This window comes from Pseudomonas sp. MWU12-2319, assembly GCF_023242525.1.
GTDB lineage: Bacteria > Pseudomonadota > Gammaproteobacteria > Pseudomonadales > Pseudomonadaceae > Aquipseudomonas > Aquipseudomonas gingeri_D.
The window spans coordinates 1-56,713 of record NZ_JALJES010000029.1 but is presented as its reverse complement, the minus strand read 5'-3'; the positions used below and the strand labels follow the sequence as shown (position 1 = coordinate 56,713).

50 protein-coding genes are annotated in these 56,713 nt (G+C 62.7%); 18 read left to right on the top strand and 32 right to left on the bottom strand.

The window, feature by feature from the left end; translation table 11 throughout:
• Positions 1 to 239 precede the first annotated feature (239 nt).
• From M5C01_RS31010 to M5C01_RS30970, 9 genes are all read right to left on the bottom strand, one after another.
• Positions 240 to 1,058 (bottom strand): DUF2135 domain-containing protein, encoded by an 819-nt coding sequence (locus tag M5C01_RS31010; RefSeq protein ID WP_152742120.1) that lies wholly within the window; start codon positions 1,056 to 1,058, stop codon positions 240 to 242.
• Positions 1,059 to 1,061: 3 nt separating this feature from the next.
• Entirely contained in the window at positions 1,062 to 2,708 is a 1,647-nt protein-coding gene (locus M5C01_RS31005) for a DUF2300 domain-containing protein (RefSeq protein WP_152742121.1), read from the bottom strand.
• Position 2,709: 1 nt separating this feature from the next.
• Positions 2,710 to 7,281, bottom strand: a complete 4,572-nt coding sequence (locus M5C01_RS31000) for an alpha-2-macroglobulin (protein WP_152742122.1) — start codon at positions 7,279 to 7,281, stop codon at positions 2,710 to 2,712.
• Positions 7,278 to 7,928: a DUF1175 family protein gene (locus tag M5C01_RS30995; RefSeq protein WP_177101671.1), complete on the bottom strand. Its 651-nt coding sequence runs from the start codon at positions 7,926 to 7,928 to the stop codon at positions 7,278 to 7,280. The genes M5C01_RS31000 and M5C01_RS30995 overlap by 4 nt, the downstream gene beginning before the upstream one ends.
• Positions 7,925 to 9,649, bottom strand: coding sequence for a DUF2138 domain-containing protein (locus M5C01_RS30990; RefSeq protein ID WP_152742124.1), 1,725 nt, complete (start codon positions 9,647 to 9,649; stop codon positions 7,925 to 7,927). The genes M5C01_RS30995 and M5C01_RS30990 overlap by 4 nt, the downstream gene beginning before the upstream one ends.
• Before the next feature lie 35 nt (positions 9,650 to 9,684).
• Positions 9,685 to 10,476 carry a DUF2135 domain-containing protein gene (locus M5C01_RS30985; protein WP_100944404.1) on the bottom strand — a complete coding sequence of 264 codons (792 nt, stop codon included), beginning with the start codon at positions 10,474 to 10,476 and terminating at the stop codon, positions 9,685 to 9,687.
• A gap of 358 nt (positions 10,477 to 10,834) precedes the next feature.
• Positions 10,835 to 11,119, bottom strand: a complete 285-nt coding sequence (locus M5C01_RS30980) for a helix-turn-helix domain-containing protein (RefSeq protein ID WP_100944403.1) — start codon at positions 11,117 to 11,119, stop codon at positions 10,835 to 10,837.
• Positions 11,112 to 11,426, bottom strand: coding sequence for a transcriptional regulator (locus tag M5C01_RS30975; RefSeq protein ID WP_152742125.1), 315 nt, complete (start codon positions 11,424 to 11,426; stop codon positions 11,112 to 11,114). The genes M5C01_RS30980 and M5C01_RS30975 overlap by 8 nt, the downstream gene beginning before the upstream one ends.
• A gap of 121 nt (positions 11,427 to 11,547) precedes the next feature.
• A complete protein-coding gene (locus tag M5C01_RS30970) occupies positions 11,548 to 13,002 on the bottom strand; it encodes an MFS transporter (protein ID WP_152742126.1) in 1,455 nt (484 codons plus the stop codon).
• A gap of 273 nt (positions 13,003 to 13,275) precedes the next feature.
• On the opposite strand from M5C01_RS30970, the gene M5C01_RS30965 reads away from it, so the two are divergent.
• The 3 genes from M5C01_RS30965 (at position 13,276) to dxs (ending at position 16,413) form a co-directional block, all read left to right on the top strand.
• Positions 13,276 to 13,518 carry an exodeoxyribonuclease VII small subunit gene (locus M5C01_RS30965; protein ID WP_100944400.1) on the top strand — a complete coding sequence of 81 codons (243 nt, stop codon included), beginning with the start codon at positions 13,276 to 13,278 and terminating at the stop codon, positions 13,516 to 13,518.
• On the top strand, positions 13,515 to 14,402 hold the full coding sequence (gene ispA, locus M5C01_RS30960) for a (2E,6E)-farnesyl diphosphate synthase (RefSeq protein ID WP_152742127.1): 888 nt from the start codon (positions 13,515 to 13,517) through the stop codon (positions 14,400 to 14,402). Before M5C01_RS30965 ends, ispA begins: the two co-directional genes overlap by 4 nt.
• A gap of 112 nt (positions 14,403 to 14,514) precedes the next feature.
• Positions 14,515 to 16,413: a 1-deoxy-D-xylulose-5-phosphate synthase gene (gene dxs / locus M5C01_RS30955; RefSeq protein ID WP_152742128.1), complete on the top strand. Its 1,899-nt coding sequence runs from the start codon at positions 14,515 to 14,517 to the stop codon at positions 16,411 to 16,413.
• Between the two features lie 50 nt (positions 16,414 to 16,463).
• Here dxs and M5C01_RS30950 read toward each other — a convergent pair whose 3' ends face one another.
• The 12 genes from M5C01_RS30950 to nrdR form a co-directional block, all read right to left on the bottom strand.
• Complete coding sequence (locus M5C01_RS30950) at positions 16,464 to 16,820, bottom strand: transcriptional regulator (RefSeq protein ID WP_103497111.1); 357 nt, start codon at positions 16,818 to 16,820, stop codon at positions 16,464 to 16,466.
• A gap of 192 nt (positions 16,821 to 17,012) precedes the next feature.
• Positions 17,013 to 17,432, bottom strand: a complete 420-nt coding sequence (locus tag M5C01_RS30945; RefSeq protein WP_178130029.1) for an MFS transporter — start codon at positions 17,430 to 17,432, stop codon at positions 17,013 to 17,015.
• Entirely contained in the window at positions 17,429 to 18,046 is a 618-nt protein-coding gene (gene ribA, locus M5C01_RS30940) for a GTP cyclohydrolase II (protein WP_177101683.1), read from the bottom strand. Before ribA ends, M5C01_RS30945 begins: the two co-directional genes overlap by 4 nt.
• Positions 18,047 to 18,145: 99 nt before the next feature.
• A complete protein-coding gene (locus M5C01_RS30935) occupies positions 18,146 to 18,928 on the bottom strand; it encodes a transporter substrate-binding domain-containing protein (RefSeq protein ID WP_152742129.1) in 783 nt (260 codons plus the stop codon).
• Between the two features lie 10 nt (positions 18,929 to 18,938).
• A complete protein-coding gene (locus tag M5C01_RS30930) occupies positions 18,939 to 19,442 on the bottom strand; it encodes a phosphatidylglycerophosphatase A (RefSeq protein ID WP_178130030.1) in 504 nt (167 codons plus the stop codon).
• Positions 19,439 to 20,404: a thiamine-phosphate kinase gene (gene thiL, locus M5C01_RS30925; protein WP_152742130.1), complete on the bottom strand. Its 966-nt coding sequence runs from the start codon at positions 20,402 to 20,404 to the stop codon at positions 19,439 to 19,441. The genes M5C01_RS30930 and thiL overlap by 4 nt, the downstream gene beginning before the upstream one ends.
• Positions 20,405 to 20,422: 18 nt before the next feature.
• On the bottom strand, positions 20,423 to 20,923 hold the full coding sequence (gene nusB / locus M5C01_RS30920; RefSeq protein ID WP_177101688.1) for a transcription antitermination factor NusB: 501 nt from the start codon (positions 20,921 to 20,923) through the stop codon (positions 20,423 to 20,425).
• The gene (gene ribE, locus M5C01_RS30915; RefSeq protein ID WP_040071241.1) at positions 20,920 to 21,396 is read right to left on the bottom strand and encodes a 6,7-dimethyl-8-ribityllumazine synthase; all 477 of its coding nucleotides are present in this window, start codon (positions 21,394 to 21,396) and stop codon (positions 20,920 to 20,922) included. Before ribE ends, nusB begins: the two co-directional genes overlap by 4 nt.
• Positions 21,397 to 21,487: 91 nt before the next feature.
• Positions 21,488 to 22,579: a bifunctional 3,4-dihydroxy-2-butanone-4-phosphate synthase/GTP cyclohydrolase II gene (gene ribBA / locus M5C01_RS30910; RefSeq protein ID WP_100944390.1), complete on the bottom strand. Its 1,092-nt coding sequence runs from the start codon at positions 22,577 to 22,579 to the stop codon at positions 21,488 to 21,490.
• 31 nt (positions 22,580 to 22,610) lie between these two features.
• Positions 22,611 to 23,273: a riboflavin synthase gene (locus M5C01_RS30905; protein WP_152742132.1), complete on the bottom strand. Its 663-nt coding sequence runs from the start codon at positions 23,271 to 23,273 to the stop codon at positions 22,611 to 22,613.
• A gap of 45 nt (positions 23,274 to 23,318) precedes the next feature.
• Complete coding sequence (gene ribD, locus M5C01_RS30900; RefSeq protein ID WP_152742133.1) at positions 23,319 to 24,458, bottom strand: bifunctional diaminohydroxyphosphoribosylaminopyrimidine deaminase/5-amino-6-(5-phosphoribosylamino)uracil reductase RibD; 1,140 nt, start codon at positions 24,456 to 24,458, stop codon at positions 23,319 to 23,321.
• The gene (gene nrdR / locus M5C01_RS30895) at positions 24,455 to 24,919 is read right to left on the bottom strand and encodes a transcriptional regulator NrdR (protein ID WP_177101692.1); all 465 of its coding nucleotides are present in this window, start codon (positions 24,917 to 24,919) and stop codon (positions 24,455 to 24,457) included. The genes ribD and nrdR overlap by 4 nt, the downstream gene beginning before the upstream one ends.
• A gap of 141 nt (positions 24,920 to 25,060) precedes the next feature.
• On the opposite strand from nrdR, the gene M5C01_RS30890 reads away from it, so the two are divergent.
• Genes M5C01_RS30890 through trxA form a run of 3 tightly spaced genes read left to right on the top strand, consistent with a single transcriptional unit; the run spans position 25,061 to position 27,105 of the window.
• Positions 25,061 to 25,519 carry a hypothetical protein gene (locus tag M5C01_RS30890; protein WP_103495553.1) on the top strand — a complete coding sequence of 153 codons (459 nt, stop codon included), beginning with the start codon at positions 25,061 to 25,063 and terminating at the stop codon, positions 25,517 to 25,519.
• The gene (locus M5C01_RS30885; RefSeq protein ID WP_152742134.1) at positions 25,516 to 26,202 is read left to right on the top strand and encodes a 50S ribosomal protein L11 methyltransferase; all 687 of its coding nucleotides are present in this window, start codon (positions 25,516 to 25,518) and stop codon (positions 26,200 to 26,202) included. Before M5C01_RS30890 ends, M5C01_RS30885 begins: the two co-directional genes overlap by 4 nt.
• Before the next feature lie 30 nt (positions 26,203 to 26,232).
• On the top strand, positions 26,233 to 27,105 hold the full coding sequence (gene trxA, locus M5C01_RS30880; RefSeq protein ID WP_103495551.1) for a thioredoxin: 873 nt from the start codon (positions 26,233 to 26,235) through the stop codon (positions 27,103 to 27,105).
• Between the two features lie 130 nt (positions 27,106 to 27,235).
• Here trxA and M5C01_RS30875 read toward each other — a convergent pair whose 3' ends face one another.
• Positions 27,236 to 27,586: a hypothetical protein gene (locus tag M5C01_RS30875; RefSeq protein WP_152742135.1), complete on the bottom strand. Its 351-nt coding sequence runs from the start codon at positions 27,584 to 27,586 to the stop codon at positions 27,236 to 27,238.
• Positions 27,587 to 27,721: 135 nt separating this feature from the next.
• Between M5C01_RS30875 and M5C01_RS30870 the strand changes: the two genes are divergently transcribed.
• From M5C01_RS30870 to M5C01_RS30850, 5 genes are all read left to right on the top strand, one after another.
• Positions 27,722 to 28,333 (top strand): DUF2796 domain-containing protein, encoded by a 612-nt coding sequence (locus tag M5C01_RS30870; protein WP_103495550.1) that lies wholly within the window; start codon positions 27,722 to 27,724, stop codon positions 28,331 to 28,333.
• A 130-nt stretch (positions 28,334 to 28,463) separates the two neighbouring features.
• The gene (locus tag M5C01_RS30865; RefSeq protein WP_100944382.1) at positions 28,464 to 29,174 is read left to right on the top strand and encodes an ABC transporter ATP-binding protein; all 711 of its coding nucleotides are present in this window, start codon (positions 28,464 to 28,466) and stop codon (positions 29,172 to 29,174) included.
• Position 29,175: 1 nt separating this feature from the next.
• Positions 29,176 to 30,441, top strand: a complete 1,266-nt coding sequence (locus M5C01_RS30860; RefSeq protein WP_152742136.1) for an ABC transporter permease — start codon at positions 29,176 to 29,178, stop codon at positions 30,439 to 30,441.
• Positions 30,442 to 30,449: 8 nt separating this feature from the next.
• On the top strand, positions 30,450 to 30,983 hold the full coding sequence (locus tag M5C01_RS30855) for a DUF3299 domain-containing protein (RefSeq protein WP_152742137.1): 534 nt from the start codon (positions 30,450 to 30,452) through the stop codon (positions 30,981 to 30,983).
• A 258-nt stretch (positions 30,984 to 31,241) separates the two neighbouring features.
• A complete protein-coding gene (locus tag M5C01_RS30850; RefSeq protein WP_152742138.1) occupies positions 31,242 to 31,925 on the top strand; it encodes an OmpW family outer membrane protein in 684 nt (227 codons plus the stop codon).
• 74 nt (positions 31,926 to 31,999) lie between these two features.
• Here M5C01_RS30850 and M5C01_RS30845 read toward each other — a convergent pair whose 3' ends face one another.
• Together M5C01_RS30845 and M5C01_RS30840 are read right to left on the bottom strand one after the other, a co-directional pair.
• Positions 32,000 to 32,929 (bottom strand): NAD-dependent epimerase/dehydratase family protein, encoded by a 930-nt coding sequence (locus M5C01_RS30845; protein ID WP_152742139.1) that lies wholly within the window; start codon positions 32,927 to 32,929, stop codon positions 32,000 to 32,002.
• A complete protein-coding gene (locus M5C01_RS30840; RefSeq protein ID WP_152742140.1) occupies positions 32,922 to 33,806 on the bottom strand; it encodes a sugar nucleotide-binding protein in 885 nt (294 codons plus the stop codon). Before M5C01_RS30840 ends, M5C01_RS30845 begins: the two co-directional genes overlap by 8 nt.
• A gap of 180 nt (positions 33,807 to 33,986) precedes the next feature.
• Between M5C01_RS30840 and M5C01_RS30835 the strand changes: the two genes are divergently transcribed.
• Positions 33,987 to 38,297 carry a DEAD/DEAH box helicase gene (locus tag M5C01_RS30835; protein ID WP_152742141.1) on the top strand — a complete coding sequence of 1,437 codons (4,311 nt, stop codon included), beginning with the start codon at positions 33,987 to 33,989 and terminating at the stop codon, positions 38,295 to 38,297.
• A gap of 6 nt (positions 38,298 to 38,303) precedes the next feature.
• On the opposite strand, the gene M5C01_RS30830 is transcribed toward M5C01_RS30835, so the two are convergent.
• Positions 38,304 to 40,394, bottom strand: coding sequence for a mechanosensitive ion channel domain-containing protein (locus M5C01_RS30830; protein WP_248764450.1), 2,091 nt, complete (start codon positions 40,392 to 40,394; stop codon positions 38,304 to 38,306).
• A gap of 209 nt (positions 40,395 to 40,603) precedes the next feature.
• Between M5C01_RS30830 and M5C01_RS30825 the strand changes: the two genes are divergently transcribed.
• Positions 40,604 to 41,815 carry an MFS transporter gene (locus M5C01_RS30825; protein ID WP_103495543.1) on the top strand — a complete coding sequence of 404 codons (1,212 nt, stop codon included), beginning with the start codon at positions 40,604 to 40,606 and terminating at the stop codon, positions 41,813 to 41,815.
• A 181-nt stretch (positions 41,816 to 41,996) separates the two neighbouring features.
• On the opposite strand, the gene M5C01_RS30820 is transcribed toward M5C01_RS30825, so the two are convergent.
• Positions 41,997 to 42,200, bottom strand: coding sequence for a 4-oxalocrotonate tautomerase family protein (locus tag M5C01_RS30820; protein WP_100944373.1), 204 nt, complete (start codon positions 42,198 to 42,200; stop codon positions 41,997 to 41,999).
• Between the two features lie 122 nt (positions 42,201 to 42,322).
• Between M5C01_RS30820 and M5C01_RS30815 the strand changes: the two genes are divergently transcribed.
• Entirely contained in the window at positions 42,323 to 43,246 is a 924-nt protein-coding gene (locus M5C01_RS30815; protein ID WP_152742143.1) for a LysR family transcriptional regulator, read from the top strand.
• A 60-nt stretch (positions 43,247 to 43,306) separates the two neighbouring features.
• On the opposite strand, the gene M5C01_RS30810 is transcribed toward M5C01_RS30815, so the two are convergent.
• A complete protein-coding gene (locus M5C01_RS30810; protein WP_152742144.1) occupies positions 43,307 to 44,803 on the bottom strand; it encodes an amino acid racemase in 1,497 nt (498 codons plus the stop codon).
• An 11-nt stretch (positions 44,804 to 44,814) separates the two neighbouring features.
• Positions 44,815 to 46,119 carry a dicarboxylate/amino acid:cation symporter gene (locus tag M5C01_RS30805; protein ID WP_152742145.1) on the bottom strand — a complete coding sequence of 435 codons (1,305 nt, stop codon included), beginning with the start codon at positions 46,117 to 46,119 and terminating at the stop codon, positions 44,815 to 44,817.
• 355 nt (positions 46,120 to 46,474) lie between these two features.
• Between M5C01_RS30805 and M5C01_RS30800 the strand changes: the two genes are divergently transcribed.
• From M5C01_RS30800 to M5C01_RS30790, 3 genes are all read left to right on the top strand, one after another.
• Complete coding sequence (locus M5C01_RS30800) at positions 46,475 to 47,392, top strand: LysR substrate-binding domain-containing protein (RefSeq protein WP_152742146.1); 918 nt, start codon at positions 46,475 to 46,477, stop codon at positions 47,390 to 47,392.
• 414 nt (positions 47,393 to 47,806) lie between these two features.
• Positions 47,807 to 48,085, top strand: coding sequence for a DUF3077 domain-containing protein (locus M5C01_RS30795; RefSeq protein WP_152742147.1), 279 nt, complete (start codon positions 47,807 to 47,809; stop codon positions 48,083 to 48,085).
• 394 nt (positions 48,086 to 48,479) lie between these two features.
• Positions 48,480 to 48,935 carry a type II toxin-antitoxin system PemK/MazF family toxin gene (locus M5C01_RS30790; RefSeq protein WP_152742148.1) on the top strand — a complete coding sequence of 152 codons (456 nt, stop codon included), beginning with the start codon at positions 48,480 to 48,482 and terminating at the stop codon, positions 48,933 to 48,935.
• Positions 48,936 to 49,463: 528 nt separating this feature from the next.
• On the opposite strand, the gene M5C01_RS30785 is transcribed toward M5C01_RS30790, so the two are convergent.
• Together M5C01_RS30785 and M5C01_RS30780 are read right to left on the bottom strand one after the other, a co-directional pair.
• On the bottom strand, positions 49,464 to 49,988 hold the full coding sequence (locus M5C01_RS30785) for a single-stranded DNA-binding protein (RefSeq protein ID WP_152742149.1): 525 nt from the start codon (positions 49,986 to 49,988) through the stop codon (positions 49,464 to 49,466).
• 9 nt (positions 49,989 to 49,997) lie between these two features.
• Positions 49,998 to 51,395 carry an MFS transporter gene (locus tag M5C01_RS30780; protein ID WP_103495388.1) on the bottom strand — a complete coding sequence of 466 codons (1,398 nt, stop codon included), beginning with the start codon at positions 51,393 to 51,395 and terminating at the stop codon, positions 49,998 to 50,000.
• A gap of 177 nt (positions 51,396 to 51,572) precedes the next feature.
• Here M5C01_RS30780 and uvrA point away from each other — a divergent pair, with 177 nt between their 5' ends.
• Positions 51,573 to 54,407: an excinuclease ABC subunit UvrA gene (uvrA, locus tag M5C01_RS30775; protein ID WP_152742150.1), complete on the top strand. Its 2,835-nt coding sequence runs from the start codon at positions 51,573 to 51,575 to the stop codon at positions 54,405 to 54,407.
• A 72-nt stretch (positions 54,408 to 54,479) separates the two neighbouring features.
• Here the strand turns inward: uvrA and bfr are convergent, their stop codons facing one another.
• Positions 54,480 to 54,944 carry a bacterioferritin gene (bfr, locus tag M5C01_RS30770; protein ID WP_103495386.1) on the bottom strand — a complete coding sequence of 155 codons (465 nt, stop codon included), beginning with the start codon at positions 54,942 to 54,944 and terminating at the stop codon, positions 54,480 to 54,482.
• 156 nt (positions 54,945 to 55,100) lie between these two features.
• Entirely contained in the window at positions 55,101 to 56,549 is a 1,449-nt protein-coding gene (locus M5C01_RS30765; RefSeq protein ID WP_103495385.1) for a catalase, read from the bottom strand.
• Between the last annotated feature and the right edge of the window lie 164 nt (positions 56,550 to 56,713).

The following is a 56,713-nucleotide window of genomic DNA, read 5'->3' as shown; positions in this document are numbered from 1 at the left end:
TTGTTGGACCCATTTCCATGGCGATTTTTCGATGCCTTACCCCTCTCGTGTCGCTGAAACTCAATTAGGGCGACACGTTATTGGGTCATGTCGTCGCCAGCGACATATCATCAGAACATGTCGCCAAAACTTGATTTCAGCGACACGTTCCTCCCTCATGTCGCCGTCAGCGACATATCCTCACCACGTGTCGTCAAAACCGCAAAACAGCGACACGTTAGGCCAGGACCTGGGCATTCTCAGGGATAACTAAACCGCCTCGCCAACGTCAGCTCCCCCGGTGCTCGCATCGGCACAATGAACGACTCCATCTTCTCGTTCACCGTCCCCTCCTCCGTAATCACCGTGACCTTCGCCGTGGTCAGAGGCTGCACGGCATTTTCCTGCCCGCCGCTCTCGTCATCGTCACTGCGATAACCGCCACCGAAGTAGTTCACATAGATCAGGTACTGGCCCTTGATCGGTGCGGGCATGGAGAAGATCTCCGGGCCGTAACCCGTGGTCACATCCACATCCAACGCCGCACCATTCGGAGCGACCCGATCGCCGTACCAGATATGCGCGCCATCCGGCGTCACCACATGCAGGTCCAGGTCAGTGCCGTCGGTGTCCCACGACAACAAAATCCGCAACTTGGCCGGCGTAGCACCACCGCCCACATTCAGAAACTGCACGCGCTTACGCTGCTGCCCATCCGGGCTACGTACTTCAACGCTGTTGCTCCCAGTGGGAAACGAAAACGGCCGATCAAAATTCCCCGACTCATCGATCTTCAACGGCATGCTCACGCCATTGATGATCAGGTTCCCTGGCACCCTGGCGCTCTTCGGCGCGCCCTTGATCTGGCCCATGATCCGCGCCGTATCCGCCTGGCCCGCCGGGGTATTGACCGACGAGGCCGGGTAGTTGACGGTCTGGCGGAAGTGTTCGCCGTCCGGTGAGCCGGCGTGCCAGCCGCCCTTGGGGGTGTCGAGCTGGATGCCGCTGTCGGCATGGGCCACGTTCAGCACAACCAGGGCGCTGAGGAACAGGATTACGGTGGAGATGCGCAATTTCATGGCCTATTCCAGTAACAGGTGACGGGCAAGCCCTTCGACGTAATCTTCGTCCTGGCCATTCGGATGAGCTTCGAACGCCAGGTGCAGGTATTCATGGGTCAGGTCGAGGCGATCCTGTTGGGTCAGTACGCCTCGCACGTAGATGCGCTGGCGTTCACGGTCGACATAAGGCCGGCCGTAGGACACCCGGCAGACCGCAAACTGGCTCAATTCGTTATAGCCGACTTCCTGGTCCAGACGCTGACGCCACACGCGACGCTGTTTGAGCAGCCATTCCTGCGCTGCCGGCAACGGCTCGCACGAAGCCACCGGGTTGTCCCAGCGGCTCAAACTCGCACGTGGGTAAGCGTGCTGGAGAATCTGGTCGTAACGCTCGCCGCCGTTGGCCTGTTCCACTGCCTGTTGCCAGGACAGCTTGTCCGGGCCGGCTTGATCCGAGTGGTAGGTCACCGGGCTGCCCGCCAGCACCAGGTCGCTGGTCCAGGCCGCGATGCCCCGAGCTTCGGCAGTGGCCGGACGTGGTGCAACACGCTGACGGCCGCTGCTGTCGTCAATGCTCAGACAATCGCCACTACGGCCAGCGTTCTGCAACAGGTAGGTGCGAATCGCCACGGCCAGGGCCTTGGCGGCTTCGACCGGTTCAGTCTTGGCTTCGCGTTGCAGAACGCGGGCGACGTATTCCTCGCGATCCAGCCGGGCCACCAGTTGCGGTTGACCGGCGTTCTGCAGCAGGAAGAGTTCGCCCGCGCTTTCGATCTCCAACTGATTGCCATTGGCGAAATCGACCCGGTAGTGACCTTGCAAGGCTCCGCTGGGAGCGGCTTGGCCGTCGGCGCGGGTGACGCCTTTCAGCGGATAACGAGAGAACAGATCGACCTGCACGCAACGCCCGGCATCCTCGGACGACGGCGACGGCAAGAAGCCGCCCAGCACATCCGAATAGTGTCGAAGCACCATCTGGCTGGTGCCGCGACCACCCACCCAAAGCGGCGTACCGTCTTCCAGCCAACCGGCAAAACCGCCCTGCCGTGACTGCGAATCCTGATCGCCGAGCCAGCTCCAGGTCTTGACCCGCACACGCCCGCCCAGCAGCCCCACCGCCTGGCCGTCAGCAGCATTGAGCACCACGTCCAGCAGCAGTTTGCGCGCAGTCCCCTGAGCCGGCAGCGTGCGTAACGCTTCCAGCAGTTGCACCACGGGCACTCGGGTTTGCGGTTGCAGTTGGTTGAAACTCAGTAGCCAACTAGGCGCCTGACGTGCCTGCCAGTAGCCGCGCCATTGGCCGTCATCGATCTTCAAACGCTTGGGATCAAAGTACAAACCACAGGAGCGGACCAACGCAGCATCCCGGGCAATGCTGCCGCCCGGGGTGCAGCAATAGACTTCCTCGTGATCCTGACCGTGACAATCGTAGGCCGGCTCCTGCTGGTTGGTGTCCACCAACCAGGCATAGACGAAGAGTTTCCACAGGCTGCCCAGCGGCGTTTGCAGATCCGCCGGCAACGGCTCGCGGTTGAGCACCTGGGTGGTGTTCAACTGCACCAGCTCATAACCGTCGGCGGTTTTCCAGGCCAGGCGCAAGGGCGCTTCCTCTGCCGTCGCCAGCAGAGGAACGATGCACAACAGTAACCAGGCCAGTGGGCGGGTCATGTCATTCGACCGTGATCTGCCCAAGGGCCGGCTTCTGTTCCTGGGCCTGATGCTCTGGCGCATAGATCTGGCTGAAACGCGCCGGCGGCAGCTTGAACTGGCCCTTCTGCGAGAAGCGGATCAGGTGGCGCAGACGTACTTCACCATTGAGGCTGTTGACCGGCACACCGTAGGCCATCTGCCCCGGTTCGAAGTGCGCCTTCTCCAGCGGCGTCGCTTCAGCACCGGCCAACCCGGCAAGGTTGACACCCCAGGTGGTGCGTTCAACGTCCGCACCCGGCGGCAACGGCACTTCCAGCATGCCGTAGCGCAGCGGTTTGGGGCTCTTGGTGGTGAGGATCACTTCGTCCAGATAGAGACTGTCGCTGGACAACGGTTTGTCGCCCACGGCCTTGAGGCTGAAGGTGTAGGCGTCATCGCCCGGCACCAGTTCCAGCAGGCGGCGCTTGATCTGCACCGGCAGGTCGTCCGGGACTTTCTGCTGGCTGAGGTAGCTCAGTTTGGCCCGCAATGGACGCTCCTGTGCACCGCTCACGGTCAGCACGCTCGGGATACCCGCGCCCTGCCATTGCCAGTAGTTTTCACCGGTACCGCCCTGACGCGCTTGCCAGCCTTCGCCCGGGATCAGGTTGACCATTTTCGAGGTCTGCTCGACGCTGCGTTGCAGCCAGGTCAGGGCCAGGGCGCGTTCCAGGGTCGATTGCTGCGGCAACAGGCGCTGCAACAGGTCCTGGGCCAGGTCGGCGTTGAACGGTTTGATCGACAGGTTCAAGGCGCTGGCGAACGGTTGCGAGCTGGCACCGAGGCGCTGTTCCGCCGCGGGCAGTTGTTTGCTGAAGGCATCCGGCAAGGCAACTTTGCTCTGGCGGGCCAGGGCTGCGGTCAGCACTCGCGCACTGGCCAGGCCCAGGGCCGAATCCGGTGCGCTCATGATCACGCTGTCCTGGCCATCGTCCATCAGGTTGGCGTCGGCGCCCTCGCCGGCTTTCGCCAGTTCGTCCATCAGGCCGCTCAGCAGGGTGCTCACCGGCAACTGCATGTCCTTGGCGAACGACAGTACCAGCGCCCGTTGCAGCAACGGCGTGACCGAAGCCTGTTTGCCGTAGACATCCAGCACCCGCTGCCAGTGATCCGGCGGCAAGCTGATACCCAGCGCCTTGCTGGCATGCCAGTCGGCGTAATAGGCGTAACCGGTCAGGAAAGCATCCGGTGTGACATCTTCACCCCACCAGGTAAACCAGGCATCCGGGCCAGCCATCGAGACCAGGCGCAGGCGGCTGTTCTGCATGATCAGGCGCAGACGGTCGCGGACCTGGGCGTTGGCCGACAGCGCCGGGTAGGCGATGCTCAACGGCAGCAACTGGCTGGCGGTCTGTTCGACGCCGCCATAGGGGTAGCTGAGCAGATCATCGAGGTTGGCGCGGAACAGCGCTTGCGGGCTGTCGTCGAGGCGCAGGCGAATATCGCTGGCGTCCGCCGGCAGGTTCAGCGGGGTGTCGCCGCTGGCCACGCTGAGGCTCTGGCTTTGTGTCACTTGCCAGCCATCACCCACTGCACTCAAGCGCACCGCCAGGGCATCCTGGGGCTTGCCATCCTGTTGCAGCTCGGCACTCCAGTCGCCACTGCTCAATGGGGTCGCCGGCAGCGGGATGTAGTTGATGCCTTTGTTCAGGGACAGCGGCAGGCGCTGTTCCTGGCCAGCATAACGAATCACCAGTTCGGTCTTGACCGGTTTGTCGGCCTGGCTGAAAGCGAACAGGCCAAGCTTCGGCTGGTCGCCAGTGCGGAAGTGGGTCGGGCCGCTCCATTTCAGGTACAGCGGTTTGTCGGAACGGATGAACTGGTTCTTCTGCCCCACCTGCCCGGCATCAGCAATGGCCCGGGCGGTGATGCGCCAGCGGGTCAGGGAGTCCGGCATGCGGAAGGTGAAACGCACCTTGCCGTTGGCGTCGGTCACCAGCTCCGGCTGCCAGGCGGCGGTGTCGACGTCTTCACGACGCGGCCGCTCCAGCACTTTCACGCCACGCTCGCTGCGGTTGGCCTTGCCCGGCGCGCCAGGGCTGCCCGGCAATGCCACGTCGTAGCTGATAAACGACAGGCTGGCGCTGGTGCGCACGTTGTTGCGCCGTGGGTGGTAGAAGAACTGGTCGATGCTCGGCGCCACTTCCGGTTGCAGCGCGTAGATCATTTCATCCACCACGCTGACGGTCAGGTGCGCCGGGATCGGCTTGCCGGCGAACTGGGTGGTCAGGTCCACCGAGACGGTGTCGCCCGGTTGGTAGCTGTCCTTGTCCGTGGCGATGGCCACATCGATCTGCGGCGTGGTGACCTTGAGGCCGGCGTTCTGGAAGCTGTATTCGCCGCCCTTGGTGTAGAGCACCGAGAAGGTCAGGTTGGGGGCGTAGTTGTCCTTCACCGGAATCCGCGCACGGTATTGGGTGTCGCTGATTTTTTCCAGGCGCAACCAGTCACCGCCTTTGGACAACAATGCGGTGGACTCGACCTTGTCGCGTTCCAGGGACAGCAGCGCATCGCTGACCGGTTCCGGGAAGGTGATCAGCGCCAGGGCTTCGTCGCCGGTCTGGTACTCGGGTTTGTCGAGAAGGATTTCCACGGTGCCGGGCACGGCTTTCACGCCATCGCCGGTCACCGAATGGCCGGTGGCGCCGAGGATGCGTTCGTGATCGTCCTTGAGCGACAGGTTGTAAGTGCCGGGACGGTCGAAGGTGACGCTGAAGCCTTTGTCAGCGGCGCCAAGTTTGCCGCCTCCGGTGGACTGGTCTTCCAGGCGGACCCAGCTATAGGTGCTCGGCGTGCCGGCGTTTGGCTGAGCGACGGTGGATTCGCTGGCGTAGCCGAACGCGACCTTCTCGCCGGTTGCACTGAAACGCTGCGGTGCCGACAGGCGATAGCGCGCCGCGCCACGCTCGATGAGGATTTCCTTGGTGGTCTTGACCCGATACGCCGCGCCATCGCTGGCGAATACGGTGAGCATGTAGCGGCTCGGTTTTTCCGCCGCCGGCAGGTCAAGCACGGCCTGGCCCTTGTCGTCGGTGGTCAGCTCGGCGCTGGTCAGTTCAACCGGGAATTGCCCGAGGTATTGCAGCTCGTTGTCGACCATGGACAGTTGCTGGGCACGCAGGCTCAGTTGCACACGGGCATCGGCCACTGGCTTGCCGTCCGGGTAGAGCAGCAGCAATTTGCCCTTGATCGGCTCGCCGGTACGGAAGTCCTGCTTGGCCAGGTCCATGGAGATTTCAAAGTGCGGCTTGATGTACTCGGCGACGCGGAAGGCGCTGCTGTAGGTCTGGTCGCGGTAGTTGAAACGCAACTCGTAACCGCCGGCCACAGCGTTGTCCGGCAGTTGGAAGCGGCCTTGGGTACCGGACTTGGCGTCCAGGTTCAAGTCCAGGGTCTGCAGTGTGGTGCCAGTGGCATCCAGCACGCTGACGCGTACCGGGGCGGTGGTCGGGTTGACCGAGTCGCGGGCGTTCTTGAATTCGCGGCCGACGATCTTCAGCGATACCCAATCACCCGGCCGGTACAGCGGCCGGTCGGTGAAGGCGTAGAGCTTGGTGTCGTAGATTTCGCTGTCGTAGTAGAAGTTCTCGGAGACGAACACACCGCCTTCGTCGTCCTCGCCGATCATGAACGAGCGCTCCGGGCTGACGTGCTTGAGGCGCAGCAGGCCATCGGCATCGGTCTCGCCACTGCTCATCACGCCCAGGCCGTCGGTCCACAGCACTTTGACCTTGGGCACCGAGCTGCCTTCATGCTTGCGCGCGGCCCACACCACCAACTCGTCGCCAGCAATCTTGCTCACGGCCACGGTGTTGGAGACGAACACCACGGTGGTCGCACGGTATTTGCCGATCAGCGCTTCCACCAGGTACAGGCCCGGCTTGAGTTTGCCCAGCGGGATATAGACGTTGCCAGGCGCGACGCTGATGAACTGGCTGGAGGAACCGGCCAGGTCGACGCCCTTCGGCGGCTGGATCGGCTTGGCATCCCACAGCGGGTAGCGGAACTGGCTGACCAGCGGCAGGCCCGGCAGTGGCGCATATTGCGGATGGTTGTCATACGGGGTCGGCGCAGCGATGGCCTGGCCCATTTTCAGTTCCGGCACTTCCTCGGTCACTTGCTTGCGCGACTCGTAGGAGAACGCCCGCTGCATCACCCGACGGGATTTGCGGTACCAGTTATCCCACAGGTAAGCCAGGGTGTTGGACAGCCCTTCGCCCTTGAACTGGCCGTCACTGACCACCCGGTGCAGGTTCTTCTGGCGCTTGAGGAATTCCAGCGGCTGGTCGATGCGGTACACGCGGATATCCGCGCCGCCGTAGGGCTCCATGCGGAAACGCCGGTAGTCGCGGCCCGGTGCTTCGAGGCGGACCAGGGCCTGCTCGTCGCTGGCGAAGCTGCTGTCGGCCAGCAGGAAGAAACTCTCGCCGGACACCGGCGTGTAGTTGCTCGGCGGCACGGAATCATCGGCGGCGCCGGCGACAACCGGCAGCAGCACGGCCAGGGCGAAAACCATTCGGGAAAACAGACGCTTCATGGGAGACCCGTTCATCGAGAGAGGAAGTTCAGCCGGTAGACGCCGATGAAGTTGGGGTTCGTTGCATCGGGTATCCATCGGGTGTCCTTCCATGTCATGAGTTGCTGCACGCTGGCGGAGCGCATGCCGTTATCGGTGGGGGTGGTGGTGCCGGTGTGATAGGCGATGTTGCGGCCCATCCAGATCATCAGGTGCTGGTCGTCGCCCTGGTCGAAGAACAGCAGGTCACCGGGCCGCGCCTGGTTGAGGTCGCGGCTGACCAGTTGGCTGTTGAACTGGATCAGCTTGATCGCATTGACGTAGGGCCCGACCTTGCCGCCGCCCTGCTGCCATTGCTGGGCCAGGTTGCGCTGGCCCTCGCTCAGGACCAGTTCGGGCGGCAGGTAGCGGTTGGACAGGCCATTGGCCCGCAACCATTTGTCGTCATGGGTTTTCAGCGCTTCGTTGGCGGCGAAGCGCACCAGGCCGGCGCAGTCCTGCTGGTACCAGCGCGGGCTCGGGCCCTGGGTCAGTTGCTCCTGGGCGATGCGCACGAACCAGGCGCGGAACACCTGGGACTGCTCGACATCCAGGGGCGGTGTTTCGAGGGCGAACGCGGGCGCACTGAACGCGGTGTTCAGTAGTACCGCCAGCAAGCCCAACCTCTTGAACAGAGGAATCACATTGCACGCCATTGCAAAGGCAACCACTGCCAGTGGCCATCCGGCTCACTGCCTTCCGGCAGGGTCAGGGCATACTTACCGAAACCGGCGAGCTTTTGCAGCTTGGGAATCAGGTGGGTCTGGGCGGCGTTGCGGAACACGGGCTCCATGTCCTGGGGCAGGCTGTCGAGGGTTTCCTGTTGCATCAGTTGCGCCAGGGAATCCGGGCCGAGGTAGACCGGCATCAGCACATCCTTGGGCAGCACGTCGGCCAGCGGCGGGAAGTGCTTGTCGAGGGTGCCGAGGGCCTTGTCCACCAGCTTGTCGTCCAGGGAGAACAGCAAGGTCGAACCGTGTCGCGCCAGGCTTACGCGGAAGAAACCCTTGCCGGTGATGGCGTCGGGGTTCTCGGCTTCCTTGGCGGCGTACTGGCCGAAGCTCGAACTGACCTGGCGCTTCCACTCATGGACGCCGTCTTTCTGTTGCTCAGCGATAGGGAACAGACCGCCGTCGACATTGCTTTCCTTGCTCCCGACCATGGAGCCGAAGAGTTTGCCCAGGTCGGCGTCGAGGCTGTCGTTGTCCTTGGTCAGGTTGGCCACCAGCAACGGCGTATAGAGGCGCGAGTCGGCGTACCAGCAGAGTCCGGCGGCACCGCTCATGTGTTCGGTGAGTTTCTTCGCGGTGGCCTCGTCGGCGCCGAGCTTGACCAGCAGCGGTTGCTGCTGCTCGGCGGCCAGTGGCAGGGCAACGCAGGCGCTGGCGCCTACCGGCATGGCTTGCCAGATCGGCTTGAAATCGAAGTCGGCGGCTTTGTCCTGCTCATCCAGGGCGAGAAAGCTGTGCCAGCCCTTGTCGTCCATATCCAGGCGCAGGCCGGCGAAGTTGGGGATAAAGCGCTGGTAACCCATGGCCAGGACGCTGGACGCAATCGAGATGCGCTGCTTCACGACCGTTTCGCGGGGCTTGAGACCGAAGGCTTCGGGGAACAGTTTGTCGCCATTGAGCAACGCCGCCAGGGCCTGGGTCGAAACCTCGCCCGGCGCCACTTCGCTGTCGTCGCTGGTTTGCTCATAGAGCCTGTCCGGGTTGGACAGCACCACCAGTTTGTCGCCACGGGAGGCGAACAACAGGGCTTTGCTGGCGTTGTAGGCCAGGCGATAGAGCGGCACGCTGTCGCCGCCGACTTTCACTTCGCCGACCTTGGTCAGTTGGGTGTCGTCCAGGGCGACATGGGCCAGGGGCTCAAGCAGTTTGGCCAGGCCGCCGCGGTCCATCACCAGCAGGAAGTCCTTGAGCCGACCATCGGCACCGCGCCACAGGGCGATATCCGCCGGCTGGTCGAAGAGTTGCTCGATCAGGTTGTCCTGCAGCTTGAGGTCATGCTCGTAGATGATCCGCCGCAGACTGCCGATCAGGCCGAGACGGTCGCCGTGGGTTTCGTAGTAGAAAACGAAATCCTCGGTCAGGGTGTCGCGCAGGAACGGCACGCTGAGCAGGTCCTTGGGCAACTGGCTCAGCGACGCGGTTTCCAGCAGCGCATCCGGGCGACTGACGCCGAGCTTTTCCAGGGCCAGTTCCGGCGCCGGGGCGGCCGGCTTGTGGTGGAAAAACCAGCCCAGGCCGCCCGCCACCGTACCGGCCACGCAAAGCCCGAGCACAAGGCCCAGCCAACGGCGCGAGCCGGTAGGTTGAGGGGCAGCCGGTACAGCGGTGTCCGGGGAAGCTGTGTTATCGCTCATGTTTGCAAAGCCCATTCATCCGTGGAGCGGGATGTTCAATAGTTGAAGGTCTTGACCAGCAGCAGGTCGCCGATGGCTCGCAGGGGCACGGTGAAGCTCTCGCGCTTTTCATCGACGGTGTTTTCGTTGAGCACCAGGTTGATCTGCGAGGTGATGACCTCGTTCTGATTGGCGCGCTCGGTAAAGTTATAGCCGTCGCTGGCGCTGTAGTTGCCCCAGTAGTTCACATAAATCAGGTAGGTGCCGTGCAGCGGTGCGGTCATGGTGAACATTTCCGGGCCCGGGCCGTCGACGCCGTCCGGGTCGAGGCCGCCGCCATTGGTCAACGCGGGATGCGCGTAGAAGGCGTGCTGGCCGTCGGGGGTGATGATATGGAGGTCGAGTTCGGCCTTGGGGTCGTCCCAGCCAAGGACCACGCGGATACGCGCCGGGGTGATCTGCTTGTTGGCTTCGTAGAACTGCACGCGCTTGAGGGATTTGCCCGTGGAGCTGCGGACTTCGACGCTGTTTGAGCCGGCACCGAAGGCATAGGGCCGGACGAAGCGGCCGGCGTCGTCGGTGTAGAGATTCAGGGGGTTGCCGTTGACCGACAGGATATGGGGCTCACGCGGGCCGGAGGGCGGATTGATCCGGCCTTCGATGGGTGTGCGGCTGCGCTGGATGCCACGGTCGATGGGCGGCGTGGGGTAGGCCACCTGCGGCGCATCTTTGCGGTCGAGGAGACCTGCGTAACGCCAGCCGCCGGTCGGCTCCTGAAGCTCGGCCGAGGGCTCGGCCCAGGCGGTCGTGGCCCAGAGGGCGATCAGGATGGGAAAAAACCGGCGCATCAACAGCCTCCTTGCCATGCTTTATAAAACCCTGCGCAAGATCCACAGCGCACTCCCGACACGGTATCGGTCAGAGAAGACCTGTCGATGACAGGTAGGGGAAGCCGCAGAGGTTAGCGATTCGAAGGTTGTTAGACAATGGAGACAAAGCGGTATTTGTGAGGTGGCTCATCAAATGAGTCTGGATCGTCGTTCTGGAGCCGAAAAGAGCCGAAAAACAAGGCAAAAGGCCACTATTCAGGCAAGATTCTCTGATCGCTTCACAGCTTTTATAGCGACAAGAAACAGGTAGGCGATGCCTCCGATAACTCTGTCAGGGTGGACGGTCTATAGCGGATACCCAGCAGCGTTTTCAGAGTCATGCCGTTTGAAGATCACGCAACGCTTCCGGGTGCTGGCTCGCAACGCGCAGCAGCGTTTGCGCCGCGCCCGTGGGCTGTCGACGCCCCTGCTCCCAGTCCTGCAAAGTCCGCAGGCTGACGCCCAGCAGCTTGGCGAAATCACTCTGGGACAAACCGACCTTTGTCCGAGCCTCGGCAGCTGCGGTCAATGTCACCCGGGTGACCCGCGCCGCTTTACCCGCCTTCATTTGCCGGACTGAGGCCAGCAAGTCCTTCTGGAATTGTTCCAGTTCATCACTCATCGCTGAGTTCCTCCTTCAATTGCTTCAGAAACGCGGCAGGCAGGTTGTCAAATTTGGCCTTCGTATAGGCAATCAACAACCAAATACAACCGTCGGCAAGCCTGTTGTAGTAAATCACCCGCGTACCGCCTTGCTTGCCCATCCCCGTACGAGACCAGCGAATCTTGCGCAATCCTCCACTGCCGGGAACAACATCACCTGCCAGCGGGTTGCCCGCGATCCAGGTAATGAACTCATGGCGCTCGCCGTCATTCCAGATGGCCTCAGCGCAACGTTTGAATACTTCAGTTTCAATGATCGTATGCATGGGCGAAAAAAATACGGCAATGCCGTACTTTTAAGCAATCATACACCTGTGTCGTGTTATTACAATCGCGACTGCATCAGCCCATGTCGGCACTCAAATTGGACGCGGGCGCCGAACGACTTCAGGACGCCGCGTCAGCCGCCTGAATGCGCTCCCGCCGACGGGCATGGCGCGAGGTGAAGAGCACCACCAGCAGCGCCAGCCCGAAAAACGTCGCCGAACTGGTGGCGCCCACGGACAGCGCATGGCTCAAGGCAAACCGCGCCTGGGCGTCAGCATCCAGCCCCGCCGGAGCAGGCGACAAGCGCGCCGCCATGCCGACAATCGCCACGATCACCGCCGTCCCCAGCGAACCACCGACCTGATGCGCGACATTAACCAAGCCCGACGCGGCCCCGGCATTCTGTGGTTCCACCCCGGCGATCCCGGCGCTGGTCAGCGGCACGAACGCCGCGCCGCAACCGATCCCGAGGATGATCAACGGCAGCATCAAATGTGGAAAATAGGCCACGTCCGAGCCCAGCCCGGTCAGCAATGCCATCCCCACCAGCGCCGTCGCCAGCCCGCAGAACAGCATCACCGCCGAACTCATGTACCGCGCCAGCCATTTCACGCCATACACCGACATGGCGAACTGGGTCAGGGTCAGCGCCAGAAACGCCTCACCGGCCTTGAGCGCGGTGTAGCCCAGCACTTCCTGCACATACTGGATCAGGAAGAAGTAGGTGCCGACCATCCCGCCCACCAACAGCATACGGCTGACATAGGCACCCGAGCGCTCGGCACTGGCAAACAGGTGCAGCGGCATGATCGGTTGTTCGGCGCGCCGTTCAATCCAGACAAACAGGCTCAGCAACACCAGGGCGCAGGCCAGCGCGCCGAGGGTCAGGGCGTCATCCCAACCCTGGGCACCGGCCCGGACGAAACAGTAGACCAGCGCGCTCATGCCAAAGGTAACGGTCAACGCCCCCGCCAGATCGAAGTGACCAGTATGCCGTTCGGTTTCCTTCAGATAGCGCCAAGCCAGGGCCAGCAGCGCAATGCCCACCGGCAGGTTGATAAACATCACCCAACGCCAGGACAGCAGGTCGGTCAGCACCCCGCCGAGTACCAGCCCCAGCGCGCCACCACCACCGGACACGGCGGTGTAGAAGCTGATGGCCCGCAGTCGCTGCGGGCCCGGAGGGAAGTGGGTCATCATCAGCGCCAGGGTCGAGGGCGCGAGAAATGCCGCGGCAATCCCCTGCACGCCCCGGGCGATCAATAGTTCATGGGCCGACTGGGCCAGGCCGCCCAGCAACGAGGCTAGGGTGAACACCGTCACCGCCACCAGGAACACCCGGCGCCGGCCCAACAGATCGCCGGCCCGGGCGCCGAGCAGCATCATGCCGCCAAAAGCCAGGGTGTAGGCGTTCTGCACCCAGGTCAGGTCGGGAAGCGACAGGTCCAGGGCCTTCTGAATATGCGGCAAAGCGGTATAGAGCACGGTGACGTCGAGCACGATCATCAACTGGCAGGCCAGGATAATCAGCAGCAACACACCGGAACCGGGAATACGAGCGGAAGAAGACGCCATGGATCACAGCCTTATGGGTAGAAGCGCAGGAGAACATCGGAGGCGACGAGAGGGAGGTCCGTATCGATCATTCATCCTTGATCGATGAACTACTATAAAAGAGACAACTTTGTGCCGACTAGCAGGACAAACCGGGATACCCCTCGTCGAAAATCAGGATAATCATCCAGCACGGGTCAACACTTGACCCATGATTGCCAAACCCTCGCATTTGCCCCTAAACCCGCCGTCTGCTAGTGTCGCGCCCGTTCAACGCCTACCGAGATCGCCGCCATGGCCCGCAAAAAAGCTTCCCTGGACTTCGAGCAATCCCTTGCCGACCTGCAAACCCTGGTCGAACGCCTGGAGAACGGCGAATTGTCGTTGGAAGACTCGCTGACCGCCTTCGAACAAGGCATCCGCCTGACCCGTGACTGCCAGGGCGCCCTGGCCCAGGCCGAGCAGAAGGTGCAGATCCTCCTCGAGCGCGACGGCGAGCTGGCCGAAGAGCCCTTCGACGCGGAACAAGCAGAATGATCAAAGCTTATCAGGCCAGCAGCCAGGCCCGGGTCAACGCCGCACTCGATACCCTGTTCAGCGCCCCCAGTCCCGAACTCGCCCGTCTCTATGAAGCCATGCGCTACAGCGTGATGAATGGCGGCAAACGCGTCCGCCCGCTACTGGCCTACGCCGCCTGCGAAGCCCTCGGCGGCAAGCCGGAACAGGCCAACGGCGCGGCCTGCGCGGTGGAGCTGATCCACGCCTACTCGCTGGTCCACGACGATTTGCCGGCCATGGACGACGACGACCTGCGTCGCGGCCAGCCGACTACCCACAAGGCCTTCGACGAAGCCTGCGCGATCCTTGCCGGCGACGGCCTGCAAAGCCTGGCCTTCAGCGCCTTGCTCGACCCGAGCCTGAGCGACCTGAACGCCGAGATCCGCCTGAACATGGTCACCGCCCTGGCCCAGGCCGCCGGCCCGGCCGGCATGGTCGGTGGCCAGGCCATCGACCTCGGTGCGGTGGGTCTCAAGCTCGACCAGAAAGCCCTGGAAACCATGCACCGGCACAAGACCGGCGCGCTGATCGAAGCCAGCGTCAAGCTCGGCGCCCTGGCCAGCGGCCTGGCGCAAAAAGACGAATTGCGCTCGCTGCAGGCCTACGCCCAGGCCATCGGCCTGGCTTTCCAGGTGCAGGACGATATTCTCGACGTGGAAAGCGACACCGCCACCCTCGGCAAACGCCAGGGCGCCGATATCGCCCGCGACAAACCGACCTACCCGGCCCTGCTCGGACTGGACGCGGCCAAGGCCTACGCCCTGGAACTGCGCGACCAGGCGCTGCACGCCCTGCGACCGTTTGACGCGTGCGCCGAGCCGTTGAGAGAGCTGGCCCGTTATATCGTCGAACGTCGCAGCTGAGCCAAACGCCGCGCCCAAGGCCGCATATCGGCCAACTTCGACGCTCCGCGTGGGCAGCGTGCGATGCATCAGGTAAACTGCCGCCTCTTCTATACCTATAACGATTCGCCTGATGCCCACGACGTTCCATGAGATTCCCCGCAAGCGCCCGACCACGCCCCTGCTGGACCGTGCCGACACGCCGGCCGGCCTGCGCCGGTTAGGTGAAGCCGAGCTGGAAACCCTGGCCGATGAACTGCGCCAGGAATTGCTCTATTCGGTCGGCCAGACCGGCGGGCACTTCGGTGCCGGCCTCGGCGTGATCGAACTGACCATCGCGTTGCACTATGTCTTCGACACCCCGGACGACCGGCTGGTGTGGGACGTGGGTCATCAGGCGTATCCGCACAAGATCCTCACCGGTCGGCGCGAGCGCATGCACACCCTGCGTCAGAAAGGCGGCCTGGCCGCCTTTCCGCGCCGCTCGGAGAGCGAGTACGACACCTTTGGCGTCGGTCACTCCAGCACTTCCATCAGCGCCGCCCTGGGCATGGCCATCGCCGCTCGCCTGCAGAACAGTGATCGCAAGGCCATCGCCGTGATCGGTGATGGCGCGCTGACCGCCGGCATGGCCTTCGAGGCGCTGAACCACGCGCCGGAAGTCGACGCCAATATGCTGGTGATCCTCAACGACAACGACATGTCGATTTCGCGCAATGTCGGTGGTCTGTCGAACTACCTGGCGAAGATCCTCTCCAGCCGCACCTACGCGAGCATGCGCGAAGGCAGCAAGAAAGTGCTGTCGCGCCTGCCCGGTGCCTGGGAAATCGCCCGTCGTACCGAAGAATACGCCAAGGGCATGCTGGTCCCCGGCACCCTGTTCGAAGAGCTGGGCTGGAACTATATCGGCCCGATCGACGGCCATGACCTGCCGACCCTGATCGCCACCCTGCGCAATATGCGTGACCTCAAGGGCCCGCAGTTCCTGCATGTGGTGACCAAGAAGGGCAAGGGTTTCGCCCCGGCGGAAGTCGACCCGATCGGTTACCACGCGATCACCAAGCTCGAACCCCTGGACGCCCCGGCCGCCGCGCCGAAGAAGGCCAGCGGACCGAAATACTCCGGCGTGTTTGGCGAATGGCTGTGCGACATGGCCGCCGCCGACCCGCGCCTGGTGGGCATTACCCCGGCAATGAAGGAAGGCTCCGATCTGGTGGCCTTCAGCGAGCGTTTCCCGCTGCGCTACTTCGACGTGGCGATTGCCGAGCAGCATGCGGTAACTTTCGCCGCCGGCATGGCCTGCGAAGGCGCCAAGCCGGTGGTGGCGATCTACTCCACCTTCCTGCAACGCGGTTACGACCAGTTGGTGCATGACGTCGCGGTGCAGAACCTCGACGTGCTGTTCGCCATCGACCGCGCCGGGTTGGTGGGCGAAGACGGCCCGACCCACGCCGGCAGTTTCGACCTGTCGTACCTGCGCTGCATCCCCGGCATGCTGGTGATGACGCCGAGTGACGAGAACGAACTGCGCAAGATGCTGACCACCGGCCACCTGTACAACGGTCCGGCGGCAGTGCGTTACCCGCGTGGCACCGGACCGAACGCGACCATCGAGAAAGACCTGGAACCGATCGAGATCGGCAAGGGTGTGGTTCGCCGTCGGGGCAGCAAAGTGGCCTTGCTGGTGTTTGGCGTGCAGTTGACCGAAGCGCTGATCGTCGCCGAGAAGCTCGATGCGACCGTGGTCGACATGCGCTTCGTCAAACCCCTGGATGAAGCCCTGGTACGCGAGATTGCCGGCAGCCATGAGTTGCTGGTGACCATCGAGGAAAACGCCATCATGGGCGGTGCCGGTGCGGCAGTCAGCGAGTTCCTGGCGCGTGACAACCTGCTCAAGCCGATCCTGCACCTGGGTCTGCCGGATGCGTACGTCGAGCATGCGAAGCCGGCGCAGATGCTGGCGGAGTGCGGGTTGGATGTGGCGGGGATCGAAGCATCGGTCAGCGAACGCATGCAGCTTTTGAATCTTTGACTCATACCCAGCGAGAGCCTGCCTCGCTGGGTACAGGTCTCAAGCCAACGTCAGTTATTGCGCTTCATCGGGCCGTCCGAGTTGAGATAGCCCGCGCGAATGGCGTCCCCGCAAGTGGAAAAACCATAGGCATTGACGAAACCCGTTGACGTGAAGCCGACATAGAGCGGTTGGCGCTTGCCACTTTCATTTTGCAGGTCGTAGTCAAAGCATTGCGCGGTTCCACCCCGAATAGCCGTGATCTGCGAGGGGTTTTGTATTGCCAGCATGTCTTGTTTGCTGACGGTACTACCTTGGGCTGCCTTGCTCGTAACCGGATGATCGCCGAAGTCGAGCAACGTCGAGATACCGCCTAAACAACCACTGAGTGTCAATATCGCAGCCACTCCCGCCAATATCAGACGCATGGTTTCCCTCCTGATCAAACTCAATGACTGTCTGCATGCAAACAGAGCTCAAGGCTTGAGCAGAAGAATTTTAGGGAAACCTTCTCAAAGCGTATTGACGGACGCCTCTGAGTATCAAGTAGGAGTATTGGCAGAAGAGCGGCTGATGTGTGCCTGCTAATGGCTCGAGAGCAGCCACCCGCCAGCGAAGCATCAGCCGAGTTGGCGCGGAATGCGATAGAGGTAGAACAGCACCACGCTGGATAACACCAGCAACATCAACGGCACGGCTTCCAGCCCGACGAACACTGCCAGGGTCCCGATCCAGGTCGGCAAGGCGGCCACCACCAGGGCTTTGCGCCGCACGCTGGCCAGCTCGATCCAGGCCGCGGGCTCTTCCGGGCTATCCAGCGCCGCCTGCGTCGCGATCAACGAGCGCTTGTAAGCCCCGAAAAACCGCAAGCTGACAAACATCGAGGCCACGCCGGCAATGAAAAACGGCATCGCCAACACCGGCAGCAAGGGATCGGCCTGACCAAAAAGCCAGTTGGCGACAAACAGCGGCAACACACTCAGCACCAGCTGTTTCCACCAGCCCACCGACAGCCGACGCTTCACCTGACCACGGGTCACGCCGGGTCGGCCTCGCTCTGGTGCTCGTTGCCCATCATATGGCCGAGCTTGCCGGCCTTGGTCGCCAGGTAGAGTTTGTTGTGCGGGTTCTGTCCGGTCTGCAGCGGCACGCGCTCGGCCACGGTGATGCCCATCTCGGTCAAGGCCTTGACCTTGCGCGGGTTGTTGGTCATCAGGCGCAGGGACTTGATGCCCAGGTGTTCGAGCATCGGCCGACAGATGGAATAGTCACGCTGGTCGGCGGCAAAGCCCAGGCGCTCGTTGGCCTCGACCGTGTCGGCGCCACCGTCCTGCAACTCATAGGCACGGATCTTGTTCATCAGGCCGATGCCGCGTCCTTCCTGGCGCAGGTAGAGCAAGACGCCACGACCTTCGAGGGCAATGGCCCGCAGGGCCGCCTCCAGCTGGGACCCGCAATCGCAGCGCTGGCTGAACAAGGCATCGCCGGTCAGGCATTCGGAATGCACACGGCCAAGAACCGGTGCGCCATCCGCCACATCCCCGAGGGTCAGCACGACGTGTTCACGACCGGTGGCTTCTTCGAGAAAGCCATTCATGGTGAAGGTCGCAAAGGGGGTTGGCAGTTTGGAAGCAGCGACGAAAACGACGGGCACCGTGTGCTCCTGATCAGTATGAGGACTGGAAATTCGCAGAGGTCGCATTGTAACAGTAGGTTCCTACAGACGCTTAGGCTGAATTATCCATGATAACTATCAATAAGTTTGATTCGTCGTCACCGGCAGCGGCATGGCGTCGAACGGATACGGCTGCTTCCAGTGCTCGAAAATGCTCTGCAACTCGCCACTTTTGACCAGTTCTTCCATACGCTGGTCATACAAGGCCATCAGTGAGCGCCCCCGCGCATTGTCGGCAAACCCCAGGTACAGCGGCAGGTCGAGCAAATGGCTGCTCCGGAACATTTCAGGGTGCGCGGCATGTCCCAGTACATCATTCACCTCGGACAAGGCATCGATGTAATAGTCGGCACGACTGTGGGCCAGCATCGACAAGACACCGTCACGCCGCACGATTTCGTTGTAATGGCGGACGTTGGGCAGGTAATCCTGGTATTTGTAGCCGCGCATCCAGGCCAGACGATAAACACCCAGGGTTTCCAAGGTCGGTTGCGGATTACTTGCCAGCCCCAGGGCATAGAGATGATCGACGTCGAAATGCCAGCGCGGATAAAGGGCTCCCGTCACCTCGTTGCGATAAGCCGCGACCCAGGCGTCCGCCTCCCCCCGCTGCACCAGTCCGATGGCCCGAACGTAGGGCTCGGTACTGATCAGCACCTTGACGCCCTTGGGCTCGAAGATCTCGCGCATGATATCCCAGGCCATGCCACGTCCGTCGGCGCCTGTGTAATCGACCCACTCCTCACTGGCAAGGTGGATCACACCGGGCAGAGAGGTTTCCTCACGGGCCTGAACGGCATTGCCTACAACGCCACCCGCCCACAGACAGAGCAGCACGACCCACAACCGACAGCCAGACATGCCTGAACCCTCAGGTAAAGAGGTGCACCAGCCCTTGCATGGCCAGCCAGGCGAAAACCCCGGCCAGTACGTCGTCGAGCATGATGCCGACGCCGCCATGGACATGCCGGTCGATCCAGCGGATCGGCCAGGGCTTGAGGATGTCGAAAAAGCGGAACAACGCAAAACCCGCCAACAGCCAGTACCAACCGTCCGGCACCAGCCAGAGGGTAATCCACATCCCGACCATCTCGTCCCAGACGATACCTTCGTGGTCATGTACCCGCAGATCGTTGGCAACCTTGCCGCACAGCCAGAAGCCGAACAGCATGGTGACGCCAAGCATCAGCCAGTAGCCCCAGTCGGGCAACATCTGCCATAACGGTATAAAGGGTAGCGCAACCAGCGAGCCCCAGGTGCCCGGCGCCTTGGGCAAGGTCCCGGAACCGAAGCCGAAGGCCAGGAAATGCCAGGGATTGCGCCACACCGACGGCGGCACGAACTCGGCCGGGACCTGCTTGGGATGATCTGTCACGGTGTCTCCGGAAAATGTTGGTAGCCCCGGCGTGCCGGCGTGATGTCGTGGCCGACGGCATCCACCAGGACCACGCCCTGCCCGGCCAGCACCTGCCCGATCACCCGGACCGATGGCTGCGCGGCCAGCAACCCGGGCAACTCGGCGGCTGGCAGGGTGAAGGCCAATACGTAGTCATCGCCACCGCTGAGGGCCGCCTCGCGGGCGCCGTCCAGGCCGAGAAAGGCCAGCAGCGCCGAAGACAACGGCAAGGCCTCGCGCTCCACCTGCAATCTGACGGAGGATGCTGCCGCGATATGTCCGCAATCGGCCAATAGACCGTCGGAGATATCCAGCGCCGAGGTCGCCCTGTTGCGCAAAAACTGACCCAACGCCAGTTGCGGCTTGGGCGACCAGTAGTGATCCAACAGCGGCTCGGCAATCGCCGGCTCCGCCGTACGCTGCCCCAGTACCAGCGGCAAGGCGCCCGCCGCATTGCCCAGCTCGCCGCCGACACACAGCAGGTCGCCGACCTGTGCACCGCTGCGGGTCAGCGCCTGGCCCGTCGGCACACGGCCGAATACCGTCAGCGTCAGGCACAGCGGCCCACGGGTGGTGTCGCCGCCCACCAGGCGCAAGTCGCAGTGTTGCGCCATCAGGTTCAAACCACGGGCAAAGCCTTGCAGCCAACCGGCATCGTTGTGCGGTAAGGTCAGGGCAAGGGTAAAGGCCAGGGGCGTGGCGCCCATGGCGGCCAGGTCACTGGCGGCAACAGCCAGCGCGCGCTGGCCGAGCAGGAAAGGGTCGCAGGGATCGGCGAAATGCACACCGGCCACCAGGGTGTCGGTGGAAATCGCCAGTTGCTCCCCGGCGGGGACGCTCAGCAGGGCGCAGTCGTCGCCGATGCCCAGGGCAACACCCTCGCCGGCCTGCGCACAGGGCGCGGCGGCGAAGAAATTGCGGATCAGCTCGAACTCGCCCATGCACAGGTCAAGCGCGGATCAGCGCTTGAACGCCTTCACTTCAGCTTCACGCAGGCGCGGCGCCAGTTTGTCGAGCACGCCGTTGACGAACTTGTGACCGTCGGTGGAACCGTAGACCTTGGCCAGTTCGATCCCTTCGTTGATCACCACGCGGTAGGGCACGTCGACGCGCTTGAGCAGTTCCCAGGTAGACAGGCGCAATACCGCCAGCTCAACCGGATCCAGTTCTTCGATCTCGATATCCAGGCACGGCTTGAGAACGGTGTCGATCTCGCTCTTGAACTGCGGAACGCCGTGGAGGATTTCACGGAAGTAGGCGCCGTCGACGTCGCTGAAATCGTTGTCGACCCGGAACTGCGCTTCGATCTCGTTCAGCGACTGCTTGGCCATGTGCCACTGGTACAGGGCCTGGGTCGCGAGCTGACGGGCTTCGCGACGCTTGACGCTTTTGGAAGGCTTGCCGGCGCCTTCAGGCTTCGGATCGCGCGGGTTGAAACGATCGCTTTCGTCGCTAATCACACAGCCTCCAATTGCGCCAGCAAGCTGACCATTTCCAGGGCGGAAAGGGCGGCTTCGGCGCCTTTGTTGCCGGCTTTGGTGCCGGAACGTTCGATGGCTTGTTCGATGGAGTCAACGGTCAGCACGCCGAAGGCTACGGGTACGCCGAATTCCATGGAGACCTGGGCCAGGCCCTTGGTGCATTCGCCGGCCACGTATTCGAAGTGCGGAGTACCGCCACGAATGACCGCGCCGAGGGCGATGATCGCCGAGAAGTCGCCTTTCTGGGCGACTTTCTGCGCAACCAGTGGGATTTCGAAGGCACCCGGTGCGCGGATGATAGTGATGTCGCTTTCGCTGACACCGTGGCGAACCAGGGCGTCAACGGCGCCGCTCACCAGGCTTTCGACAACGAAGCTGTTGAAGCGGCCGACCACCAGGGCGTAACGGCCTTTGGGGGCGATGAAGGTACCTTCGATGGTCTTCAGGGTCATTCGACAATTCTCTTAAAGAGCCGGGGCGTGCCTAGTACGCGCCCCTCAGGGATATTTGAACCGCGAATCAAGGGCCGCGAGCAGCCAGTCTTTATTCGGAGGGCACGTATTCTACTACTTCCAGGTCGAAACCGGATATCGCATTAAACTTCATCGGCGCACTCATCAAGCGCATTTTCCGTACGCCGAGGTCCCGCAGGATCTGCGAACCGGCACCGACGATGCTGTAGGTGGTCGGTTTTTTCGCCGGCACCTGCTCGGCGGTCTCACGGATATGCGCCAGCAGGACGTCGCCATCCAGCGGATGACCGAGCAACAGCACCACACCGCTGCCGGCCTCGGCCACCGCGGCCATGGCCGCGCGCAGGCTCCAGCGCCCGGGTTGCTTGACCATCAGCAGGTCGCGCAGCGGGTCCATGTTGTGCACCCGCACCAGGGTCGGCTCTTCGGCGCAGAAGCTGCCCAGGGTCAGGGCCATGTGCACGTCGCCTTCCACCGAATCACGATAGGTCACCAGGTTGAAATGCCCCAGTTCGCTGTCCAGCGGCTGCTCGGCAATCCGCTGAACGGTACGTTCGTGGATCATCCGGTAGTGGATCAGGTCGGCAATGGTGCCGATCTTGATGTTGTGTTCGGCGGCGAAGGTTTCCAGTTCGGCGCGACGGGACATGGTGCCGTCGTCGTTCATCACTTCGCAGATCACGCCACTTGGCTCGAAACCGGCCATGCGCGCCAGGTCGCAGGCGGCTTCGGTGTGGCCGGCGCGGGCCAGGGTGCCGCCGGGCTGGGCCATCAGCGGGAAGATATGGCCGGGGCTGACGATGTCTTCAGCCTTGGCGTCCTTGGCCGCGGCCGCTTGCACGGTGCGGGCGCGGTCGGCGGCGGAGATGCCGGTGGTCACCCCTTCGCTGGCTTCGATCGACACGGTGAACTTGGTGCCGAAACCGGAACCGTTGCGCGGCGCCATCAGCGGCAGCTTGAGCAGTTCGCAACGCTCGCGGCTCATCGGCATGCAGATCAGGCCACGGGCGTGCTTGGCCATGAAATTGATGTGTTCGGCCTTGCAGCATTCGGCGGCCATGATCAGGTCGCCTTCGTTCTCGCGGTCTTCGTCATCCATGAGAATGACCATCTTGCCCTGGCGAATGTCTTCGACCAGTTCTTCAATCGTGTTGAGCGCCACGCGGCACCCTCCTTCTTTCAAAATTTGAGTGTCAGGATTTGAGGTAGCCGTTGGCGGCCAGGAAACTTTCGGTAATACCGCCGCTCGACGGTTCCGCGGCCTTGTCGCCCAGCAGCAGGCGCTCCAGGTAACGGGCCAGCAGGTCGACTTCGAGGTTGACCTCACGGCCTGGACGGTAGTCGGCCATGATGGTTTCAGCCAGGGTGTGTGGGACGATGGTCAGTTCGAACTCGGCGCCGTTCACGGCGTTGACCGTCAGGCTGGTGCCGTCGACGGTGATCGAGCCCTTGTGGGCGATGTACTTGGCCAGGTCTTTCGGCGCGCGGATACGGAACTGGATGGCCCGGGCGTTTTCTTCACGGGCGACCACTTCGCCGACACCGTCGACATGGCCGCTGACCAGGTGCCCGCCCAGGCGGGTGGTCGGGGTCAGGGCTTTTTCCAGGTTGACCCGGCTGCCGGCCTTCAATTGGTTGAAGGCGGTGCAGTCCAGGGTTTCACGGCTGACGTCGGCCCAGAAGCCGTCGCCCGGCAGCTCGACGGCGGTCAGGCAGACGCCGTTGACCGCGATGCTGTCGCCGAGCTTGACGTCGGCCAGGTCCAGCTTGCCGGTTTCCACGTAGACGCGGACGTCGCCGCCCTTGGGGTTCAGGGCACGGATACTGCCGATGGATTCGATAATGCCGGTAAACATGAAGTCCTCCTCGAGAACAGGCCCGCGCGTGGCGCAAGCCAAAAATTATACGCCGGGTGCGGGATCAGGTATTGCGGTGACTCGCCAGTCACTGCCGACAGCGCGCATTTCGGTGATTTTCAGCCGCGGCGCCTGGTGCATCCGCTCCAGCGGCCAGTCCAACAATGGGCGCGCCGTGGAGCCGAGAAACCGACCGGCGACAAACAATTGGTATTCGTCCACCAGGCCTTGCCGGGCAAAGGCGCCCGCCAGACGTGGGCCGGCTTCCACCAGCACTTCGTTGATGCCACGGGCGGCCAGTTCCGTCAGCAACCGGCGCAGGTCGACATGACCTTCGGCGCCGGGCACTTCCAGCAATTCATGGCCCAGGGCTTGATAGCGTTCGGCGGCACCCGGAACGCAGGTCACCACCAAGGCAGGACCTGCCGTGAAGAACGGGGCATCCAGCGGCACCCGCAGGCGACCGTCGATCAACACCCGCAGGGGTGGACGGCGTTCGGCCAGGGCGGTCAGTTCGGGATCGAGGCCCAGCTCGGCGGGGCGCACGGTCATCCGCGCATTGTCCGCCAGCACGCTGTCGGCGCCGGTCAGCACCACGCTGGCCTGGGCCCGCAGGCGCTGCACGGCGGAACGCGCCTCGGGGCCGGTGATCCACTGGCTTTCGCCGCTGGCCATGGCGGTGCGACCGTCCAGGCTCATCGCCAACTTGACCCGCACAAACGGCACGCCGTGTTCCATGCGCTTGAGAAAACCCTGGTTCAGCGCCCGCGCTTCACCTTCCAGCACACCGCTGTGTACGGCGATGCCGGCATCGGCCAGGCGCTTGAGGCCGCGACCGGCAACTTCCGGATTGGGGTCCTGCATGGCCGCGACCACCCGCCCCACGCCGGCCTTGACCAGCGCATCGGCACACGGCGGTGTACGGCCGAAGTGGCTGCACGGCTCCAGGGTCACGTAGGCCGTGGCCCCGCGAGCGTTTTCGCCCGCCTCGCGCAAGGCATGCACCTCGGCATGGGGTTCGCCGGCACGCACGTGCCAGCCTTCGCCGACCACCACGCCCGCCTGCACGATCACACAGCCGACCCGTGGGTTCGGGTGCGTCGAGTAGCGGCCCTTGCGGGCCAGCTCCAGGGCACGGGCCATGTAGTGGGCGTCGAGGACGGCCTGCTCGGTGGAAAGGCTCATTCTTTGGCGGGCTCGCGGGCAAGGCGGTCGATCTCTTCGCGGAACTCGTTGAGGTCCTGGAAGCGGCGATAGACCGAAGCGAAACGGATATAGGCGACTTCATCGAGTTTCTGCAACTCGGTCATCACCAGTTCACCGACGACCAGCGACTTGACCTCGCGCTCGCCGGTGGCCCGCAGCTTGTGCTTGATGTGCACCAGTGCGGCCTCCAGGCGTTCGACACTGACCGGGCGCTTTTCCAGCGCGCGCTGCATGCCCGCGCGGAGTTTTTCTTCGTCGAAGGGTTGGCGGCTGCCGTCCTGTTTGATCAGGCGTGGCAGGACCAGTTCGGCGGTCTCGAAGGTGGTAAAACGTTCACCGCAGGCCAGGCATTCGCGCCGGCGGCGCACCTGCTCGCCCTCGGCGACCAGACGCGAGTCGATGACTTTGGTGTCGTTGGCACCGCAGAAGGGACAGTGCATGGTGGCAGGCAACAAAAAATGGGAGGGCCATGGTAGCGCATCCCCGTGGCAAGACAAGCCATAGGGTTTGCGGTATACAGTCGCCCGACTACCTTTTATCCATAGAGATGCACCGGATTTCGTCTTGCGTTGGAGCCGTTCATGTCAGTACGACCGCTTGTTTTGCTCAGTCTCGCCGGCCTCCTGGCCGCTTGCGGCAGCCCGCCGCCCAAGCCTGCTCCGGTGGCACCGGCCCAACAGCAGACGAGCAAACCGGTCAGTCCCTATGAGGAGCTCGGGCCCTTGCCCGCTTTTCAGCGTGAATTGAGCGGCACCTTGCAGGGCGTGCCCAAGGGCGCGGAGGTGGAACTGGCGCTGTTGGTGATCGACGAACGCGGTCGTCCGCAGCAATTGCTGGCCAGCAGCAAGATCAACGGCACTGGCCAGATCCTGCCGTTCCGCCTGCGCTTCAACCCGGAAGTGTTCCCGGTGGGCAGCCGCGTGGAATTGCGCGGGCGGGCCAGCCTGTCCGGGCAATTGATCCTGCATCTGCCATCGCGAAGTATCACCGAACCGACCACCCAGGCCCTGGGCCAGTTGCAATTTTTTACCGCGCCATGAGTGCACCGCCAGGCCTGCAACACTCCTTGAGCGAGTTGCTGGGCGATGCGCAATTGGTGGCCTGTGAGTTGCCAGGGACCGCATTGCAGTTGTGGCTGATCGACGCGCACAACATGGATCGCGCCTTTACCCCCGAGGAAACCCGGCGAATCCTCCATGAGCCGCCCTACTGGAGCTTCTGCTGGGCGAGCGGTCTGGCCATGGCCCGCTACCTGGCTGAAACCCCCCACTGGGTGGCGGGCAAGCGGGTGCTGGATTTCGGCGCCGGCTCCGGCGTGGCGGCAATTGCCGCAGCCCGGGCCGGGGCAATCGAAGTGGTGGCTTGCGACCTCGACCCGCTGGCCCTCGCGGCCTGCCGGGCGAATGCCACGCTCAACGGCGTGGAGCTGAGCTACAGCGAGGACTTCTTTGCCGAGAGCGATCGCTTCGACCTGATCCTGGTGGCGGATGTGCTCTATGACCGGGAAAACCTGCCATTGCTCGATCAGTTTCTCAGTCGCGGCCAGGAGGCCTTGGTGGCCGATTCACGGGTACGGGATTTCCGTCATCCGCTGTATCGCCGCCTGGAAATGCTCGAAGCCTTCACCCTGCCGGACCTGGCGGAGCCGGAAGAGTTTCGCCATGTCAGCCTTTACCATGCTCAGCGTCAGCCTGCTTCCGGCCATCGGGCCCAGGCTTTATAGTGGCTCCATTCCCCGTTTTCCGAGATTCCGATGACTCAGCCCTCCCCCTACATTTTCGACGCCACCACCGCTGACTTCGACCAGTCGGTAATCGAGAACTCGTTCCACAAGCCGGTGCTGGTGGACTTCTGGGCCGAGTGGTGCGCCCCCTGCAAGGCCCTGATGCCGATGCTGCAACAGATCGCCGAGAGCTATCAGGGCGAACTGCTGCTGGCCAAGGTTGATTGCGATGCCGAGCAGGACATCGTCGCCCGCTTCGGCATTCGCAGCCTGCCCACCGTGGTGCTGTTCAAGGACGGCCAGCCGGTTGACGGTTTCGCGGGTGCCCAGCCGGAATCGGCGGTGCGCAAACTGCTTGAACCCCATGTGCAGATGCCACCGCCGGCGGAGGCCGATCCTCTTGAACAGGCCGAAGCACTGTTTGCCGACGGTCGGATCGGCGATGCCGAAGCTGTGCTGAAGGAACTGCTGGGTGAAGACAACAGCAACGCCAAGGCGCTGATCCTTTATGGCCGTTGCCTGGCCGAGCGCGGTGAGTTGGGTGAAGCCCAGGCAGTGCTGGACGCCGTGAAGAGCGACGAGCACAAGGCCGCGCTGGCCGGGGCCAAGGCGCAGTTGACGTTCTTGCGTCAGGCGGCTGACCTGCCGGAGGTCGCTGACTTGAAAGCGCGCCTGGCGCAAAACCCACAGGATGACGAAGCGGCTTATCAGTTGGCGGTACAACAACTGTCGCGCCAGCAGTACGAAGCGGCACTGGAGGGTTTGCTCAAGCTGTTTACCCGTAATCGTGGTTACAGCGAAGGCCTGCCGCACAAGACCTTGCTGCAGGTGTTCGACCTGCTGGGCAACGACCATCCGCTGGTGACCACCTACCGTCGCCGGCTGTTTGCTGCGTTGTACTGACGCGATTTGTAGGAGCCGGCTTGCTGGCGATGAACGATAACGCGGTCTTCCTGAAACACCGCGGTGCCTGCATCGCCAGCAAGCCGGCTCCTACAGGATGCGTGCCGTGTATGAGGTTGGCGTTCCGCCCTCAGGCCTCAACCCAGCTGTAAAGCGGCGAATCCACCCCGCTCAGCACCTTGACCTCGCTGCAATGACGCAAGCGCACCAACAAGCGCTTGGCCGCCGCCGTGCTCCCCGCCAACGCTTCCAACTGCCCGAGCAACTGCGGCCCATCGATCTGCCCGGCCTGGCGCACCAGGTCCCTGGCCGTCTGCCACAGCGCGTCGTCCTGGCTCACCGGCCTTGCCGCTACCGTAGCGCCCGCCTCGGCCGGCACCGTCACCTGCAACTGCGCCCCCAAGCGCGCCCAGTCGCTCTCATCCAGCTCCAACGTCAAATCCACCGGCCATTGGCCAATGGTGCCTCGAATTCGCACCATGATGCTCACCTCGCGATTGCAGGCACCCATGCTCCCACGCGCCACCCGAGACGCCAAGTCAGTGGCCGAACAAGCCATAAATTGTTATAAGATCACATAACAAAACACCTTTATTGCCGTTCCTGGAGAAACGCCATGCGCCACCTGCTGCTCGCCCTGCCTTTTGCCCTGCTCCCGCTGGTTGCCGCCCAGGCCCATGAAGCCCACGAACATGGCAGCCTCGGCGCCCACGAGCACGGCGTTGGCCGGCTGAACGCCGCGCTGGACGGCCAGACCCTGGAACTCGAACTGCAAAGCCCGGCGATGAACCTGGTGGGCTTCGAACACCCGGCCACCAGCGACGCCGACAAGGCCAAGGTCGCCGCCGTACGCGCGCTGCTGGACAAGCCGCTGGAGCTGTTCAACCTGCCGAAAGGCGCCGGTTGCGTAGTGGCCAACCAGGAACTGGAAAGCCCGCTGTTCGGCGATCCGGCGCCTGAAGAGGCCGATGACGATGATGACGACGATCACGCTCCGGAGGCCGCCGCCGGCACCCAACCCGCCGTGGCCGAGCATCATCACGATCACAGCGAGATCCACGCCCACTACCAGTTCACCTGCACCACCCCGGCCGCGCTGAAGACCCTGGACCTGGGCCAGGTGTTCAAGACGTTCCCGGCTACCCACAAGATCCAGGTGCAGTTGATTTCCGGCAGTGGTCAACAAGGGGTTGACGTCACGCCTGAGGCTGCCACCCTGAAATTCTGATCGACCTCAATCCTTGTGGAATCCGGCTTGCCGGCGATGATCGATAACGCGGTCTGCATGAAGCACTGCGCCGCCCGCATCGCCGGCAAGCCGGCTCCTACAAGAGCACACCACCTGTGAATCGGCCTTTATGACCCAAGCACTTATCGAACTGTCCGACCTGGGCTTCAACTGGCCCGGTCATCCGCAGTTGCTGGACATCCCGGCGTTCCGCCTGGAACCGGGCGAAACGCTGTTCCTCAAAGGCCCCAGCGGCAGCGGCAAGACCACCTTGCTCGGCCTGCTCGGCGGCGTGCAGAAACCCAGCCGCGGCAGCATCCGCCTGCTCGGCCAGGAACTCACCGAACTGGGCGCCGGTGCCCGCGACCGTTTTCGCGTCGATCACACCGGTTATATTTTCCAGCAGTTCAACCTGTTGCCGTTCCTCTCGGTACGCGAGAACGTCGAGCTGCCTTGCCACTTTTCCAAATTGCGCGCCAGCCGCGCAATCCAGCGCCACGGCAGTGCCGACCAGGCCGCCGCGACCCTGCTCGCCCACCTCGGCCTGAGCGATCCGGCCCTGCTGGAACGGCGCGCCGACTCGCTGTCCATTGGCCAGCAGCAACGGGTCGCCGCCGCCCGCGCGCTGATCGGCCAACCCGAACTGGTGATCGCCGACGAACCGACTTCAGCGCTGGACTACGATGCCCGCGAAGCCTTTATCCGACTGCTGTTCGCCGAATGCCGCGAAGCCGGTTCCAGCCTGCTGTTTGTCAGCCATGACCAGAGCCTGGCGCCGCTGTTCGATCGTCACCTGTCGCTGTCCGAATTGAATCGCGCGGCCACGCCCGCGGAGGTCTGAGATGTATCTGTTTCGTCTGGCCCTGGCCAGCCTGGCCAACCGCCGCTTCACCGCCCTGCTCACGGCCTTCGCCATCGCCCTGTCGGTCTGCCTGCTGCTGGCCGTGGAGCGCGTGCGCACCGAAGCCCGCGCCAGCTTCGCCAGCACCATCAGTGGCACCGACCTGATTGTCGGCGCCCGCTCCGGCTCTGTGAACCTGCTGCTGTACTCGGTGTTTCGCATCGGCAACGCCACCAACAACATCCGTTGGGACAGCTTTGAACATTTCGCCAATAACCCGAAAGTGAAGTGGGCGATCCCGATGTCCCTCGGCGACTCCCACCGCGGCTACCGCGTACTGGGCACCAGCGAGGCCTATTTCGAGCATTACCAGTACGGCCACCAGCAGAACCTGCAACTGGCCGAAGGCCGCCCGTTCGCCACCGATCCGTTCGAGGTGGTGCTCGGCGCCGAAGTGGCCGACGCCCTGCACTACAAGCTTGGCGACAAGCTGGTGCTGGCCCATGGCGTGGCCGCCATCAGCCTGGTCAAGCATGACGACAAGCCCTTCACCGTGGTCGGCATCCTCAAGCGCACCGGCACGCCGGTGGACCGCACGCTGCATATCAGCCTCGGCGGCATGGAGGCGATCCATATCGACTGGCACGATGGTGTACCGGCCCACGGTGCCGGGCGCATCAGTGCCGATCAGGCCCGCAATATGGACCTGACGCCGCAAGCCATCACCGCCTTCATGCTCGGCCTGAACAACAAGGTCTCGACCTTCGCCCTGCAACGGGAGATCAATGAATTCCGGGGCGAGCCGATGCTGGCGATCCTCCCGGGCGTGGCCTTGCAGGAGCTGTGGAGCCTGATGGGCACGGCGGAAAAGGCGTTGTTCGTGGTCTCACTGTTCGTGGTCCTGACCGGTTTGATCGGCATGCTCACGGCGATCCTCACCAGCCTCAACGAGCGGCGCCGGGAGATGGCGATCCTGCGCTCGGTGGGCGCGCGGCCTTGGCATATCGCCAGTCTGCTGATACTGGAAGCCTTTGCCCTGGCGTTGTCCGGGGTGATGGCCGGGCTCGGCCTGTTGTACCTGTGCATCGCCCTGGCCCAGGGATATGTGCAGTCGAATTACGGGCTGTACCTGCCACTCTCCTGGCCAAGCGAATATGAATGGACGCTGCTCGGCGGTATCCTCGTCGCCGCCCTGTTGATGGGCAGCGTGCCGGCGTGGCGCGCCTATCGACAATCCCTGGCCGATGGCCTGTCCATCCGTTTATGAGTGTTGCGATGAAGAATAAAGTCCTGGCCGCTGTGCTGCTGGCGCTGTCCGTGGTGACGGCCACGCCGTCGTGGGCCGATGACAAGCCCAAGGAACTGGCCTGGCAGGACATGATTCCGCCCGATGCGCCGCCGGAAATCCCGCAGATGACGCCGCTGCATGACCTGTCGAAAATCGGCAGCATGAACATCGAGGCGGCACCGGCGGCCAAGCAGTCGCTGCCCGATGCGCCGGTGGTCAAGGCGCTGGACGGCCAGCATGTGCGCCTGCCGGGGTATATCGTACCGTTGGAAGTGAGCGAGGAAGGGCGGACCACGGAGTTTCTGCTGGTACCGTACTTCGGCGCCTGCATCCATGTGCCGCCACCGCCGTCGAACCAGATCGTGCATGTGACCAGTGAGTTGGGGGTCAAGGTCGACGAGTTGTACCAGCCGTACTGGATTGAAGGTGACATGCAGGTCAAGCAGAGCACCAGCGACCTGGCGGATGCGGGGTACAGCATGGAGGCGCAGAAGATCTACGTGTACGAATTACCGGAGTAAGGCTGGTCGCCCAGCGGTGCCTGGTCGGACCTCTTCGCGGGCAAGCCCTGCTCCTACAGGATTAGGATCTGCTCAAGGTTTTGTGACCGACATGAAACTGTAGGAGCAGGGCTTGCCCGCGAAGAGGCCGGCAGCCCCCCCACAAAAGTTCCCGACTCGCCCCCGCCATTGGCCTTTCATTGAGCTGAGTCAACGACCGGCCCGGGGCGCTCATTACCATTGGACACAGTGAATTCAAAACGTCCTTTGGAGCCCCCCATGCACAAGTCCCTGCTCAGCGCCTCTCTCGTTGCGCTCGCCCTCGCCGCGCCCCTTGCCCACGCCCACCAGGCCGGTGATTTCATCGTCCGTGCCGGTACAGCCACCGTTTCGCCCAACGACAGCAGCGGCGATCTGAAACTCGACGGCACGCGAATCTCCGGCACCAAAGCCACGGTGGACAGCGATACCCAGTTGGGCCTGGCCTTTGCCTACATGTTCACCGACCATATCGGCCTGGAATTGCTGGCCGCCACGCCGTTCCACCACGAAGTGTCGGTCAGGGGCCTCGGCCCGGCGCTGGACGGCCAACTGGGGGATATCAAGCAACTGCCACCGACCCTGTCGCTGCAGTACTACCCACTGGATGCCGCCTCGAAGTTCCAGCCTTATGGTGGTATCGGCATCAACTACACCATGTTCTTCGGTGAAGACCTGACCAGCCAGCGCAAGGACGAAGGCTTCAGCAACCTGAAGCTGCAGAACTCGGTAGGCCTGGCCGGGCAACTGGGCTTCGACTACATGCTCACTGACCGCATGCTGCTCAACGCCTCGGTCTGGTACGTGGACATCGACACCAAGGCCACCGTCGACGGCCCGACCGCCCTGGGCGTCGGCCAGACCAAGGTGGATGTGAAAGTCGATCCGTGGGTCTACATGGTCGGTATCGGCTACAAGTTCTAAGCAGAACCCGCTTTCCATCACCCCATGAAAAAGGCGCCGGGATCAGGCGCCTTTCTCATTTCAGATGATCGACCTCAACGCCCCAGCAAACGCGCCAGGCCGACACTCATGGGCGTCGGCTCGGCCAGCTCGAAACGTTCCAGCATCCGCTGGTTATTCGCCCGCGAATGACGAATATCCCCAGAGCGCGCCGGTTCGTAGGTCACTGGCGGCAGCGCACCCACCACCTCGCCCAGCGCCAGCAGCATCTGCTTGAGCGTCGTCGCCCGGTTCAGGCCAACGTTGATCGCGCCTTCCTGCACCTGCGAAGCCTTGAGCGCCTGCAGCAGGATCTGCACCAGATCACCGACGTAGATAAAGTCCCGGGTCTGCTCGCCATCACCGAAAATGGTGATCGGCAAACCTTTCAAGGCCCGCTCACAGAAAATACTGATCACCCCGGAATACGGCGAGGACGGATCCTGGCGCGGCCCGAAGACATTGAAGAAACGGAAGATCACCGGTTCCAGGCCATGCTGGCGGCGGTAGAAGTCCAGGTACTGCTCGCTGGCCAGCTTGTCCGAGGCATAGGGTGTCAGCGGCGACTTGGCGGTGTCCTCGATGATCGACTCGCCCTCGCCGTTATTGCCGTAAACCGCCGCGCTGGAGGCGAACAATACCCGCTTGACACCCACCTGACGCATGGCCTCGCAGACATTCAGCGTGCCGATGAAGTTGCTCTGGTGGGTCCGCACCGGGTCCTCCACCGAAGCCTGCACCGAAGCCACCGCCGCCAGGTGCACCACGGCCTGACAACCGCGCATCACCTGGGCCACCAGGGCGGCATCGGCCACATCGCCTTCGATCAGCTCGACCCGGAGATTGTCCAGGGCCAGGTTGCTGCGCTTGCCGGAAGACAGGTCGTCGAGGATACGCAGCGAGTAGCCTTGCTCCAGCAGTGCTTCGGCCAGGTTCGAGCCGATGAAGCCAGCGCCGCCGGTGATAAGAATGGGGGCATCAGCCATGACGATAGAACCTGTCGAGTAGCGCCGGCAACCCCGCACGCCAGGCACGCGGCTTGATGCCGAAGGTATGGAGGATTTTCTTGCAGGCCAGCACCGCGTGCTGCGGCTCTTCCGCCGCATCTGGACGCGCGGCATGAGCCTGGGCGGTAGGCGCCTCGATCGCCAGCGGGTGCAACTGCCGGGCTTCGGTGAGAATCGCCTGGCCCAGGGCCAGCGGCGTGGTCGCCTCGTGGCCGGCGTAGTGGTAGGTACCCCACAGCGGCGCGGCACAATCGAGTTGCTTGAGCACCGAGATGATCACCCGGGCCGCGTCGTCCACGGGCGTCGGGTTGCCACGTCGGTCATCGGCCATCAGCAGTTCGTCGGGGTTCTCGGCCCGGGCCAGGAAACGTCCGAGGGTGCCCTCGGTACTGTCGTCGAGCAACCAGCCGAAGCGCAGCAACACATGTTGCGGGCAGGTGGCGCGCACGCTCTGCTCGATCCGCCACAACGCCTGGCCACGCAGCCCCAGAGGAACGGGTTCGTCTTTTTCGCTGTAGGCGGTGGCCCGCGAGCCGTCGAACACCCGATAACTGGAAGGTTGCAGCAGGATGATGTTGTGGTGCTGGCAAAGTTCGGCCAGCCGCTCGACCGCACGCTCCTGGTCGGCCAGGCGCGCCTCGCCGACCGTCTCCGCCTGGAACCAGTCGAAGTAGAAGGCGAGGTTGATCAACGCATCCGGACGGGTGTCGTCGAGCAGTTGCGTGAGGCTCGCGGCATCCCAGCCGTCTTGTGGCGGACGGGGGGCGAGGAAACCGATGTCTTCCTCCGCACCGAGGCGAATCAGCGCCTGCCCAAGGGCATTTCCGCCGCCCAGTAACATAAGGCGCATTCGCATAGAGTCAGCAGGCCCAGGTCTGTTCAGAACGATGGTGATTGGCGGCCAGCTTGTAGCCGACCGCTGGCAATAGCCAGAATCCTTGCATTTTGCGGGTTTTGCGCGCAACCGTCACGGATAAAGTGCCAGAGAGCGCCCATCGGCTTGCAACTTGGGCCGGACGACCGCATAAATAAACCCATGAATCTTCCCGAATCGGCCCATGACGCCCTGGCGGGTTTCCACCCGGCCGTCAGCGCCTGGTTTCGCAATACCTTCCCGGACGTCACCGCCGCCCAGGCCCGTGCCTGGCCGTTGATCCGCCAGCGCCGCTCGACGCTGGTCGCCGCGCCCACCGGCTCCGGCAAGACCCTGACCGCCTTTCTCGCGGTGATCGACGATCTGGTGCACCGGGGCCTGGCCCAGGGCGGCGCACTGCCGGACGAAACCCTGGTCGTCTATGTCTCGCCGCTCAAGGCGCTGTCCAACGACATCCGTATCAACCTGCAGGATCCACTGGCGGGCATCACCGCACAGCTCGAACTGCTGGGCCTGCCGTCGTTATCAATCACCACCGCGGTGCGCACCGGCGACACCCCACAGAACGAACGCACGCGCCTGCGCAAGACCGCGCCGCACATCCTGGTGACCACGCCGGAATCACTCTACGTGCTGCTTGGCTCCGATTCCGGCCGGCGCATGTTGAGCACTGTGCGTACGGTGATCGTCGACGAGATCCACGCCATCGCATCCAGCAAGCGCGGCAGCCACCTGGCCCTGAGCCTGGAACGGTTGCAGGCATTGTGTGGCGAATCCTTGCTGCGTATCGGCCTGTCGGCCACGCAAAAGCCCATCGATGCGGTGTCGCGCTTTCTGGTGGGCACCGGTCGCACCTGTGAAATCATCGATATCGGCCATGCCCGTCCCCGGGACCTGGGGGTCGAGGTCCCCCCCGTGCCGCTGACGGCGGTGATGGCCAACGATGTCTGGGAACTGGTCTACGAACGCCTCGCCGAACTGGCCCGGCAGCACCGCACCACGCTGATTTTCGTCAATACCCGGCGCCTGGCCGAACGCCTGGCCCGGCACTTGAGCGAGCGCCTGGGCAAGGAGGCGGTGGCCGCCCACCATGGCAGCCTGGCCAAGGAACAGCGCCTGGATGCCGAACAACGGCTCAAGCGCGGCGAACTGCAGGTGCTGATCGCCACCGCCTCGCTGGAACTGGGGATCGATATCGGCGAGGTGGAACTGGTCTGCCAGATCGGCTCGCCACGCTCCATCGCGGCCTTTCTGCAACGGGTCGGACGCTCCGGCCACCAGGTCGGCGGCACGCCCAAGGGGCGGCTGTTCGCCACTTCGCGGGACGAACTGATCGAGTGCGCCGCCCTGCTCGACTGCGTGCGCCGGGGCGAACTGGACACCTTGCTGATCCCCCGCGCACCGCTGGACGTACTGGCCCAGCAGATCGTCGCCGAGGTCAGTTGCCAGGAATGGCAGGAACAGCCGCTGCTGGAACTGATCCGCCGCGCCGCGCCCTATGCCGAGCTGGACGAGGCCCACTATCAGGCGCTGCTGCGGATGCTCGCCGAAGGGTTCAACAGTCGCCAGGGTCTGCGCAGCGCCTATATTCACCGCGATGCCCTGAGCCAGAGCCTGCGTGGCCGCCGTGGCAGCCAACTGACCGCCCTCACCAGCGGCGGGACCATCCCGGACAACGCCGACTACAGCGTGCTGCTCGAACCCCAGGCCCTGAATATCGGCACGGTGCATGAGGACTTCGCGGTGGAAAGCATCGCCGGCGATGTGTTCCAGCTGGGCAACAGTTCCTATCGCATCCTGCGGGTCGAGACCGGCAAGGTGCGGGTCGAGGATGCCCACGGCCAGCCGCCGAGCATTCCGTTCTGGCTCGGCGAGGCACCGGGGCGCAGTGCCGAGCTGTCCTTCGCCGTGGCGCGCCTGCAGGCCCATCTGGATAAATTGCTGGGCACCACACCGGGAGACTTGCAGCCAAGCCTCGACTGGCTGCGCCAGACCCTCGGCCTGGACCCGGCCAGCGCCGAACAGATCGTCGAGTACCTGGCCCGCGCCCGGCAAAGCCTCGGTGCCCTGCCCTCGCAGGATACCCTGATCATGGAGCGTTTCTTCGACGAGTCCGGCGGCACCCAGTTGGTGATCCACACACCGTTCGGCAGCCGGATCAACCGCGCCTGGGGCCTGGCCTTGCGCAAGCGTTTCTGCCGCACCTTCAACTTCGAATTGCAGGCTGCCGCCAGCGAAGACGCCATCGTGCTGTCGCTGTCCACCAGCCACAGCTTTGCCCTCGACGAAGTCTGGCGTTACCTCAACAGCCGCACGGCCGAACACATCCTGATCCAGGCCGTGCTCGACGCCCCTTTATTTGGCGTGCGCTGGCGCTGGAATGCCGGGGTCGCGCTGGCGCTGCCGCGTTTTGTCGGCGGACGCAAGGTGGCGCCGCAGATCCAGCGGATGAAAAGCGAAGACCTGACCGCCTGCGTCTTCCCGGACCAGATCGCCTGCCTGGAAAACCTTGCCGGCGAGCGCGAGATTCCCGACCACCCGCTGGTGGAACAGACCCTCGACGACTGCCTGCACGAGGCCATGGACTGCGAAGGCTGGCTGGCCCTGTTGCGGCGCATGGAGGCCGGCGACGTGCGGCTGATCGCCCGCGACCTGCCGGCGCCCTCGCCCCTGGCGGCGGAAATTCTCAGCGCCCGGCCGTACACTTTTCTCGACGATGCACCGCTGGAAGAGCGTCGCACCCAGGCCGTGCTGAACCGTCGCTGGAGCGATCCCACCAGCACCGACGACCTCGGCGCCTTGGATGCCGAAGCCATCCGGGCCGTGGCCGAGGAAGCCTGGCCCGCACCGAACGGCGAGGATGAAATGCATGAGGCGTTGATGAGCCTGGCCGCGATCACCGACGCCGAAGCCCAGGCCAATCCCTCGTGGTCAGCCTGGCTGGCGGCGCTCGCGGTACAAGGTCGCGCCACACGTTTGCAAGTCGATAAATCCCACGCACTGTGGACCGCCCTGGAACGCCTGACCTGCCTGCAAGCACTTTATCCACAGGCGTTGCGGCACCCGCCCTTGCAACCGCCAGTGGGTTTCGATCAGCCGTGGGAGGCCGATGAGGCTGCCGTCGAGGTGGTCCGCGCCCGCCTCAGTGGTTTTTCCCCGCTGACGCTGCCCGAGATCGCCGAGCCCCTGGCGCTCTCCAGCGCCACACTGACCCAGGCCCTGGCGAAGCTGGAAAGCGAAGGTTATGTGCTGCGGGGTCAGTTCAGTCCGGGGGCACCTCGGGAACAGTGGTGCGAACGTCACCTGCTGGCGCGCATCCACCGTTACACGGTCAAGCGTTTGCGCCGGGAAATCGAGCCAGTGGCGGTGCAGGACTTCATGCGTTTCCTGTTCGACTGGCAACACCTTTCCCCCGCCTGCCAGGGCCAGGGCAGCGCGGCCCTGGCGATGATCGTCAGCCAGTTCGAAGGCTACCCGGTTGCCGCCGGGGCCTGGGACAGCGATGTGCTGGCCGCGCGGATCAAGGAGTATTCGCCGGGCTGGCTGGATGAGTTGTGTCGCTCGGGCAAGCTGGTCTGGGCCCGCCTCAGTGCCCGTGGCAAAAGCGCCAGCGCGGCCTCGCGCAGTACGCCGGTGGTGTTGCTGCCCCGAGGCCAGGTCGCGCTGTGGAGCAGCCTGGCGGAACAGACGGCGGTGGAAGAGTTGTCGCCGCGCACGCAAAAGGTTCATGCCGCGCTGACGCAACAGGGCGCGCTGTTTTTCGACGAGTTGCTGCACGAGGCGCATCTGCTGCCTACCGAGCTGGAATCCGCCTTGCAGGAGTTGGTCGGCGCCGGTTGGGTAAATGCCGACAGCTTTGCCGGTTTGCGGGCACTGATCACTCCGGCCAGCAAACGCCAGGCCCGCAGTACTCGGCGTGGGCGTGGGGCGTTTGTCGGCGGGATGGACGATGCCGGACGCTGGGCCTTGCTGCGGCGCTCCGCGGTAGTCGTGCCGACGGGTGGTCAAGTGCCAGCCGAAACCCTGGAACATATCGCCATGACCTTGCTGCGGCGTTACGGCGTGGTGTTCTGGCGCTTGCTGGAGCGTGAGGCGGACTGGTTACCGAGTTGGCGGGAATTGCTGCGTACCTTTCATCGATTGGAAGCCCGCGGCGAGATTCGTGGTGGGCGTTTTATCAGCGGTCTGGCAGGTGAGCAGTTTGCCTTGCCAGAGGCGATTCCGTTGTTGCGCGAAGTGCGTCGGCGCCCGGCGGACGGTAGCCTGATCACGGTGTGCGGCGCCGATCCGTTGAACCTGGCGGGGACCTTGCTGCCGGGCGCCAAGGTGCCGGCGCTGGCGGGGAATCGCCTGGTGTATCGCGACGGTGTTCCGGCTGCGGCAGAGATCGCCGGGCAGCAGTCATATTGGCTGGAACTGGATCAGGTGGCCGCCGCCGAAGTCCGAAAAAAACTGACCCAGTACCGTCTCTGAAAACGCCTACACGGCCCCTGGGGGCGTGGGCTCTTGCTCTACCGTCTGCCCCCTCGGCGCCAGCATCACCGGCTGTGGATAAGTCTGCGCGAAATGCACCCACGGACTCTGGTCCACCAGCTTCTTCAGCCGCTCGTTGAACGCCCGGTTCACGCTGTACTGGCCGCCCGAGATCGTGCGGAACTGCGCCGTCAGCACCACGCCGTTGAGGTCCATGCGATCGATCCCGAACACCTCCAGCGAACCTTGCAGGTTGAACTTGAGCAGGGCGTCCTCGCTGATCGAGCGCCCGGCCTCGCGAATCAACTCGGTGGCCTTGTCGACATCGGTGTCATAGGTGAACTGCACCGAGAAAAACGCAAAGGCGAATTGCCGAGATTGATTGGTCACCGCCTTGATCTGGCCGAACGGCACCGAGTGCACGAACCCCTTGCCGTCACGCAGACGCAAGGTGCGAATGGTCAGGCCCTCCACCGTACCGGCATGACCGGAATCGAGCACCACCCAGTCGCCGATGGACAGGGTGTCCTCGATGATGATGAACAGCCCGGTGATCACGTCCTGGACCAACTGCTGGGAACCGAAACCGATGGCCAGCCCCACCACCCCGGCACCGGCCAGCAACGGCGCGACATTGATCCCCAAGTTGGCCAGGGTGGTGATCGCACCGATCACCAGCAGGATCACTTTCAACGCATTGCGCAGCAGCGGCAGGATGGTTTTCGCCCGCATGCTCGGCTGGCGCGAAGCGCGGCGGTTGATCGGCGGTTTGAGGGATTCCTGGATCGCGGTGTCGAGCACCACCCAGAGCAACCAGGTTGCCAGCAGGATCAGGCCGATACGGCTGAGGGAATCGCTGATGGCCCGGCCCACGCTGTTCTGCTCGGCGAATTCATACAACGAAAAACCCCAGATCCGCCCCAGCAGTTCGATAAAGCCCACCGCCAGGGCGATACGCAGCACAGCGTGTAGCACGCTGAGCAAGCGTTCCTTGTACACACTGCTGCGCTGGATCGACGCCATCCCACGAGCCTTGAACAGGTGTTGGAACACGGTGCTGAGAAACACCGTGGCAATCAGCAGCACGGTGGTCAGCAAGGCGCAGCGCAAGGCTTTCTGGCTGTCTTCGCCGGCACCGATCAGGTTGACCGTCGAGACCAGCACCATCAACAGGATCGGCCAGTACCAGAGCCCGGAAAAGATCCGCAGCGACTCCTGCAGCGCCGGTTGCTTCAGGCGCTGGCTCAACGGGCGATTGCGGATCAGGTGCGCCACCGGTCGCCGCAACCTGAAGACCAGCACGCCGAACAGGATGGAGGCGAACAGGGCAGTGAACACCGCAACGCTGCTGGTGATATTGCTGCCCAGTTGCAGGGCGATCTGCGGGCTGGTCAGGGCATCACTCAAGGCGGCCAGGAAACCGATCGCAAACAGCTGCCGCGGACTGTCCGCGCAAATGATCCGCACGGCCTGGCGCTTGTGGCCGAAGTTGAACAGCACCGTCAGGCAAAGCAGGGCCGCACTGGTGAAAATGCCGCTGCTGGTGGCGTAGGTCAGGCACAACGCCAGCGCCCGTCCCGCCGAGGCCGGCAGGAAGTGACCGACATAGAGGGTGAATGGCAGGGAGAGCAACGCCGGCAACAGGTAAGGCAAGGCATAACCGAGCACGGACTGACTGCGCTCACGGGGCTGCAACCAGCGGTGCCGGTTGATGCGGCGGGCGGCGAAACGCCCCGCCTTGACCAGGGCCGCGAAGCTGGCGAGCCAGGCGACCGATAACAACAGGAAGTCGCCGGCCACGCCCCAGGGCGAACGCTCGCGGGTCTGGCTGACCAGTTGCCCCATCTCGTCGGCCGCGCGATCGGCCCGCAGGCGCCAGGCGTCGAGCAGGTGACCGTTGAGGTCAAGCTGGTTCTGCGCGTCATCGATGCTGGAGCTGAGGGTGCCGAGCAGTCCGCCCTGTACCAGCACATCGGGTTTGGCGGGTGTGCTGGAGGGAGGGCTGGCAGGCAGCGGCAGCGCCGTGGCGGCACCCACCCCGCCGCTGGCGCACAAGAGCAACAGGGTCAGCAGTAGCGTCGTATTGAATCGGGACAAAACCAGGCACCTCATCAGCCATCTCTGTAAGAGACTGAGTGCCAATGGGGCGGCAAAGTTCGTTTGTTCGTCCCGATAGGTATTTGGACGGTTCGATATCGTATGAATATTTGCCTACAGATCAAATATGTTGTGCCTTTACCTGTATTTTTCCGCACAAGTGAAACCCCGACACTGCGCTCCTGATCAAACCTACCGGAGTTGCAGCCATGCCCATTGCCTTGCTGGCGCTGACCCTCAGCGCCTTTGCCATCGGGACGACCGAGTTCGTCATCGTTGGCCTGTTACCCACCATCGGCGCCGACCTCGGTGTCGACCTGCCTTCCGCCGGCCTGCTGGTCAGCCTCTATGCCCTGGGTGTCGCCATCGGCGCCCCGGTGCTGACCGCCCTCACCGGCAAGGTCCCGCGCAAACTCCTGCTGTTGTCGCTGATGGTACTGTTCACCCTCGGCAACCTGCTGGCCTGGCAAGCGCCGAGCTACGAGTCGCTGATCCTCGCGCGCATCGTCACCGGCCTGGCCCACGGGGTGTTTTTCTCCATCGGTTCGACCATCGCCACCAGCCTGGTGCCGAAGGAAAAGGCCGCCAGTGCGATCGCCATCATGTTCACCGGCCTGACCGTGGCCCTGGTCACCGGCGTACCCCTGGGGACTTTTATCGGCCAGCATTTCGGTTGGCGCGAAACCTTTCTCGCCGTGTCCGCCCTGGGTGTGATCGCCTTTATCGGCAGCCTGATCTATGTGCCGAAGAACATCACACACAACAAGCCGGCCTCACTGCTGCAACAACTGCAAGTGTTGAAGCAACCGCGTCTGCTGCTGGTGTATGCGATGACCGCCGCCGGTTATGGCGGCACCTTTATCGCCTTTACCTTTCTGGCGCCGATCCTTCAGGACATCTCCGGCTTTCAGCCCGGCACCGTCAGCCTGGTACTGCTGGTCTACGGTGTCTCGGTGGCGGTGGGTAATATCTGGGGCGGGAAACTGGCGGACAAACGCGGTCCCATTGGCGCGCTGAAGCTGATCTTCCTGCTGCTGGCGGTCGTGCTGTTCGTGCTGACCTTCACCGCCGGCAATCCCTGGTTGGTCCTGCTGACCGTGCTGGCCTGGGGCGCGGTGGCCTTCGGCAATGTGCCGGGCCTGCAGATCTATGTAGTGCGCCAGGCCGAACATCACACGCCTCATGCGGTGGATGTAGCTTCGGGCCTGAATATCGCCGCCTTCAACCTCGGCATTGCCGGCGGGGCCTGGATCGGTGGCCTGATCGTCGCCAACCTGGGCCTGATCCATACCACCTGGATTGGCGGATTGGTGGTGCTGGTGGCCCTGGCACTGACAGCCTGGAGCGGTCGGCTGGATCGACTGGGGCCGGTGTATGCCGAGCCTGCAGAAGGTTCGGCGCGGGTGGTAGCTGGCCACTGAACTCACCTTGGAAACACGCTCCCTTGTAGGAGCCTGGCTTGCCAGCGAAGAGGCCTTCAAGATCGCCAAAAGCTTCGCGGCGATGCGGCGTCCCGACAAGCCCTGCTCCTACAGACCGTGGTTAACCACGTCCTGATGCTCGGCAGACGCGAATCGGTTCGCCCCCCTATTGGACCCGATTTTATTCCTTGGACTTGCGGTGCTCCGTGACGCTCAAGCCGGCATGCCCCCAGTTATCGGTATCCACTTCCTCGATCACGATATGGGTCACCTCCGGCGGTTTACCGAGCACCCGTTGCAGAGTCTCGGTGATTTCGGCGATGACCTGGGCTTTCTGCTCGCGGGTCACGCCCTCACGGGTAATACGAACGCTGACAAAAGGCATGCTGTGCTCCAGTGGTTGAAAGAAGGTTTGGCGACGCGCTGGTGGAACTCACTTTATTGCCCCACACTCATTTGATAAATACGGATGCCCGTACCTCATTTGATCCCCCAGTGTAATCAATCATGCAACGACAGTTCGACGACCTCATGCTCGGCAGCATCGAGCTGTTTTGCCTGGCGGCCGAGGCCGGCAACTTCACCGCCGCCGCCCAGGTGGCCGGGGTCACGCCGGCGGCGGTGAGTCGCTCGGTGTCGCGCATGGAAGAACGCCTCGGCGTGCGGCTGTTTACCCGTACCACCCGCAGCGTGCGCCTGACCGAGGGCGGCCGCAGCTACTTCGAACAATGCAAGCAGGCCCTGACCCAACTGACCGAAGCGCAACGGGAAGTCATGGGCAAGCAACAGGAACCGGCCGGCACCTTGCGCATCAGCATCCCGACACCCTACGCCCACCACCGCATCCTGCCATTGCTACCGGCCTTTCGTAAGCGCTATCCGGCGGTGAAGGTCGAGGTGCATATCAGCAACCGCAATATCGACTTCGTCGAAGAAGGCTACGACCTGGCGATCCGCGTGCGGGTGCTGCCTGATTCGGGGCTGATTGCACGACATCTGGAAGACGCCGCGCTGGTGGTGATCGCCACGCCTGAATACCTGCAACGAGCCGGTACACCACAAACGCTGGAAGACCTGCCACAGCACGAGTGCATCCAGTTCGAACTGCCCAGCAGCGGTCGGCGGATTGCCTGGTTGTTCAAGGATGCCGAGGGCAAGGAGCGGGAGCTGCTGGCCGAGAGCAGCTACTGCTGCTCCGATGATGTATTGGGCGGAGTGACACTGGCGAAGAACGGTGCCGGGTTGTTCCAGACCTATCGTTTCATTGTCGAAAAGGAACTGGCCGACGGCTCGCTGGTGGAAGTGCTCCACCCCTTCGCTGGCCGCTCGCGGCCGTTCACCCTGCTCTACCCCCATGGTCGACATGTGCCGTTGCGGTTGAAGGCGTTTGTCGATTTTCTGCTGGAGTATCGGGAGCGCTGGAGCGCCTGAGGCCTGCAGATAACACCCAACGCGACCCATTGTAGGAGGCGGCTTGCCGGCGATAGCATTTCAGCCGCGATAGGTTATCCGTGCAGATCGGCTCGAGGTCGCCAGGCTGACACAGCGCAGCGCCAGAACGGAGGTCGGGTCCACCAGCGCCACACGGTGACCGCGCACTTGGAAGTCGTCGCAATGGCTGAGCACCAGGGGCAACTCCGTGCAGCCGAGGATAATCACCTCGGCGCCCAGCTCACACAGGTGCTCGACCGCCAGCAGCAACTGCTCCTTGCACAGGCCATCGGTGAACCCGGCCTTGATGCCACGCTCGCCATAAATCGCGCTCATCACCAGCTCCTGATAATCGAAGCCGGGAATCAGCAGGGGCAAGCCGGCGTGGCGGGCAGCCTGGTGGTAGACCTGGCTTTGCACCGTGCCCGAGGTGGCGAGCAGGCCGATATGCTTGCCACTGCCGTGCTGGCGGGCAATCGCCTCGACGGTTTCACTGAGCATATTGATGATCGGCACCCGCAAATAAGGCTGGAGCCGCTCGACGAAGGCATGGGCGGTGTTGCACGGAATCGCGATAGCCTGCGCGCCGGCACTTTCCAGGCGCTTGCAGGTGGCGTAGAGCGCCAGGGTCGGGTCGGCCTCATCGAACAGCAGGTTGGCCGTGCGGTCCGGAATCTGCGGATTCTGCTCCACCACCATTTTGATATGGTCCTGGTCGCGTCCCGCCGGGGTGTGACGGACCACCTTGGCCATAAAGTCCACGGTGGCCGCCGGACCGACACCGCCGACGACTCCCAGTTTGAATGGCGCATGTGGCGGCTCATCGTCGGCAGTGGTCACGGCGGCGGCATAGATCTCGTTGATGTCGAGCACCCTCAGGCCGCGCCGCTGCAAATCGGCGCAAACCAGCGAAAGCTCGGTCAACCCCGGAACGATCAGATTCGCGCCCAGTTCCTGTAGCGACAGGCTAGCTTGGTACACACCTTCCAGCGGAACACCTTGCAGATAGCCGTCCTTGATGCCGTTGAGACCATACATGGCGTCCATCAGGCCGCGTTGATCCGATTCGGGGGGATAGACCAGCTGGAAATCCCCGCCCAGATAGCGCTCGAACAAACCGGAGTGACGCACATAGTCCGAGGCCAGAACGCCCAGTCGCGTGCCCGGCTCGGCGATCCGGCGAATGTGTTCGGCCAGGGCCGCCATCAGGTCGAGGACCGGAATCCCCAGTTCCTGCTGGATCTCTTCACGGAACGTCTGGCTGGCGAAACACGGCAGCACTACCGCGTCGATCCCACCCGCCTCGAATGACTGGCAGACCCGGAACACATAGAACTTGCGCGCGGTCATGCTCGCCTCGCGGTCCAGGGGCAGCAGCACGTCCTTGAACGGATGCTGTTCGAAGAGGAAGTGATAGCGCCCCTGGTCCGCCAGCACCGCCCTGGACTTGACCAGTTTGAAGAACAGATCGCCGCCGGCCAGGGAGCCGAGGCCGCCGACGATGCCCAGCTTGCGGGCGACTGGCGGCGTTTCGGATTTTTTGCCTTGGGTGTTCATGGTCGAGGTTCTCAAACCGTGGTCGCTGGGGTACGCGTCAACGCGACGGAATGGGCGACGGGCAACTCGTCCTGCTGCTCCTCGGACTCATATTCCTGTTCGGCGCGGGCAACCACTGCGGTCGCGATACTGTTGCCCACCACATTGGTCGCGGTTCGCGCCATGTCGAGGAACTGGTCGATACCGATGATCAGCAACAGGCCGGCTTCAGGCAGATTGAACATCGGCAAAGTCGCAGCCACCACCACGACCGAAGCCCGGGCGACACCGGCCATGCCTTTGCTGGTGACCATCAGCGTCAGCAGAATCAGCAACTGCTGGGTGAAACTCAGCTCGATGTTGTAGGCCTGGGCGATAAACAGGATGGCAAAGGATTGATACATCATCGAGCCGTCGAGGTTGAACGAGTAACCCAGGGGCAGGACGAAGCTGGAGACACGTTTCGGTGCGCCGAACTTCTCCAGGGCCTCCATGGTTTTCGGGTAGGCGGACTCACTGCTGGCGGTGGAAAACGCCAACAGTATCGGCTCCTTGATCAGCTTGCCGAGGGTGAACACCGAACGCCCGAGAAACAGGTAACCGGCGCCGAACAACACCGCCCAGAGAATGGCTATACCCAGGTAGAACTCGGCGATCAGCTTGCCGTAGTCCAGCAACAGGCCGAGGCCTTCGGTGGTGATTGCACTGGCAATGGCGGCGAACACGCCAATGGGCGCGAAGGCCATGACGTAGTCGGTGATCTTGAACATCACCTTGGCCAGTTCATCCACCAGGCTGGTGATGCGGGTAAAACCGGCCTGCTTGAGCCCCGCCAGGGCGAAACCGAAGAACAGCGAGAACACCACGATCTGCAGGATTTCGTTGTTGGCCATGGCCTCGGCAATGCTGCGCGGGAACACATGGCTGACAAACACCTTGAGGCTGAAATCGCCGGTATTCACCACCTGGGCCGCAACCGCAACGTGATCGACGTGCAGGTTCATCCCGGCGCCGGGCAGGAACAGGTTGACCAGCAGCATGCCGATCAGCAGGGAGATCAGCGACGCGCTGATAAACCAGGCCATGGCGCGGGTACCGATACGCCCCACCGAGCGTGAGCTGCCGAGGCTGGCGATACCGCCCACCAGGGTGGCGAACACCAGGGGCGCGATAATCATCTTGATCATTCGCAGGAAGATATCGGTGACCATCGAGAAGTAGGCGGCGATGTCCTTGGCCGACTTGGCGTCCGCCGCGAAGTGATGGCACAGCCAGCCGACCAGGACCCCGGCGGCGATGCCGATGGCGATATGACGGGGTAATCTGTTTTTGCTCATGGTGTTTCCCTCAAGTCTGTTGTCGGTTTTTTTGCTTGGCAGGAAAAGAATCGTCGGCCCGGCCGCTCTGCGGCGCCGCGCCCAAATGCATAACTCACAAACACCTCGGTCCTGTAGGAGCAGGGCTTGCCCGCGAAGCTTTTGGCGGCCTCAAGAACGCCTTCGCGGGCAATCGAGCGTCGACCGGCCGTTCCTACAGGTTCCGTGTCCATGGCCCGATTCTAGGGTGAGCCCGCCCAGCAGATGATGAGTAATCGCCATCACCCGATGCGCTTTTGGAATAGTTATGAAAAATCCGGAGAAGCCCGACAGGCACTGACGTAGACTCGTGATCACCGCGACCAAGGTGGGCAGCATGCAAATCAAGTGGCTGGACGATCTGCTCGCGATCGAGCAACACAAGAATTTTTCCCGGGCCGCCGAAGTTCGCTGCGTCACCCAGTCGGCGCTGTCCCGGCGTATCCGCTCGCTGGAAGACTGGGTCGGCGCGCAGCTGGTCGACCGCGGCACCTACCCGGTACAACTGACTCAAGCCGGCCAACTGTTCTGCGAACAAGGCCGCGAGGCGCTGGCGGCGCTGCTGGAATTGCGCTCAACCTTGCGCCAGGACGAAAAAATGCCTGGGCGTTCGATTCAGATCACGGCAGGCCACAGCCTGTCGATCACCTTCCTGCCCAAATGGCTGGCGCAATTTCAAAAGCACCACGAGCCGTTCAACGTGCGGGTGGTCGCGGCGAATATCCACGACGCGGTGATTGCCCTGGCGGAAGGCAATTGCGACCTGATGATCGTTTACCACCACCCCCAGGCGCCGATCCTGATCGACGCTGACAAGTTCGCCAGCCTGCCCCTGGGCCGGGACGCCTTCCTGCCGTTCTGTGCACCGGACCGTAGTGGTAAACCTCTGTATCGACTGCCCGGAAAGGCTGGAAAACCGGTCCCCTACCTGGCCTACACCGCCACGACCTTTCTCGGGCGCGTGGCCGACCTGATCCTCAAGAACGCGGCCACGCCTTGCGAACTGACCCGTTGCTACGAGGCCGACATGACCATGCTGCTGATGCAGATGGCCATCGAAGGGTATGGAGTGGCCTGGCTACCGCAGAGCGCCGCTGCGCCAGCCGTGGATAACGGGCAACTGGTGAAAGCCGGGGGCAATGAATGGAACACCGGTCTGGAGATTCGCGCTTATTGTTCGCTGGCCAATCAGAACCCGACCATGCGCGAGTTGTGGGAAACCTTGGGCAAGGCTTCGCGGGAAGTGGGTGAGTAGAAGATCACTGAACAACCCTCTATGCCAGTTGAAACTTTTCGACTTAAATACCCCCCGCCAGTCACATTGCAGCTCCTCATCGTGCGCGCTACCTTTTCCCTGTCGCTGCCAATTCAGCGGCCGGGCTTGGAAACCCGAATTGAGGGTATAGGCGCACCAGCGCCCCAACCACGATGGCAGGCGCTGTTTCTTTGTCTGCAATGTCGTGCAATGGCGGCTGTGCGTGGGAGGACTTCGGTCCTGCCGGGACCTATACCCCCGGTTTTCCAACCTGCGTACAGCTGCCACCCACTCGCTTGGAAACGAACGTGGCGGCTATTTCCCCAGGTATAGGAGTTAGCGCATGGACGGTTTCACTCAAGCAAAGACTTACCTTCAAACAGCCAGCACCCTGGCCCATGCCGGAGGTGTCCAATGACCAATCCCCCACCAAACAAAACACTCGGCGTCATCACCTTCTCCCAGTGCGGCTCCCAAGGTCGTGAACTATTTCGCGTAAACCCTGGCGTTCCCATTCTGGAAGCCATGGAGCACGCGTCCCTCCTGCTCTACTGCGCCAAAGCACTCTCCCTCGATGCTGCCCTGGAAAGCGATGGCGAACGTTATGCCTGGGCTTCGCATTACCTGGGCGAGATGGGCAAGGCGGTCATCGATGATTTGACGCAGGGAATGTTGCGCGGGGCGTCGGTGTAAGCGGGTAATAACAGGCAATAAAAAAGCCCGTGACATTAATAGCCACGGGCTTTTGACTAGCGCTTTCGCCACGTGTCGCATACCTAGTGGGCACCTCCACAAGGGCTGCCCAGAGCCTTGGCACCATAAAGCCACCGCCAGGGAGCGCTACGTGTCAAAACCCCACGCCCCAGTCGCATCGTCGGTCTATACAAAGGATCTTCATCAAGACGACTTCATTCTGCACCCAGAGACTGAGCATCAGAGTTTTGGCTACGCACCAGAAATGTATCGCCCCGGGCATCACGGGTTGCGCAACACCGAACGGTACCCAGTTGCAGATCCAGCTTCGCTCAGACAGCGTGGAGCTGGAGCATCATGTCGATCTGGCGGTGCCCCATGTTAAGGACCGTTGATGGCTATTAGATTTGAACCCAAGATAGGGCAGATTCTGGAGTGCAACTATGGGGACTACCAGTACGATGAAGACGGTGACATAGCTTTCAAGAGCTACGACTATCGCTTGAAGCCAGAAATGATCAAGAACCGTTTGGTTGTCGTGCTAAATGCGCGGATTGACCCTAATGCCTGCATAGTCGTGCCGCTGTCGACAACAAAGGACATGGGGAAGCTCAGCCGTGGTTTGCATGTCGAGCTGGGGAGCGAGCTGATAGACGAGCTGCCTTACTTTAAGCAACAAACCAGGTGGGCAAAAGCCGACCTCATTGAACAGGTCAGCAAACAACGCCTCTTCAAGCCCAGGGCTATGCGTGGGCACCTGGAGCAGGTGCTATCCCGGGAGGTGGTGACTCTCATTCAGAAAGCCGTAATAAAAGCTGTAAACGCTGGGGCATTGCTCAAAGAAAATTGACATGCGCGTCAACCAGCCATAGAATTTTTCACGTAGCCCTTGAGGCACTTGAGTTTTATCCCCCTAGAGGGACCTGCAAAGCCCGGTTAACAACCGGGCTTTTGCCTTTCTGAGAATCGTGTTTCTGTTCCGGTGGCGACCTTGCGGACTCCATCGTCGGCAACCCGGCTCACGCAGGGACGGTATTCGGCCTTAGCTGAATGGCATTAGCCCGTCGGGCGCCTTTTAGAAAAGTCTAGAGGGCTGGTAGTCGCAGCGCTTACTTAGCTAGTCTCAAGAGACTGGGTCGCAAGCCAACCGTTGTTGCCTGGTTGCCGCTACCGCAGGATGGTGACGTCCTGCAATCCGCACTGTCGGTCCATAGACACCGTGACACCGAACAGCAATGCTCTTATTGAGCCCTCGTTGGTAGATTAGCAACAGCTAACCATTTGATCAATCCCCGGCACTTGCGGGTCTTACTAACGAGAAGCCCCCGCAGGGCGAGGGCTTCAAAGAGACACTTTACAAGAAAGTCTCTGGTGTTCGTCAGAACGGAATATCGTCATCAAAGCTGTCGAAATCCGGAGCCGGCTGCGGTGCGGCCTGCTGTGGTGCCGGGCGCGATTGCTGCGGGGCCGACTGCTGTGGGCGCGACTGCTGCGGACGCGGAGCCTGTTGGCGTGGCGCGGACTGGTCGTAGCCGCCGCCTTGTTGGTCGCCCTGTTGTGGACGGCCACCCAGCAGCTGCATGGTGCCCTGCATGTCGACGATGATTTCAGTGGTGTAGCGCTTGATGCCGTCTTTTTCCCACTCGCGGGTCTGCAACTTGCCTTCGATGTAGACCTGCGAACCTTTACGCAGGTACTCGCCGGCAATCTCGGCGACCTTGCCGAACATCGACACACGGTGCCACTCGGTCTTCTCGACCTTCTGACCAGTCTGCTTGTCGGTCCACTGTTCGCTGGTCGCCAGACTCAGGTTGGTCACGGCGTTGCCGTTAGGCAGGAAGCGAACCTCAGGATCCTGGCCGCACGTGCCGACCAATATGACTTTGTTAACCCCACGGGCCATAACGTTCTCCTAGGCTTCGCACGCTTGGGGCGCCGGTTCATTGACCAGGCGCTCAAGGGTCGTGCGATCCAACAATTCGGTGTCCAATTTGATGTAAATGGCAGCCTCTTCGGCCACCATGACTGCATCGGTTACCCCTACGATCGCCTTGAGGCGCTCGACCAGACCGGCTTCGCGGATCGCTTCAGGCGATAACGGCACGCGCAGGCTCGTCACATAGGGTGGTTCGCGCATGGTAACAGCAAAGGCCAGCCAGAGTGCAGCCAGACCGGCGCATCCAAGGAAAACCGCCGACAAACCGCCATGCTGGAACATCCAGCCGCCCATGATCCCGCCGAGCGCGGAGCCGAGGAACTGGCTGGTGGAATACACCCCCATCGCCGTGCCCTTGCCGCCCGCCGGTGAAACCTTGCTGATCAACGACGGCAAGGAAGCTTCCAGCAGATTGAACGCGGTGAAGAACACCACGGTACCAATCACCAGCGCCCGCAAACTGTCGCCGAACTCCCAGAAGAATAGCTCAGTGAGCATCAAGGTCGTCACGGCGCCGAGTAAAACTCGTTTCATTTTGCGTTTTTTCTCGCCATAGATGATGAACGGGATCATGGCGAAGAAGGAAATCAGCAGCGCGGTCAGGTACACCCACCAGTGCTGCTCCTTGGGCAACCCGGCTTTTTCCACCAGGGCCAGGGGCAAGGCGACAAAGCTGGACATCAGCATCGCGTGCAGGACGAAGATCCCCAGGTCCAGGCGCAGCAGGTCAGGATGCTTGAGGGTCGGCAACAACGCCTTACGGGCCACGCCGGACTCACGGTGCTGCAACGGCCCCGTGGAGTGCGGGACCATGAAGGCGATGATCAGGATCCCCAGCAGCGCCATGCCGCCAGTGGCCAGGAACAGGCCGGACAGACCGAAGGCGCGGGTCAGCAAGGGGCCGACCACCATCGCCACGGCGAACGACAGACCAATGGTCATGCCGATCATCGCCATGGCCTTGGTCCGGTGCTGCTCGCGGGTCAGGTCCGAGAGCAGCGCCATGACCGCCGCGGAAATCGCCCCGGCACCTTGCAGGATCCGGCCGGCGATCACGCCCCAGATCGAATCGGCGTTGGCCGCCAGCAAGCTGCCCAGGGCGAAGACCACCAGCCCGAGGTAGATCACCGGGCGTCGGCCGATGCGATCGGAAATGATCCCGAAGGGAATCTGGAATACCGCCTGGGTCAGGCCATAGGCGCCGATGGCCAGGCCGATCAGGGCCGGTGTCGCCCCCGCGAGATCCATCCCGTAAGTAGCCAGAACCGGCAACACCATGAACATGCCAAGCATACGGAAAGCGAACACCAGGGCCAGGCCGCTTGCCGCGCGGGTCTCGCTGCCACTCATGCGTTCGCTGTGGGGATCGTGCATGGAAAAACCTCGTGTGAACCGGCGGCGATTCTACCAGTCCCATCGATAGAGGGGATACATGGCGACGCTTTGTCGCGAGCTGTCATGCAAGACTGAAATACTGTCGGCCGATAGTGTGCATCCATCCAGTATTTAGCCTTATACTCTTGCGTTTACCGCCCGCCGTGCGAGGCCATCTTGGACAAGATCCTGATTCGTGGGGCTCGAACCCACAACCTGAAGAACATCGACCTGACCCTGCCCCGGGACAAGCTGATCGTGATCACCGGCTTGTCCGGGTCCGGCAAGTCGTCCCTGGCCTTCGACACCTTATACGCCGAAGGGCAACGCCGTTACGTGGAATCACTGTCGGCCTATGCCCGGCAATTCCTCTCGATGATGGAAAAACCCGACGTCGACACCATCGAAGGCCTGTCGCCGGCGATCTCCATCGAGCAGAAGTCGACGTCGCATAACCCGCGTTCGACGGTCGGTACCATCACCGAGATCTACGACTACCTGCGTCTGCTGTATGCCCGCGTAGGCACCCCGCGCTGCCCGGACCACGATATCCCGCTGGAGGCCCAGACCGTCAGCCAGATGGTCGACCTGGTGCTGGCCCAGCCCGAAGGCGCCAAGCTGATGCTGCTGGCGCCGGTGATCCGTGAGCGCAAGGGCGAGCACCTGTCGGTGTTCGAAGAGCTGCGGGCGCAAGGTTTTGTCCGCGCCCGGGTCAATGGTCGGCTCTGCGAGCTGGACGAAGTGCCCAAGCTCGACAAGCAGAAGAAGCATTCCATCGATGTGGTGGTCGACCGCTTCAAGGTTCGTGGCGACCTGCAACAACGCCTGGCCGAGTCCTTCGAGACCGCGCTGAAGCTGGCGGACGGCATCGCCCTGGTAGCACCGATGGACGACGAACCCGGCGAGGAGATGATCTTCTCCGCGCGCTTCGCCTGTCCGATCTGCGGTCATGCCATCAGCGAGCTGGAACCCAAGCTGTTCTCCTTCAACAACCCGGCCGGCGCCTGTCCGACCTGTGACGGCCTGGGGGTGAAGCAGTTCTTCGACACCAAGCGCCTGGTCAATGGCGAACTGACTCTGGCCGAAGGAGCGATACGCGGCTGGGACCGACGCAATGTCTATTACTTCCAGATGCTCGGGTCGCTGGCGTCCCATTACGGCTTCAGCCTGGAAGTACCGTTCAACACGCTGCCGGCGGACCAGCAGAAGCTGCTCCTGCAAGGCAGCGGCAGCCAGAACGTCGACTTCAAGTACCTCAACGACCGAGGCGATATCGTCAAGCGCTCCCACCCGTTCGAAGGCATCGTGCCGAACCTGGAGCGGCGTTACCGCGAAACCGAATCGGCCACCGTGCGCGAAGAGCTGGCCAAGTTCCTCAGCACCCAGCCCTGCCCGGATTGCCGTGGCACCCGTCTGCGTCGCGAGGCGCGGCACGTGTGGGTGGGCGAGAAGACCCTGCCGGCCGTGACCAACCTGCCGATCGGCGATGCCTGCGAATACTTCGGCGTGCTGAAGCTGACCGGCCGCCGCGGGGAAATCGCCGACAAGATTCTCAAGGAAATCCGTGAGCGCCTGCAGTTCCTGGTCAACGTCGGCCTGGATTATCTGTCCCTGGATCGTAGCGCCGACACCCTGTCCGGTGGCGAAGCGCAGCGCATTCGCCTGGCCAGCCAGATTGGCGCCGGCCTCGTGGGGGTGTTGTACATCCTCGATGAACCGTCCATCGGTTTGCACCAGCGGGACAACGACCGCCTGCTCGGCACCCTGAAGCACCTGCGCGACATCGGCAACACAGTGATCGTGGTCGAGCACGATGAAGACGCGATTCGCCTGGCCGATTATGTGGTCGACATCGGCCCGGGTGCAGGCGTGCATGGCGGCCATATCGTCGCCGAAGGCACACCGGCCGAGGTCATGGCCCACCCTGACTCGTTGACCGGCAAGTATTTGTCCGGCCGGGTGAAGATCGAAGTACCAGCCAAGCGCACACCGCGTAACAAGAAGCAGGTGTTGACGCTCAAGGGCGCTCGCGGCAACAACTTGCGCAACGTCGACCTGGAGATCCCGTTGGGTCTGCTGACCTGCGTGACCGGCGTGTCCGGTTCCGGCAAGTCGACGCTGATCAACAACACCCTGTTCCCCCTGAGTTCTACCGCGCTGAACGGCGCGACGACGCTGGAAGCCGCGGCCCACGACAGCATCAACGGCCTGCAACACCTGGACAAGGTGGTGGATATCGACCAGAGCCCCATCGGTCGTACCCCGCGTTCGAACCCGGCCACCTACACCGGCCTGTTCACGCCGATCCGCGAGCTGTTCGCTGGCGTACCGGAGTCCCGTTCACGGGGTTACGGTCCGGGGCGTTTCTCGTTCAACGTCAAGGGAGGGCGCTGCGAAGCCTGCCAGGGCGATGGCCTGATCAAGGTGGAAATGCACTTCCTGCCGGACATCTATGTGCCGTGCGACGTGTGCAAGAGCAAGCGCTACAACCGCGAAACCCTCGAGATCAAGTACAAGGGCAAGAGCATCCACGAGGTGCTGGAGATGACCATCGAGGAGGCGCGGGAGTTCTTCGACGCGGTGCCGGCCCTGGCGCGCAAGCTGCAGACGCTGATGGATGTGGGCCTGTCGTATATCAAGCTGGGGCAGTCGGCAACCACCCTGTCCGGCGGCGAGGCGCAGCGGGTCAAGCTGTCCCGCGAACTGTCCAAGCGCGATACCGGCAAGACCCTGTATATCCTCGACGAGCCGACCACCGGCCTGCACTTCGCGGATATCCAGCAACTGCTGGACGTGCTGCACCGCCTGCGCGACCACGGCAATACCGTGGTGGTGATCGAGCACAACCTGGATGTGATCAAGACCGCCGACTGGTTGGTGGATCTTGGGCCTGAAGGCGGCTCCAAGGGCGGGCAGATCATTGCCGTTGGCACGCCGGAGCAAGTGGCGGAGATGTCGCAGTCTCACACCGGGCATTACCTGAAGCCGCTGTTGCTGCGCGATCGGGCGTAAACCGGCGGAATGAAAAAGCCCCTGTCATTGAATGATGACAGGGGCTTTTTTGTGGTCGCTGAAATCGCTGTCTCAGAACTGCGATTGCAGGTAATTCTGCAACCCGATGGACTTGATCAGCCCCAACTGCTTCTCCAGCCAGTAGGTGTGATCTTCCTCGGTATCGGCCAACTGCTGGCGCAGGATCTCGCGGGTGACGTAATCCTTGTGCACTTCACAGAGCTCGATGCCCTTGCACAGCGCGGCACGCACCTTGTACTCCAGGCGCAGGTCGGCGGCGAACATGTCAGGCACCGTGGTACCGATGTCCAGGTCGTCCGGGCGCATGCGTGGCGTGCCTTCCAGCATCAGGATCCGGCGCATCAGCGCATCGGCGTGTTGTGCCTCTTCTTCCATTTCGTGATTGATGCGCTCGTAGAGCTTGCTGAAGCCCCAGTCCTCGTACATCCGCGAATGGATGAAATACTGATCACGTGCCGCCAGCTCACCGGTCAGCAACGTGTTGAGGTAATCGACTACGACCTGGTTACCTTGCATAGCCCTACATCTCCCTGCTTGAAAGGCTGTATTTTGAACCAAGCTGACTGCAAGGTCACTGGAAAAACGCAAACAAAGTGAAGATTTTCCGAGAAAAGCAGCCTAAAAAACGCAAAAACCGCCCTGAGTGAGGGCGGTTCTGCTTCTCGTTTAGACTTAGTTCAGCACTACGCCCAAGGCCTTGGCGATGCCTTCGCCGTAAGCCGGATCAGCCTTGAAGAAGTGCTGCAACTGACGCTCGACCACATCGCTGGAAACACCCGACATCGCACCGGCTATATTGCTGATCAGCAGCGCTTTCTGCTCGGCGCTCATCAGCCGGAACAAGGCACCGGCATGGCTGTAGTAGTCGGTATCTTCGCGGTGATCGTAACGATCCGCCGCACCACTGAGGGCCAAGGCCGGCTCAGCGTAGCGAGGAGCCTGTTTGGGCGCGTCGACGTAGCTGTTGGGCTCGTAGTTCGGCGCGGCGCCACCGTTGCTGCCAAAGGCCATGGAGCCGTCACGCTGGTAGCTGTTGACCGGGCTGCGTGGGGCGTTCACCGGCAGTTGCTGGTGATTGGTGCCGACACGGTAGCGGTGGGCATCCGCATAGGCGAAGACACGCCCTTGCAGCATGCGGTCCGGCGACAGGCCAACACCCGGCACCATATTGCTCGGAGCGAAAGCGGCCTGCTCGACTTCAGCGAAGTAGTTCAGCGGATTGCGGTTGAGCTCCAGCTCGCCGACTTCGATCAACGGGAACTCTTTCTGCGACCAGGTCTTGGTCACGTCGAAGGGGTTCTCGTGATGCGCCGCGGCCTGAGCCTCGGTCATGATCTGGATGCACACGCTCCATTTCGGGAAATCGCCGCGTTCGATGGCGCCGAACAGATCACGCTGGGCGTAGTCAGGATCGGTACCCGCCAGGCGTGCCGCCTCGGCCGGTGCCAGGTTCTTGATGCCCTGCTTGGTCTTGTAGTGCCATTTCACCCAGTGACGCTCGCCCTTGGCGTTGATCAGGCTGTAGGTGTGGCTGCCGAAGCCGTGCATATGACGGTAGCCGTCCGGGATCCCGCGGTCCGAGAACAGGATGGTGACCTGGTGCAACGCCTCGGGCGAGTGCGACCAGAAGTCCCACATCATCTGCGCGCTTTTCAGGTTGCTTTGCGGCAGGCGTTTCTGGGTGTGGATAAAGTCGGGGAATTTCAGCGGATCGCGGATAAAGAACACCGGCGTGTTGTTGCCGACGATGTCCCAGTTGCCTTCCTCGGTGTAGAACTTCAGGGCGAAACCCCGTGGATCGCGCTCGGTGTCAGCCGAACCGCGTTCGCCACCCACGGTGGAGAAGCGCAGGAAGGTCGGGGTCTGCTTGCCCACGGACTCGAACAGCTTGGCGCTGGTGTACTGGGTGATGTCCTTGGAAACGGTGAAGGTCCCGTAGGCACCCGAGCCCTTGGCGTGTACACGGCGCTCAGGGATGTTTTCGCGGTTGAAGTGGGCGAGCTTCTCGATCAGGTGAAAGTCGTCGAGCAGCAGCGGGCCGCGAGGGCCGGCGGAACGGGAATTCTGGTTGTCCGCAACGGGCGCGCCGCTGGCGGTGGTCAGCGTTTTATTCTGGCTCATGCTTGTCCTTCCTCTCTCGGTCTTGGTGCTGCCGGCTAATCGGCTGAGAGGGAGTATTGACCATCAATATGACGGGGACAAATTCATTAAGTAATTGTCACCCATAGAAATACGCTATCGAACGACATTTACTTGATAGCAGACAACAAAAAACCGGGCACTAG

What these genes read in the sequence shown, in the direction of transcription:
- M5C01_RS31010 (WP_152742120.1), bottom strand. Translation starts at nt 1,058, where the DNA reads ATGAAATTGCGCATCTCCACCGTAATCCTGTTCCTCAGCGCCCTGGTT.
- M5C01_RS31005 (WP_152742121.1), bottom strand. Translation starts at nt 2,708, where the DNA reads ATGACCCGCCCACTGGCCTGGTTACTGTTGTGCATCGTTCCTCTGCTG.
- M5C01_RS31000 (WP_152742122.1), bottom strand. Translation starts at nt 7,281, where the DNA reads ATGAACGGGTCTCCCATGAAGCGTCTGTTTTCCCGAATGGTTTTCGCC.
- M5C01_RS30990 (WP_152742124.1), bottom strand. Translation starts at nt 9,649, where the DNA reads ATGAGCGATAACACAGCTTCCCCGGACACCGCTGTACCGGCTGCCCCT.
- M5C01_RS30985 (WP_100944404.1), bottom strand. Translation starts at nt 10,476, where the DNA reads ATGCGCCGGTTTTTTCCCATCCTGATCGCCCTCTGGGCCACGACCGCC.
- M5C01_RS30980 (WP_100944403.1), bottom strand. Translation starts at nt 11,119, where the DNA reads ATGAGTGATGAACTGGAACAATTCCAGAAGGACTTGCTGGCCTCAGTC.
- M5C01_RS30975 (WP_152742125.1), bottom strand. Translation starts at nt 11,426, where the DNA reads ATGCATACGATCATTGAAACTGAAGTATTCAAACGTTGCGCTGAGGCC.
- M5C01_RS30970 (WP_152742126.1), bottom strand. Translation starts at nt 13,002, where the DNA reads ATGGCGTCTTCTTCCGCTCGTATTCCCGGTTCCGGTGTGTTGCTGCTG.
- M5C01_RS30965 (WP_100944400.1), top strand. Translation starts at nt 13,276, where the DNA reads ATGGCCCGCAAAAAAGCTTCCCTGGACTTCGAGCAATCCCTTGCCGAC.
- ispA (WP_152742127.1), top strand. Translation starts at nt 13,515, where the DNA reads ATGATCAAAGCTTATCAGGCCAGCAGCCAGGCCCGGGTCAACGCCGCA.
- dxs (WP_152742128.1), top strand. Translation starts at nt 14,515, where the DNA reads ATGCCCACGACGTTCCATGAGATTCCCCGCAAGCGCCCGACCACGCCC.
- M5C01_RS30950 (WP_103497111.1), bottom strand. Translation starts at nt 16,820, where the DNA reads ATGCGTCTGATATTGGCGGGAGTGGCTGCGATATTGACACTCAGTGGT.
- M5C01_RS30935 (WP_152742129.1), bottom strand. Translation starts at nt 18,928, where the DNA reads ATGTCTGGCTGTCGGTTGTGGGTCGTGCTGCTCTGTCTGTGGGCGGGT.
- thiL (WP_152742130.1), bottom strand. Translation starts at nt 20,404, where the DNA reads ATGGGCGAGTTCGAGCTGATCCGCAATTTCTTCGCCGCCGCGCCCTGT.
- ribE (WP_040071241.1), bottom strand. Translation starts at nt 21,396, where the DNA reads ATGACCCTGAAGACCATCGAAGGTACCTTCATCGCCCCCAAAGGCCGT.
- M5C01_RS30905 (WP_152742132.1), bottom strand. Translation starts at nt 23,273, where the DNA reads ATGTTTACCGGCATTATCGAATCCATCGGCAGTATCCGTGCCCTGAAC.
- ribD (WP_152742133.1), bottom strand. Translation starts at nt 24,458, where the DNA reads ATGAGCCTTTCCACCGAGCAGGCCGTCCTCGACGCCCACTACATGGCC.
- nrdR (WP_177101692.1), bottom strand. Translation starts at nt 24,919, where the DNA reads ATGCACTGTCCCTTCTGCGGTGCCAACGACACCAAAGTCATCGACTCG.
- M5C01_RS30890 (WP_103495553.1), top strand. Translation starts at nt 25,061, where the DNA reads ATGTCAGTACGACCGCTTGTTTTGCTCAGTCTCGCCGGCCTCCTGGCC.
- M5C01_RS30885 (WP_152742134.1), top strand. Translation starts at nt 25,516, where the DNA reads ATGAGTGCACCGCCAGGCCTGCAACACTCCTTGAGCGAGTTGCTGGGC.
- trxA (WP_103495551.1), top strand. Translation starts at nt 26,233, where the DNA reads ATGACTCAGCCCTCCCCCTACATTTTCGACGCCACCACCGCTGACTTC.
- M5C01_RS30875 (WP_152742135.1), bottom strand. Translation starts at nt 27,586, where the DNA reads ATGGTGCGAATTCGAGGCACCATTGGCCAATGGCCGGTGGATTTGACG.
- M5C01_RS30870 (WP_103495550.1), top strand. Translation starts at nt 27,722, where the DNA reads ATGCGCCACCTGCTGCTCGCCCTGCCTTTTGCCCTGCTCCCGCTGGTT.
- M5C01_RS30865 (WP_100944382.1), top strand. Translation starts at nt 28,464, where the DNA reads ATGACCCAAGCACTTATCGAACTGTCCGACCTGGGCTTCAACTGGCCC.
- M5C01_RS30860 (WP_152742136.1), top strand. Translation starts at nt 29,176, where the DNA reads ATGTATCTGTTTCGTCTGGCCCTGGCCAGCCTGGCCAACCGCCGCTTC.
- M5C01_RS30855 (WP_152742137.1), top strand. Translation starts at nt 30,450, where the DNA reads ATGAAGAATAAAGTCCTGGCCGCTGTGCTGCTGGCGCTGTCCGTGGTG.
- M5C01_RS30850 (WP_152742138.1), top strand. Translation starts at nt 31,242, where the DNA reads ATGCACAAGTCCCTGCTCAGCGCCTCTCTCGTTGCGCTCGCCCTCGCC.
- M5C01_RS30845 (WP_152742139.1), bottom strand. Translation starts at nt 32,929, where the DNA reads ATGGCTGATGCCCCCATTCTTATCACCGGCGGCGCTGGCTTCATCGGC.
- M5C01_RS30840 (WP_152742140.1), bottom strand. Translation starts at nt 33,806, where the DNA reads ATGCGAATGCGCCTTATGTTACTGGGCGGCGGAAATGCCCTTGGGCAG.
- M5C01_RS30835 (WP_152742141.1), top strand. Translation starts at nt 33,987, where the DNA reads ATGAATCTTCCCGAATCGGCCCATGACGCCCTGGCGGGTTTCCACCCG.
- M5C01_RS30825 (WP_103495543.1), top strand. Translation starts at nt 40,604, where the DNA reads ATGCCCATTGCCTTGCTGGCGCTGACCCTCAGCGCCTTTGCCATCGGG.
- M5C01_RS30820 (WP_100944373.1), bottom strand. Translation starts at nt 42,200, where the DNA reads ATGCCTTTTGTCAGCGTTCGTATTACCCGTGAGGGCGTGACCCGCGAG.
- M5C01_RS30815 (WP_152742143.1), top strand. Translation starts at nt 42,323, where the DNA reads ATGCAACGACAGTTCGACGACCTCATGCTCGGCAGCATCGAGCTGTTT.
- M5C01_RS30810 (WP_152742144.1), bottom strand. Translation starts at nt 44,803, where the DNA reads ATGAACACCCAAGGCAAAAAATCCGAAACGCCGCCAGTCGCCCGCAAG.
- M5C01_RS30805 (WP_152742145.1), bottom strand. Translation starts at nt 46,119, where the DNA reads ATGAGCAAAAACAGATTACCCCGTCATATCGCCATCGGCATCGCCGCC.
- M5C01_RS30800 (WP_152742146.1), top strand. Translation starts at nt 46,475, where the DNA reads ATGCAAATCAAGTGGCTGGACGATCTGCTCGCGATCGAGCAACACAAG.
- M5C01_RS30795 (WP_152742147.1), top strand. Translation starts at nt 47,807, where the DNA reads ATGACCAATCCCCCACCAAACAAAACACTCGGCGTCATCACCTTCTCC.
- M5C01_RS30790 (WP_152742148.1), top strand. Translation starts at nt 48,480, where the DNA reads ATGGCTATTAGATTTGAACCCAAGATAGGGCAGATTCTGGAGTGCAAC.
- M5C01_RS30785 (WP_152742149.1), bottom strand. Translation starts at nt 49,988, where the DNA reads ATGGCCCGTGGGGTTAACAAAGTCATATTGGTCGGCACGTGCGGCCAG.
- M5C01_RS30780 (WP_103495388.1), bottom strand. Translation starts at nt 51,395, where the DNA reads ATGCACGATCCCCACAGCGAACGCATGAGTGGCAGCGAGACCCGCGCG.
- bfr (WP_103495386.1), bottom strand. Translation starts at nt 54,944, where the DNA reads ATGCAAGGTAACCAGGTCGTAGTCGATTACCTCAACACGTTGCTGACC.
- M5C01_RS30765 (WP_103495385.1), bottom strand. Translation starts at nt 56,549, where the DNA reads ATGAGCCAGAATAAAACGCTGACCACCGCCAGCGGCGCGCCCGTTGCG.